The sequence below is a fragment of the Pseudomonas psychrophila genome, from assembly GCF_001043005.1.
Taxonomy (GTDB): Bacteria; Pseudomonadota; Gammaproteobacteria; order Pseudomonadales; family Pseudomonadaceae; genus Aquipseudomonas; species Aquipseudomonas psychrophila.
This window is the reverse complement of the sequence record NZ_JYKZ01000001.1, coordinates 1,089,401-1,147,071: the sequence shown is the minus strand read 5'-3', so window position 1 is coordinate 1,147,071 and position 57,671 is coordinate 1,089,401. Positions and strand designations below refer to the sequence as shown.

At 57.0% G+C, this 57,671-nt stretch carries 47 protein-coding genes (2 of these 47 running past the window's edge); 28 read left to right on the top strand and 19 right to left on the bottom strand.

Going from position 1 to position 57,671, the window contains the following annotated elements:
- Positions 1-822, bottom strand: partial view of a KPN_02809 family neutral zinc metallopeptidase gene (gene ypfJ, locus TU76_RS05300; RefSeq protein ID WP_046810564.1) — the 5' portion only. 72 nt of this gene lie to the left of the window's left edge; only the first 822 of its 894 coding nucleotides appear in the window; its start codon is at positions 820-822; the stop codon falls past the left edge of the window.
- A 193-nt stretch (positions 823-1,015) separates the two neighbouring features.
- Between ypfJ and pcaQ the strand changes: the two genes are divergently transcribed.
- From pcaQ to pcaG, 3 genes are all read left to right on the top strand, one after another.
- Positions 1,016-1,945, top strand: coding sequence for a pca operon transcription factor PcaQ (gene pcaQ / locus TU76_RS05295; protein ID WP_046810565.1), 930 nt, complete (start codon positions 1,016-1,018; stop codon positions 1,943-1,945).
- 98 nt (positions 1,946-2,043) lie between these two features.
- Positions 2,044-2,763 (top strand): protocatechuate 3,4-dioxygenase subunit beta, encoded by a 720-nt coding sequence (pcaH, locus tag TU76_RS05290; protein WP_019824105.1) that lies wholly within the window; start codon positions 2,044-2,046, stop codon positions 2,761-2,763.
- Between the two features lie 11 nt (positions 2,764-2,774).
- Entirely contained in the window at positions 2,775-3,380 is a 606-nt protein-coding gene (gene pcaG / locus TU76_RS05285) for a protocatechuate 3,4-dioxygenase subunit alpha (RefSeq protein ID WP_048351205.1), read from the top strand.
- 177 nt (positions 3,381-3,557) lie between these two features.
- Here pcaG and TU76_RS05280 read toward each other — a convergent pair whose 3' ends face one another.
- The gene (locus tag TU76_RS05280) at positions 3,558-4,442 is read right to left on the bottom strand and encodes a DMT family transporter (protein WP_046810566.1); all 885 of its coding nucleotides are present in this window, start codon (positions 4,440-4,442) and stop codon (positions 3,558-3,560) included.
- Between the two features lie 23 nt (positions 4,443-4,465).
- The gene (locus TU76_RS05275) at positions 4,466-5,794 is read right to left on the bottom strand and encodes an MFS transporter (RefSeq protein WP_019824099.1); all 1,329 of its coding nucleotides are present in this window, start codon (positions 5,792-5,794) and stop codon (positions 4,466-4,468) included.
- 244 nt (positions 5,795-6,038) lie between these two features.
- On the opposite strand from TU76_RS05275, the gene quiC reads away from it, so the two are divergent.
- From quiC to TU76_RS05230, 9 genes are all read left to right on the top strand, one after another.
- On the top strand, positions 6,039-7,949 hold the full coding sequence (gene quiC, locus TU76_RS05270) for a 3-dehydroshikimate dehydratase QuiC (protein WP_048351204.1): 1,911 nt from the start codon (positions 6,039-6,041) through the stop codon (positions 7,947-7,949).
- A 67-nt stretch (positions 7,950-8,016) separates the two neighbouring features.
- Positions 8,017-8,694 carry a TetR/AcrR family transcriptional regulator gene (locus TU76_RS05265; RefSeq protein ID WP_046810568.1) on the top strand — a complete coding sequence of 226 codons (678 nt, stop codon included), beginning with the start codon at positions 8,017-8,019 and terminating at the stop codon, positions 8,692-8,694.
- A gap of 102 nt (positions 8,695-8,796) precedes the next feature.
- Positions 8,797-9,303, top strand: a complete 507-nt coding sequence (locus tag TU76_RS05260) for an RNA polymerase sigma factor (protein WP_046810569.1) — start codon at positions 8,797-8,799, stop codon at positions 9,301-9,303.
- 86 nt (positions 9,304-9,389) lie between these two features.
- Positions 9,390-10,391: a FecR family protein gene (locus TU76_RS05255; RefSeq protein WP_173667414.1), complete on the top strand. Its 1,002-nt coding sequence runs from the start codon at positions 9,390-9,392 to the stop codon at positions 10,389-10,391.
- Between the two features lie 219 nt (positions 10,392-10,610).
- Positions 10,611-13,391: a TonB-dependent receptor gene (locus TU76_RS05250; protein ID WP_048351203.1), complete on the top strand. Its 2,781-nt coding sequence runs from the start codon at positions 10,611-10,613 to the stop codon at positions 13,389-13,391.
- 106 nt (positions 13,392-13,497) lie between these two features.
- Entirely contained in the window at positions 13,498-14,127 is a 630-nt protein-coding gene (locus tag TU76_RS05245) for a heme acquisition protein HasA (RefSeq protein ID WP_019824087.1), read from the top strand.
- A 114-nt stretch (positions 14,128-14,241) separates the two neighbouring features.
- Entirely contained in the window at positions 14,242-15,987 is a 1,746-nt protein-coding gene (locus tag TU76_RS05240; protein ID WP_048351202.1) for a type I secretion system permease/ATPase, read from the top strand.
- Entirely contained in the window at positions 15,984-17,312 is a 1,329-nt protein-coding gene (locus TU76_RS05235) for an HlyD family type I secretion periplasmic adaptor subunit (RefSeq protein ID WP_048351201.1), read from the top strand. The genes TU76_RS05240 and TU76_RS05235 overlap by 4 nt, the downstream gene beginning before the upstream one ends.
- Before the next feature lie 29 nt (positions 17,313-17,341).
- Positions 17,342-18,628: a TolC family outer membrane protein gene (locus TU76_RS05230; protein WP_088500090.1), complete on the top strand. Its 1,287-nt coding sequence runs from the start codon at positions 17,342-17,344 to the stop codon at positions 18,626-18,628.
- A gap of 118 nt (positions 18,629-18,746) precedes the next feature.
- Here TU76_RS05230 and trmA read toward each other — a convergent pair whose 3' ends face one another.
- Both trmA and TU76_RS05220 read right to left on the bottom strand, forming a co-directional pair.
- Positions 18,747-19,835: a tRNA (uridine(54)-C5)-methyltransferase TrmA gene (trmA, locus tag TU76_RS05225; protein WP_048351199.1), complete on the bottom strand. Its 1,089-nt coding sequence runs from the start codon at positions 19,833-19,835 to the stop codon at positions 18,747-18,749.
- Positions 19,832-21,127: an NCS2 family permease gene (locus TU76_RS05220; RefSeq protein WP_019824076.1), complete on the bottom strand. Its 1,296-nt coding sequence runs from the start codon at positions 21,125-21,127 to the stop codon at positions 19,832-19,834. The genes trmA and TU76_RS05220 overlap by 4 nt, the downstream gene beginning before the upstream one ends.
- A 210-nt stretch (positions 21,128-21,337) precedes the next feature.
- On the opposite strand from TU76_RS05220, the gene TU76_RS05215 reads away from it, so the two are divergent.
- Positions 21,338-21,775 carry a DUF4879 domain-containing protein gene (locus TU76_RS05215; RefSeq protein WP_048351198.1) on the top strand — a complete coding sequence of 146 codons (438 nt, stop codon included), beginning with the start codon at positions 21,338-21,340 and terminating at the stop codon, positions 21,773-21,775.
- A 105-nt stretch (positions 21,776-21,880) separates the two neighbouring features.
- Here TU76_RS05215 and TU76_RS05210 read toward each other — a convergent pair whose 3' ends face one another.
- A complete protein-coding gene (locus TU76_RS05210; protein ID WP_019824072.1) occupies positions 21,881-23,110 on the bottom strand; it encodes an MFS transporter in 1,230 nt (409 codons plus the stop codon).
- 405 nt (positions 23,111-23,515) lie between these two features.
- Here TU76_RS05210 and TU76_RS05205 point away from each other — a divergent pair, with 405 nt between their 5' ends.
- From TU76_RS05205 to TU76_RS05195, 3 genes are read left to right on the top strand one after another with little or no spacing between them, the layout of a single operon-like run.
- The gene (locus tag TU76_RS05205; RefSeq protein WP_019824070.1) at positions 23,516-24,955 is read left to right on the top strand and encodes a cytochrome ubiquinol oxidase subunit I; all 1,440 of its coding nucleotides are present in this window, start codon (positions 23,516-23,518) and stop codon (positions 24,953-24,955) included.
- Positions 24,956-24,958: 3 nt separating this feature from the next.
- A complete protein-coding gene (gene cydB, locus TU76_RS05200; RefSeq protein WP_019824068.1) occupies positions 24,959-25,966 on the top strand; it encodes a cytochrome d ubiquinol oxidase subunit II in 1,008 nt (335 codons plus the stop codon).
- 57 nt (positions 25,967-26,023) lie between these two features.
- A complete protein-coding gene (locus TU76_RS05195) occupies positions 26,024-26,191 on the top strand; it encodes a DUF2474 domain-containing protein (RefSeq protein WP_019824067.1) in 168 nt (55 codons plus the stop codon).
- A gap of 57 nt (positions 26,192-26,248) precedes the next feature.
- Here the strand turns inward: TU76_RS05195 and TU76_RS05190 are convergent, their stop codons facing one another.
- Both TU76_RS05190 and TU76_RS05185 read right to left on the bottom strand, forming a co-directional pair.
- Positions 26,249-27,373, bottom strand: a complete 1,125-nt coding sequence (locus TU76_RS05190) for a methyltransferase (protein ID WP_048351197.1) — start codon at positions 27,371-27,373, stop codon at positions 26,249-26,251.
- 154 nt (positions 27,374-27,527) lie between these two features.
- Positions 27,528-28,241 (bottom strand): autoinducer binding domain-containing protein, encoded by a 714-nt coding sequence (locus TU76_RS05185; protein WP_082136500.1) that lies wholly within the window; start codon positions 28,239-28,241, stop codon positions 27,528-27,530.
- Positions 28,242-28,608: 367 nt separating this feature from the next.
- Here TU76_RS05185 and TU76_RS05180 point away from each other — a divergent pair, with 367 nt between their 5' ends.
- On the top strand, positions 28,609-29,385 hold the full coding sequence (locus TU76_RS05180; RefSeq protein WP_048351196.1) for a ferredoxin--NADP reductase: 777 nt from the start codon (positions 28,609-28,611) through the stop codon (positions 29,383-29,385).
- 72 nt (positions 29,386-29,457) lie between these two features.
- Here TU76_RS05180 and mscL read toward each other — a convergent pair whose 3' ends face one another.
- On the bottom strand, positions 29,458-29,871 hold the full coding sequence (gene mscL, locus TU76_RS05175) for a large-conductance mechanosensitive channel protein MscL (protein ID WP_019824063.1): 414 nt from the start codon (positions 29,869-29,871) through the stop codon (positions 29,458-29,460).
- Between the two features lie 281 nt (positions 29,872-30,152).
- Here mscL and katB point away from each other — a divergent pair, with 281 nt between their 5' ends.
- From katB to yjiA, 7 genes are all read left to right on the top strand, one after another.
- Positions 30,153-31,694, top strand: coding sequence for a catalase KatB (katB, locus tag TU76_RS05170; protein ID WP_048351195.1), 1,542 nt, complete (start codon positions 30,153-30,155; stop codon positions 31,692-31,694).
- A gap of 134 nt (positions 31,695-31,828) precedes the next feature.
- Positions 31,829-32,359, top strand: coding sequence for an ankyrin repeat domain-containing protein (locus TU76_RS05165; protein WP_019824059.1), 531 nt, complete (start codon positions 31,829-31,831; stop codon positions 32,357-32,359).
- 45 nt (positions 32,360-32,404) lie between these two features.
- Positions 32,405-33,772, top strand: coding sequence for a DNA repair protein RadA (gene radA, locus TU76_RS05160; protein ID WP_019824057.1), 1,368 nt, complete (start codon positions 32,405-32,407; stop codon positions 33,770-33,772).
- Between the two features lie 129 nt (positions 33,773-33,901).
- Positions 33,902-35,098 carry a Fic family protein gene (locus tag TU76_RS05155; RefSeq protein WP_231984148.1) on the top strand — a complete coding sequence of 399 codons (1,197 nt, stop codon included), beginning with the start codon at positions 33,902-33,904 and terminating at the stop codon, positions 35,096-35,098.
- 121 nt (positions 35,099-35,219) lie between these two features.
- Complete coding sequence (locus TU76_RS05150) at positions 35,220-37,286, top strand: carbon starvation CstA family protein (protein ID WP_019824056.1); 2,067 nt, start codon at positions 35,220-35,222, stop codon at positions 37,284-37,286.
- A gap of 15 nt (positions 37,287-37,301) precedes the next feature.
- A complete protein-coding gene (locus TU76_RS05145; protein WP_007937254.1) occupies positions 37,302-37,499 on the top strand; it encodes a YbdD/YjiX family protein in 198 nt (65 codons plus the stop codon).
- 144 nt (positions 37,500-37,643) lie between these two features.
- The gene (yjiA, locus tag TU76_RS05140; protein WP_019824052.1) at positions 37,644-38,612 is read left to right on the top strand and encodes a GTPase; all 969 of its coding nucleotides are present in this window, start codon (positions 37,644-37,646) and stop codon (positions 38,610-38,612) included.
- Here yjiA and TU76_RS05135 read toward each other — a convergent pair.
- From TU76_RS05135 to TU76_RS05110, 6 genes are all read right to left on the bottom strand, one after another.
- Entirely contained in the window at positions 38,551-39,294 is a 744-nt protein-coding gene (locus TU76_RS05135; RefSeq protein WP_019824051.1) for a GntR family transcriptional regulator, read from the bottom strand. The genes yjiA and TU76_RS05135 overlap by 62 nt on opposite strands.
- A gap of 25 nt (positions 39,295-39,319) precedes the next feature.
- Positions 39,320-40,024, bottom strand: coding sequence for a FadR/GntR family transcriptional regulator (locus TU76_RS05130; protein WP_019824050.1), 705 nt, complete (start codon positions 40,022-40,024; stop codon positions 39,320-39,322).
- Between the two features lie 39 nt (positions 40,025-40,063).
- Positions 40,064-41,377: a C4-dicarboxylate transporter DctA gene (locus tag TU76_RS05125; protein WP_019824048.1), complete on the bottom strand. Its 1,314-nt coding sequence runs from the start codon at positions 41,375-41,377 to the stop codon at positions 40,064-40,066.
- A 372-nt stretch (positions 41,378-41,749) separates the two neighbouring features.
- Positions 41,750-42,304: a hypothetical protein gene (locus TU76_RS05120; protein ID WP_046808598.1), complete on the bottom strand. Its 555-nt coding sequence runs from the start codon at positions 42,302-42,304 to the stop codon at positions 41,750-41,752.
- Positions 42,305-42,446: 142 nt separating this feature from the next.
- Complete coding sequence (gene glyA, locus TU76_RS05115; RefSeq protein ID WP_019824044.1) at positions 42,447-43,700, bottom strand: serine hydroxymethyltransferase; 1,254 nt, start codon at positions 43,698-43,700, stop codon at positions 42,447-42,449.
- A gap of 98 nt (positions 43,701-43,798) precedes the next feature.
- Positions 43,799-47,659, bottom strand: a complete 3,861-nt coding sequence (locus TU76_RS05110; RefSeq protein ID WP_048351194.1) for a sensor domain-containing protein — start codon at positions 47,657-47,659, stop codon at positions 43,799-43,801.
- A 256-nt stretch (positions 47,660-47,915) separates the two neighbouring features.
- On the opposite strand from TU76_RS05110, the gene ettA reads away from it, so the two are divergent.
- Together ettA and gdhA are read left to right on the top strand one after the other, a co-directional pair.
- Complete coding sequence (gene ettA / locus TU76_RS05105) at positions 47,916-49,583, top strand: energy-dependent translational throttle protein EttA (RefSeq protein WP_019824039.1); 1,668 nt, start codon at positions 47,916-47,918, stop codon at positions 49,581-49,583.
- Positions 49,584-49,945: 362 nt separating this feature from the next.
- Positions 49,946-51,283, top strand: a complete 1,338-nt coding sequence (gene gdhA / locus TU76_RS05100; protein WP_019824037.1) for an NADP-specific glutamate dehydrogenase — start codon at positions 49,946-49,948, stop codon at positions 51,281-51,283.
- A 113-nt stretch (positions 51,284-51,396) separates the two neighbouring features.
- On the opposite strand, the gene TU76_RS05095 is transcribed toward gdhA, so the two are convergent.
- From TU76_RS05095 to TU76_RS05085, 3 genes are all read right to left on the bottom strand, one after another.
- Positions 51,397-51,690: a chorismate mutase gene (locus TU76_RS05095; RefSeq protein WP_019824036.1), complete on the bottom strand. Its 294-nt coding sequence runs from the start codon at positions 51,688-51,690 to the stop codon at positions 51,397-51,399.
- Positions 51,691-51,706: 16 nt separating this feature from the next.
- Positions 51,707-53,560 (bottom strand): Lnb N-terminal periplasmic domain-containing protein, encoded by a 1,854-nt coding sequence (locus TU76_RS05090; protein ID WP_048351193.1) that lies wholly within the window; start codon positions 53,558-53,560, stop codon positions 51,707-51,709.
- 78 nt (positions 53,561-53,638) lie between these two features.
- On the bottom strand, positions 53,639-54,127 hold the full coding sequence (locus tag TU76_RS05085) for a DUF3015 domain-containing protein (protein WP_019824032.1): 489 nt from the start codon (positions 54,125-54,127) through the stop codon (positions 53,639-53,641).
- Between the two features lie 273 nt (positions 54,128-54,400).
- Between TU76_RS05085 and TU76_RS05080 the strand changes: the two genes are divergently transcribed.
- A complete protein-coding gene (locus TU76_RS05080; protein WP_019824030.1) occupies positions 54,401-56,839 on the top strand; it encodes a Lon protease family protein in 2,439 nt (812 codons plus the stop codon).
- 372 nt (positions 56,840-57,211) lie between these two features.
- A complete protein-coding gene (locus TU76_RS05075; RefSeq protein ID WP_019824029.1) occupies positions 57,212-57,529 on the top strand; it encodes a PA4575 family protein in 318 nt (105 codons plus the stop codon).
- 10 nt (positions 57,530-57,539) lie between these two features.
- On the opposite strand, the gene TU76_RS05070 is transcribed toward TU76_RS05075, so the two are convergent.
- Positions 57,540-57,671 carry the end of a hypothetical protein gene (locus TU76_RS05070; protein ID WP_048351192.1) on the bottom strand. 1,701 nt of this gene lie beyond the right edge of the window, so the window shows 132 of its 1,833 coding nt (coding positions 1,702-1,833); its start codon lies beyond the right edge, outside the window; the stop codon is at positions 57,540-57,542.

Sequence of the window (57,671 nt, the reverse complement as noted above, 5' to 3'; positions counted from 1 at the left end):
TACCCGTTGCGCCGACGTGCCGTGGGTAAAGGAGTCGGGCACCACGCGGCCTTGGCTTTGTTGCTGCAAACGATCATCGCCAATGGCGTTTGCGGCATTCAGGGCCTCATCAATGTCCCCTGGCTCCAGCCAGTCCAGGCGTTTTTGCGCATGGTTGGCCCAAACCCCTGCCAGACAGTCCGCTTGCAGCTCCTGACGCACCAATAAGCCGCCATCACCCTCCATGCGTTTGCCCTGCTGGCGAGCCATCTGCATTTTGGACGAGACGCCCAGCAGGGTCTGCACGTGATGGCCCACCTCGTGAGCGATCACATAAGCCTGGGCAAAGTCGCCAGCGGCCTTGAAGCGCTGGGCCATTTCCTGGAAGAAACTCATGTCCAGATAGACTTTCTGGTCTGCCGGGCAATAAAACGGCCCGCTGGCCGCGGTTGCAAAGCCGCAGGCCGAATTGACCTGGCCGCGAAACAGCACCAGGGTCGGGTCTTTGTACGTGCGTCCGGCTTGCTGAAAAATCTGACGCCATGTGTCTTCCGTATCGCCCAGCACTGCGCGGACAAAATCGGCCTGTTCATCATTGGCCGCAGGTGCACGCCCTGCCTGCTGAGTGACTTGGGGCGAGGACTGCCCGGTGAACTCGCCGCTTAACTGGTCGAGCATCTGCAGCGGGTCCTGCCCGGTTAACAATCCGAACCCGACAATCAACACCACGGCCATCAGGCTCAGCCCCTTGCCGCCGCCAATCCGCATCCTGCCACCACCACTGGTGCCTTGATCGCGTACGTCTTCGACGTTATCGCTACGTCGGCCTTTTTTCCAAAGCATGGGGGCAATCCTCTGATGAATCGTAGTCACAAGTGTTGCTGCTGAGTCGGGGCTGCGCCAGACCGGCTGTCAGACGGTTATGGAGAGCGTTGTATCCCGTTAAAAAGACCTGAACGCCTTAATTCAGTTCCGGGCCTTGGACTGAAGTGGTTGAATACGGCTTGCCGATCCCCGCCCCGGAGTTGTTAGCCCTGTGAACATTGATACCCGCATCAAGTACCGCCACCTTGTGTGCTTTATGGAAATGGCACGCCAGGGCAGTTTGGCGCGGGCGGCGGATGTGCTGGCGGTGAGTCAGCCAGCCATGTCCAAAACCCTCAAGGAGCTGGAGGAATTGCTGACGGTCAGCCTGTTTGTTCGCAGTAAAAGCGGGGTTACTCTGACCGAAGCCGGGGTGGCGTTCCTGCGGTATGCAACCCCTTCGGTGCAGGCTTTGCGTGAAGGCGTCAATGCCTTGCGCGGTGGTGAATACGTGGGCGGCACGGTGCGGCTTGGGGTGTTGTCGACGGTTGAAAGCCTGCTGATACCCGAACTGGTGCAGCGCCTGCACGCACGGCATTCATCACTGGTAGTGAGCGTCGTGACCGGGCCTAGCGCCTACCTGTTATCCCAGTTACGAGTAGGGGATGTCGATCTGGTCGTAGGGCGCATGACCGACAGCCCGGAAATTCAGGGTATGAATTTTGAGCATCTTTACAGCGAGTCCATGACCCTGGTGGCCCGCGCAGGCCATCCCCTGACACAAGGTTCGCTGGATCGTAGCCTGCTCGAAAATTACCCGCTGGTGTTGCCGCTGGCCAACACCACCATTCGCGCCTTTGCCGACAGCCTGTTCGTACAGTGCGGTATCAACCAGTCCCGTCAGCGTCTGGAAACCCTGTCGATTACCCTGAGCCGGCGTTATGTTTTGCGCAACGATGCGCTCTGGATTGCGCCTCTGGATGCCGTGCGCCTGGATCTGGCCAGTGGCCAATTGCAAGAAATCGATCTGGGCCAGCGCGAACCTGGCGGCTCGATCGGTATTTGCAGCAATGCCCACGTACCGATGTCGGTGGCGGCACAGGGGTGTGTCGAAGTCTTGCGCGAATTAGGTCAGGCTTACGGTGATGGTATTTATCCATAACCATTTGGTTATGGATGGAGCTGGCCTTTTCAGTAGTCCTGATTCGCCTGTTGTTTGAAACTGGTGCCCAGCCTTTATAAAAACAACAGGAGATCGACATGTCTGATGCAGACAGCCGGCGCTTTATCATCCGTGACCGCAACTGGCACCCCAAAGCCTTGACCCCCGATTACAAAACGTCCATTGCCCGCTCCCCGCGTCAGGCGCTGGTGAGCATCCCGCAATCGGTCAGTGAAACCAGTGGTCCTGACTTTTCCCACCTGAAATTCGGTAAGTTCGACAACGACCTGCTGCTCAATTTCAACAACGGTGGTTTGCCTATCGGTGAGCGGATCATCCTGGCGGGTCGGGTGCGCGATCAGTACGGCAAGCCGATTCCTCACACCCTGGTTGAAATCTGGCAAGCCAACGCAGGCGGCCGCTATCGCCACAAGAACGACCGCTACCTGGCGCCGCTGGACCCCAATTTTGGCGGCGTGGGCCGCACCCTGACGGACAGCGAAGGCTATTACAGTTTCCGCACAGTTAAACCAGGCCCCTACCCTTGGCGTAACGGGCCAAACGACTGGCGCCCGGCGCATATTCACGTTTCTATCAGCGGCCCCTCGATTGCCACGCGGCTGATTACCCAGCTGTATTTTGAAGGTGATCCGATGATCCCGATGTGCCCGATCGTCAAATCGATTACCAACCCGGATGCCGTGCAAAGCCTGATAGCACGACTGGACATGGGCGCGGCCAATCCGATGGATTGTCTTGCGTATCGTTTTGACATTGTGCTGCGCGGTCAGCGCAAGACTCACTTCGAAAACTGCTGAGGAACCCCGTCATGCCTATCGAACTGCTTCCGGAAACCCCATCGCAAACCGCTGGTCCCTACGTGCATATCGGCTTGGCCCTGGCGGCGGCCGGCAACCCGTCGCGACCTGAAGAAATCTGGAGCGAGATGGCCAAGCCTGACGCTGCGGGCGAACCTATTGTGCTGTTTGGCAACGTCTATGACGGCAATGACCACTTGGTGCGCGACTCCTTTCTGGAGCTGTGGCAAGCCAACCATGAAGGGGTCTATGACGAGGATTTTGATTCAGAAAAAGCCTTCAACAGTTTCGGCCGTACCGCGACCACCTTCGATGCGGGTGAATGGACGCTTAGCACCATCAAACCGGGTGTGGTCAATAACGCTGGCGGTGTGCCAATGGCGCCGCACATCAACGTGTCGCTCTTTGCCCGTGGCATCAATATCCACTTGCAAACGCGCCTGTATTTCAGCGACGAGCCAGAGGCGAACGCCAAGTGCCCGGTGCTCAACCTGATTGAGCAACCACAACGCCGCGAAACCTTGATCGCCCAGCGCTGCGAAGTGAATGGCAAAACGGCCTACAAGTTTGATATCCGAATCCAGGGCGAAGGGGAGACGGTGTTCTTCGACTTTTAAACGTGCGTGGTGTTAACGCAAAGCCCGTAGCAGCTGCCGAGGAACGACGGCTGCGTTCGATTGCGCAGCGATCGTAAAAACCTGAGCTCGCGGTACTTCTGAAAAATCGCGTGCTCAGGTTTTACGACGACTTCGTCCTCGAACGCAGCCTTCGTTCCTCGGCAGCTGCTACGTGACTTATGTGCGGCCGCGCCGCTGCTGCCACGCCGCCGCCAGCCCGCTGATGCAGATAATCGCAATGCCGATGCGGCTGGTCAGGTCAGGCGTGTGGTCAAAAAGCAACCACCCCAACACCCCTGAAAACACAATCTGGCAGTAGCTGAACGGTGCCAGCAAGGCCGGTGCTGCCACACGAAACGATTGGGTCAGCAGCAAATGCGCTGTCATCCCCAGCGAGCCCAATGCCAGCATTTGCAGGCCGTGGGTCAGTGTCGGTGTTTGCCAGAAAAACGGCACCAGCGCACTCATCACCAGCACATTGAAGAGCCCGGCAAAAAAGTTGCTGGTAGTGGGGCTGTCGTACGCGCTGAGTTTGCGCGTGAGGATTTGATAGCAGCTAAAACACAACGCTGCTGCCATCGGCAACAACACCGCCGGCGTGAACAGTTCGCCCCCCGGGTGAATGATGATCACCACACCGATAAACCCACACACCACGGCCATCCATTGCCCGCGAGTCACCGTTTCGCCCAGTAAGGGCCCGGACAATGCGGCGACCAGCAGCGGTGCCAGAAAGTTGACCGCCGTATTTTCCGCCAGTGGGATAAACAGCAACCCATAGGTGAAAAAAAGGCCCGAGCCCAGTAGGCAAATAGCCCGCAAAACCTGAAGCAAGGGCCGCTTGCTTCGCAATACACGCAGCCCTGATTGCGGCAGAAAGATCCCTGCCATCAGCACGGTGTGCACCAGATAACGTGCCCACACCACCATCACCACCGGGTAAATACCACTGAGGTACTTGGACAGTGCATCGTGACTGGAGAACAGCGCAGTGGCCGTCACTATCAGCAGGATGCCCTTCAAAGGGTGGTTCACCCCTGAAAGGGGTGTGGGTAATGTCATCGAATACCTCGTTGTTCTATGCGCTAAACCTGTGGGATTTTTCGCGGCGCCATGAAGTACATCCACACTAACGCAATGAAGTACATCGCTGGAATCATGGTGAACAGCAAGGTGTAATTATTGTTCGTGACGGTCAGCACATAGCCCACAAACTGGGTCATAAACATCCCGCCGATAGCGGCGCACATGCCGCCAAAACCGAACACGGTTCCCATCATGTGTTTGGGCGTGTAGTCCATCACCATGCTCCACACGTTGGCGGTCCAGGCCTGATGCGCACCCAGTGCCAGGGCGATGGCTCCCACCGCGACCCACAGTTGGCTGGAGCCCGCAGCCATTACCACACCGATGATGCTGATTGCGCACAACAGCATCGACACCAGTCGCGCCTTCACTGCCGCCATGCCGCGCTTGATCATCATCGAAGACAGAATCCCGCCGCCGACGCTGCCGAAATCGGCAGTGATATAGATGATGATCAGCGGTATACCCATCTGGGTCACGCTGATGCCCAGGTTGTATTGCTGGTTCAGGAAAGGCGGTAACCAATACAAGTAGAACCAGAACACCGGTGCCGTCATGGCGTAGGACAACGCGAAGGCCCACGTTCCGCGCATCTTGAGGATGGTGCCGAACGAAACGGTGGTTTGCTCAGGCTCTTTTTCTTGCTGGATATAAGCCAGTTCTTCTTTGCTAACGGTTGGATGATCTTCCGGGTTGTAGTACTTCAAACCCCAGAAAATCAGCCAAATCCCCCCCAATGCCGCCATGCACAAAAAGGCGGCTTGCCAGCCCCACACATGCAGCACCAATGGCAGCAACATCGGAGTGAACATGGCGCCGACGTTGGTACCGGCGTTAAAAATTCCGCTGGCCACAGCCCGCTCGCTGGCCGGGAACCACAGGCGCGTGGTTTTTACGCAGGCCGGGTAGTTGGCGGCTTCGGTCAGGCCGAGAATGAAGCGGCAAATCATGAAACCTGCCGCCGAAGTGGCGAGGCCATGGGCACCGGTTGCCAGGCTCCAGAGCAAGACGGCGCAGAAGAACACGCGCTTGACCCCAACCCGGTCAATCAGGCGGCCTTGCAGGACGAAGCCAATGGCGTAGCCCACTTGAAACCAGAAGTTGATGTTGGCGTAGTCCATCGCCGTCCAGCTCATCTCTTTGGCCAGGATCGGTTGCATGACGCCCAGGGCTGCGCGGTCGATAAAATTCAGTGTGGTGGCGAAAAACACCAGTGCGAGCATGCCCCAACGGGTTCTGCCAGTCGCCAGGGTGCCGCGAATCTTGTCACCGATTCCTGCGTTTGGAGCGTGAGCAGAGGTAGTGCGTGCAGTCGGAGAAGGGACCATGGATGTTTACCCGTTTCTTGGAATTTTTATGTGGTGTTGCACAACAGTTGATGCAAGAAGTACGGGTTCGATGGTGGCGAGTGGACAAAAAATCGTCAATTCAAGATAGGCCATAATGTTCGATAATCGCACGCAAAACTAACCGGTTGGTACAGATTGGTTGCTCAATAATAGGGCGCCCTTAATAATCAAGCCATCAACAAATGCCGTCGCCTGCAGTCTGCACCAATCCTGGGAGTTTTAAATGAAGCGTTCGATCGCCACTGTTTCCTTGAGCGGCACCCTGCCAGAGAAGCTGGACGCCATTGCGGCGGCGGGTTTTGACGGGGTCGAGATCTTTGAAAACGACCTGCTCTATTACGACGGCAGCCCTCGTGAAGTGCGCCAGATGTGTGCAGACCTGGGGTTGACCATTAGCCTGTTTCAGCCGTTTCGTGATTTTGAAGGTTGCCGCCGCGATCGCCTCGCCCGCAACCTTGATCGCGCCGAGCGCAAGTTTGACTTGATGCAGGAGCTGGGCACCGACCTGGTGCTGGTGTGCAGTAATGCCGCGTCAGACTCGGTGGGTGACCGGCAAATTTTGCTGGATGATCTGAGCCTGCTTGCCGAACGTGCGGGTGCGCGCAACGTGCGCATTGGTTACGAGGCGCTGGCGTGGGGGCGTCACGTTAATACCTGGCAACAGGTCTGGGACTTGGTGCGCCAGATCGACCACCCCAATCTTGGCGTGTTGCTCGACAGCTTCCACACCCTGTCGCTCAAGGGTGATCCAAGCGCCATTGCGCAGATTCCCGGCGATAAGATCTTCTTTGTACAAATGGCTGATGCACCGATTCTGGCAATGGATGTTCTGGAATGGAGCCGCCATTTCCGATGTTTCCCAGGGCAGGGCGAGTTCGACCTGCCGGGCTTTTTGGCGCCGATCATACAAAGTGGCTACACAGGGCCTCTGTCGCTGGAAATATTCAATGACGGTTTTCGGGCTGCGCCGCCGCGGGCCAATGCGGCCGATGGCTTGCGTTCGTTGTTGTACCTCGAGGAAAAGACCCGCGAACGGCTTGTGCAGCAAGCGGCCCCGGCCGCGACGCTTGAACCCTTGTTTGCACCGCCTCAAGCCAGTCAGTACGACGGCATCGAGTTCCTGGAATTTGCCGTGGATGAAAGTCAGGGCGCGCAACTCACTCACTGGCTCGAACGCCTGGGGTTCAGCAAGGCCGGGCAGCACCGTTCAAAAAACGTGAGCTTGCTGCGCCAGGGCGACATCAACCTGATCCTCAACGCTGAACCCTATTCGTTCGCCCATAACTTTTTTGAGGCCCACGGCCCATCGTTGTGCGCCACTGCACTGCGTGTGCAGGACAGCACCAGCGCTCTGGCCCGTGCCGTGGCCTATAAAGGCCAGCCCTATCGCGGGCTGGTCGGCCCCAATGAGCTGGAGCTGGCGGCGGTGCGCGCACCGGATGGCAGCCTGATTTATCTGGTGGACCAAGACGCTGCGGGCAAGCCGCTGTATGAGTCGGACTTCACCCTCACGCCCACCCCGTCAGCCCAGGGCGGGCTCAAGCGCATTGACCATATGGCCATGGCATTGCCAGCTGATAGCCTCGACAGCTGGGTACTGTTCTATAAAAGCCTGCTGGATTTCGAGGCGGATGATGAAGTGGTGCTGCCAGACCCTTATGGCTTGGTAAAAAGCCGAGCGTTGCGTAGCCGATGCAGCTCGATTCGTTTGCCGTTGAATATTTCCGAAAATAGAAACACTGCCATCTCACACGCCTTGTCGAGTTATCGGGGTTCAGGTGTACATCACATTGCTTTCGAGTGTGACGATCTGTTTGCTGAAGTCAGCCGTGCCAAGGCTGCGGGCGTGCCGCTCCTGGATATCCCGCTCAACTACTACGACGACCTGGCGGCGCGGTTTGATTTTGATGATGAGTTCTTGAGCGAGCTGGCCTATTTCAACGTGCTGTACGACCGGGATGCGCAGGGCGGCGAGCTGTTTCACGTGTATACCGAAGCGTTTGAAGGGCGTTTTTTCTTCGAGCTTTTACAGCGCAAAAATGGCTATGCCGGCTATGGCGCTGCAAACGTAGCCGTGCGGTTGGCTGCCATGGCCAAGTCGCGCAGTGGCGCGGTGCGTCAGGCAAAGCTGTAGGGCGACTTCCTTCATAGAGCAGGGCGCCCCATAATCGCGGGCATTCCAACATGGCCGTGAACCTTACATGACCGACATTCCAGAGCTCGACACCGGCGCCACGGCACCGGTCGTCGAACCGCGTAAAAGCCGTAAGAACAACCCCGAAAAGACGCGGGAAAATATCCTGCAAGAAGCGATTGTCGAGTTCGTGGAGCAAGGGTTGTCGGGAGCACGGGTGGACGCTATTGCAGAGCGCACCAAGACCTCCAAACGGATGATCTATTACTACTTCACCAGCAAGGAGCAGCTCTACGTTGAGGTGCTGGAGAAGCTGTACGGCGAAATCCGCAGCATCGAAGGTCGTTTGAACCTGGATCAGCTTGAGCCGGTCGAGGCCATTCGGCGGCTGGTGGAGTTCACGTTCGATCACCACGATATGAACGCGGACTTTGTGCGCATTGTCAGCATCGAAAATATTCACAAGGGTGAGTACATCAAGCGTTCGGAAGGCATCAAAGCCATGAACGACACGATTGTGCATGCGCTGGAAAACATCCTGCGGCGCGGCGTTGAACAAAAGGTATTCCGTGCGGGGCTAAACCCGCTGGATGTCCATTTACTGGTCAGTTCATTCTGTTTTTATCGAGTGTCGAACCGGTACACACTGGGTGAGATTTTCCAGGTCGACTTTTCCGATCTGCAGGTCAAGCAGCGTCAGCGCGACATGATGTGTGACGCGGTGTTGCGTTATTTACAGGCATGACCGGGCGCCACATTTCTGGAAATGAAATCCAATACCAATTGAAAATCATTCTCGACAAAAAGTAAGATAGCCGCCCCTTTCCTTCATGCTCAGGGAGTCGGTTTGTCGGATATGGATCTCAAAGGCTTGTTCCTCAAGCATGCCGGTACCCTGCGCGGGTATCTGGCGCGCAAGGTGCGAGACCCTCAGCTGGCCGCAGACCTGGTGCAGGAAAGTTTTCTGCGCATGGCCGAGCGTGGGCGCAAGGAGCACATCGACAACACCCCCGGCTATCTGTATCGCATCGCGGGCAACCTGTTGGTCGATCACATTCGCCAGGAAACCCGACGCAAGACCGACTCGGTTGCCCACGAAGCACTGGCCGAAATCGAAGATGAACTGGCAGGGCTGGAGGCCCAGGCGATGGCTGAACAACAGCGCATGGCTCTAAAGCAGGCATTGTCCGAGTTGCCCGAAAGGACTCAGGAAATCTTCCGTCTCAACCGCATCGAGGGCATGACCCATGCTCAAGTTGCGCGCCATCTTGAAATTTCTGACAGCTCAGTGCAAAAGCATCTGTCAAAAGCCTTGGCCTACGTCATGCAGCGCCTACAAGAGCCTGAGAAATAACATTCAAATATGTAGATGAATGGCTTACTGAGTTTTAGCCGGCGAGACGTCACTGCTTATATATAACGAGAAATAGAGATTCACACCTGATGAGCCAAGGCCCCGAACAGCAGATCATTACTGAAGCGGCCGCCGAGTGGGCGGTGCGTCTGCACGCGGGTGCGTTGAGTGAAGACGCCCGGGCGCAACTGGACCTGTGGCTGGCAGCCGATGAGCGCCATGCCCCGGCGTTGCGTTTTGCCGAGCAGACTTGGGCGGCGCTGGGAGCGTTGGCGCTGGAGCCAAGGCCCGTAACGCATCGCCAGCCTGCGGCCGCTATACGCCCTGTTCCGATGACTCGACGCCGGCGCCCGATACGTTGGGCCGGGCGCGCGGCGGTGCTGTCGCTGGTGCTGGCCGTCGGCTGGATCAGCGGCCCGACCCTGCTGCTTCAAATGCAGGCGGACTACCGCACGGGTGCAGGCGAAATCCGCACCGTTCAACTCGCCGATGGCAGCTCGGTCGAGCTGGACGCATCCAGTGCAATCAGCATCGACTACGACACCCGCGAGCGGCGGATCAGATTGCTTTCGGGGTCGGCCGTGTTTGACGTGTCGCCCATGGGCGAAGCCGAAACCCGGCCTTTTGTGGTGCAGAGTGCGGGTGGGCGAACCCGGGCGCTGGGCACGCAATTTGTGGTTGGTCGGGAAAGCAGCGACCAGGCATGGGTCGGGGTGTTGCAGCACAGCGTTGCGGTCAGCCTGTTGACTCCACCGGTTCAGGGCGCGGCGCAGCAAACCCTGGAAGAAGGCCAAAGCGCCCGCTACAGCGCACAGGAGGGTGTACAAAAACTGCCCGGTTTCGACCTCAACGCGGCCACCAGTTGGCGCCGTGGTGTACTGGTCTTTGACCGTCAACCGCTTGCCCACGTGATCGAACAGCTCAACCGCTATCGCCCCGGCCAGATTGTATTGGCCAATCCTGCCCTGGCCAGTCGACAGGTCAGCGGTGTATTCCGCCTCGAAATGCTCGACAGCGCACTGCACACCCTCACCCAGGAGCTGCATGTGCAGCGCGTCGAACTGGCGGGCGTGAGCCTGGTGTATTGAGCCACCACCCAACCTGTGGGAGCTGCCTTGCCGACGAGGCAGGCGGCGCGGTGTGTCAGGCAGATTGCAGTGCGGCTATCGCGAGCAAGCCCGCTCCCACAGGGCCCTCCAGCGCTTTTTGAAAATTAATCGCAAAAACCTTTACTGACTTCACCCCGATGTTACGTCTTGCTATTGAGATTCATTCGCAAAGCAGCTCGTAGCCTGGGGAAAATAAAAATGATGGGTAGTCAGCGCAAAGGGGTGCAGTCCGCAAGCCGGTTAGCCTTTGCTGTTCATGTCGCACTGTTTGCGTCGCTGGCGGTGCAAGCGCCGGTACAGGCCGCTGAAAAAGTCAGCAGCGCCGTGAAACAAGAATTTATCGCCTTCCATATTCCGGCCCAGCCGCTGGACAAGGCCGTGCTGATTTTTGCCGAACAGGCTGGCCTGCAAGTGCTGTTCGACAGCCAGATGCTGCAAGGCCTGAAATCCTTAGCGCTCAATGGCGACTTCGGCGTACAGGAAGGTCTGGCCCGTTTGCTGGGTGGCAATCCGGTGGAGTACCGCTTTACCGGCGAACGCCAGGTCACCCTGACCCGCGTCAGCGGCGAACACAATGGCGCACTGGCATTGGGCACTACTTCGGTGACGGCCAGCGAAGGCAGTAATGGGGATTGGGTGTATCAGACCCCATCCTCCGTCGCTGTCATCACCCGCGAGCAAATCAACAAGCGTGCCCCCCGTCACGCAGCCGACATGCTTGAAGAAACCGCGGGCGTGTACACCGCCGTCAATCAGCGTGACCAGGGCCTTTCGGTCAACATCCGCGGTATTCAGGACTATGGCCGGGTCAACATGAACGTTGATGGCATGCGCCAGAATTTCAACGTCAACGGTCACCAGCAACGCAATGGCGTGATGTTGATCGACCCGGAAATGGTCTCCAGCGTTGAAATCGACAAAGGCGCCCAGTCCGGCATGGGCGGTGCGGGCGTATTGGGGGGTATTGCCAGCTTTAACACCCTGCAAGCCAGCGAGTTCCTGGAAGACGGCAAAGAGTACGGCGGGCGCATCCGGGCCGGCAGCGGTATCGGTAAATTGGGTAACGGCACCTATTTCAATGGTGGTGGCGTCTTCGCATTTGGCAATGATCTTGGCGATGTTTTGGTTGCTTATAGCGAGCGCCATTTTGGTGACTACCGTACCGGTCGGCAAAACGCCGATAACCTGGGCGTAAATATTCGCAACAAGAACAAATATCGCGAAGCCTGGACAGACTGGCTGACCAGTGAAGTAGGCGATACCGGCAGCGTGACCCGTTCGCAGATGGTCAAGTTCGGGCTGAACCTGCCCAACGACCAACGAGCGCAGTTCACTTACCTGGAAACCGACAGCGATAGCGCTGACGCATGGACCAACCTCAATGCGACGCAGGATGGTTATGACTATGTGCGTACCGGTAAAAGCGATATCAATACCGGCAACCTGGCGCTGGATTACAGCTACAACCCGGATAACGAGCTGATCGACTTCAAAAGTAAACTTTATTACGTCAATACGCAGCTTGATCGGCGTAATGCCCCCCACAAAGCGTCGGCTAATAGTGGTAATGCGTTTGATGGTTACGAAGATGAGTTTCGCACCAGCACATGGGGTTTTCAGGTAGAAAACACGTCCCGGTTTGACTTCAACAACTACGGGCAACTGAGCTGGAACTATGGTCTGGAAAGCTATCAGGACATCTTGAAATCCAAGAACAATCTGGTGCCGGCCGAGAACGAGAATGATCTGCCCTGGGTCGAGGGAGCAGACCCGGAAGGCAAACGCACCATGGCCAGCCTGTTCAATAACCTGCATTACCAGTACAGCTATTGGCTGGCGCTGGATGCCGGGTTGCGTTATGACCGCTATCGCCTGGAAGGCAAAACGGGCATGAGTTTATGGCAAGCGCAGGTCACTCCAGGGGAGAATGGTGGCGAGGTGATGACCTCGGGGACTACTGTAAGAAATGTTTATTTCTATGATTCAGATCGTGAAGAAGGCAAGTTTTCACCGACGTTTGGTATAGGGATAAAGCCCGGAGTTGACTGGTTGCAGTTCTATGGGCGATGGGGCCAAGGCTGGCGCCCGCCGGCGGTGACTGAGGTGTTTATGACCGGGCGGCCCCATGGGGGGAATGCGCCGGAGCGGGTTTACCCCAATCCATACCTGAAAGCTGAGGAAAACCGGGAATGGGAGTTCGGTTTAAATATCTTTAAAGAATCCCTGTTCTTTAATAATGACCGGCTTGGAGTAAAAGTTGCTTACTTTGATAATAACATCAAGAACTTCTCATTTTTACACTATGGTGTCTCTCTTCCAGGGTCGGCGGATGTCGTCGGGTCGGGTCGCTCTGCGTATGTGAATAACCAGGCGGAGACCCGGTTTCGCGGCGTTGAATATCAGTTGAATTACGATATGGGACGGTTGTATACCAACCTGAGTTACACGCACATGATTGGCCGTAATGAATTTTGCTCAAGTGGGTACTATATGGGCGGCGCCAAGAAAAGGGGCGAGCTTATTAAGATAATCAGGACGCCCTACACCCGGCCTAATGGCAAGATTGGCTACATTAATACTAGAGTCACTGAATGGCTCGATGACCCGGACAGAAACAACAAAATCGATTGCGGATCTACGATGGGTAATGCGGCATATATGCCCGCAGATCGAGGGTCTCTAACAGTGGGGGCTCGTTTCCTTGAGCGGCGCCTGGACACGGGGATACGCTTTCGCTACAGCCCTGGTAATGGCGCGGGTCTGAATGAATGGAGTTACTCCGGTATAGAGCAAGCACACTGGCCTAAATACAGCGTGTACGACCTGTATGCAAGTTACTGGCCGACGGACACGTTGAATATTACCTTATCATTAGAGAACGCTACCGACGAAGCCTACTTTGTGGCCATGGGTGATGCCAATAACTTGAGCATGGCGCGCGGTCGGACATTGAGTGGCATGCTCGAATATAAATTCTAAATAACGGCCTGTTTGCTTCGTTATATAAAAGATTGCTCGTTGTGAGCAAAGGCGTGCATCGCTGTGCGCCACTTCACTGAAACTATCTAAGGAAGAAGTTCAAGTCATGACTATTTCAATTAACTATAGTTCGTTTGTTGGTTCTGATTCGATTGGTGACGTGCTTAGCGATTGGGCCCAGGGTTTTAAAACTGCGGGTCACGGTCTAAGCAATACCGGTGGTTTCAATAGTGGCGGCCGTGCTCAAGATGGTGAGCAGTATGCGACGCATGGTGCCAATAATTCGGACTACGCCTTTATCGCAGGAAGCGATACCAGCAATGGCCTGCATTATGTGTATGACCCTAAAGTCTCTGCTGGCGACAACATGAACCATTACCTGTGGGGTGAACTGGACAGCGTGAGTTTGGGTGAAGTGCTGACTGGTGGTTCGGGCAGCGCGTTTGGCCTGGGCGACTACACCGTCTCCTTCAACGGCCTCGACCTGTCCGCCGCCAGCGATGCGGGCCGTGCTGGCAACGCTGTTCAAGACGTGATCTACGGCCTGATGAAAGGCGACGTATCGGGTCTGGAAGGCGTGCTCAACAACCTGCTGAGCGGGTTCGGCCTGAGCACCGATTCAACCTTCGACCAACTGGCGGCAGCTGGCCTGGCTCACGCCGATGCACCGCTGGCGGCTGATATCAGCCTGGTGGGCGTGCAAGAAGTGGTTCAGGACTGGGCTCTGGCGGCGTAACTCCCGCTCACTTCAGTGAACTCCAATCCTGTGGGAGCCGGGCTTGCCCGCGATTGCATCGCAGGCAAGCCAGGCTCCCACAGGGTTTTCGGCCCACTTCCTCGGAATCCTTCCATGACCCGGCCCAAAGCCAACGAGATGCTGGCTGCCTTGACGGCCTACAAACGCGCTTTTTTCAATATTGGCCTGTTCTCGGCCGTGATTAATTTACTGATGCTGGCGCCGGCGTTGTACATGTTGCAGGTGTATGACCGGGTGCTGGCATCAGGCAATCAAATGACCCTGTTGATGCTGACGCTGATGATCCTCGGCCTCTTTGGCCTGATGGGCGCGTTGGAATGGGTGCGTAGCCAGGTGGTGATCCGCCTCGGCACGCAGATGGATATGCGCTTGAATCAGCGCGTCTACGACGCCGCGTTCGAAGCGCAATTGCGCACCGGCAACCCGGCGGCCGGGCAGGCGCTGAATGACCTCACCAGCCTGCGTCAATTTGCGACTGGCAATGCCCTGTTCGCATTCTTCGATGCGCCGTGGTTTCCGGTGTACCTGTTTGTGATTTTTATGTTCAGCCCCTGGCTGGGGCTGCTGGCCCTGGGCGGTGCGGTGCTGTTGATGATACTGGCGTGGGTCAATCAACGCGTCTCGCAAGCCCCACTTAAAGCCGCCAGTGAGTTGTCGGTGCAAGCCACCCAGCAAGCCAGCGCCCATCTGCGCAATGCCGAGGCCATCGAGGCCATGGGGATGCTCGATACCTTGCGTGGGGGCTGGCTGGCACAACACACGGCTTTTTTGGCACAGCAAAATCTGGCCAGTGAAAAGACCGCCACGGTCAGTGCCTGGTCAAAAGGTGTACGCCTGGCCCTGCAGTCGCTGGTGCTGGGGCTCGGCGCCTTGCTGGCGGTACAAGGACAAATCACTGCCGGGATGATGATCGCCGGCTCCATCCTGATGGGCCGCGTATTGAGTCCCATCGATCAGTTGATTGGTGTGTGGAAGCAATGGACTTCGGCGCGGTTGGCCTATCAACGTCTCGAAGCATTGCTGCACAGCTATCCGCCGCGAGCCCGGCGCATGGCATTGCCTGCGCCTCGGGGCGAACTGGCGGTGGAGCAATTGAGCGCCAGCGCTCCCGGCACCCGTCGAGCCACCCTGGCCAACCTGAGCTTCACCCTGCCGGCCGGGCAAGTGATGGGGGTGATCGGGCCTTCTGGCTGCGGCAAGTCGACCCTTGCCCGGCTGTTGATTGGGGTGTGGCAGCCGCTGGCGGGCAAGGTACGGCTGGACGGGGCTGAGTTGTCGCAGTGGGACAAGCATCAGCTCGGGCCTCATCTGGGGTATTTGCCCCAAGACATCCAGCTGTTTGCCGGGACCATCGCGCAAAACATCGCACGCTTTGCCGAGGTGGATGCCGACAAGGTGTTGGCCGCCGCGCAACTGGCAGGCGTGCATCAACTGATTCTGCAATTGCCCGAGGGGTATGAAACGCGCCTGGGTGAAGGCGGCGCAGGGCTGTCCGGCGGGCAGAAGCAACGCATCGGCCTGGCCCGTGCACTTTACGGCTTGCCAGCGGTGATCGTGCTCGACGAACCCAACTCCAACCTCGATGAAGCCGGGGAACAGGCCTTGTTACAGGCCATTGCCCAGCTCAAACAGCACAAGCGAACACTGATTTTGATCACCCATAAACCCAATGTGCTGACCCTCACCGACTACCTGTTGATTCTGCGCGAAGGTCAGCTGCAAGCCTTTGGCCCCACGGCCAAGGTGCTTGGTGCGCCCGCTGCAGCGAAATCTGCGGCGCCCAAGCCTGCTATGAATGTGAGCTATCGGCTCGGTACGGCAGAGGCGGGCAAGGCATGAAGTATTCGAACGCCAAGGTCCCTGGGGACAGCAATGTGCTGCAACTGGATGACACACGCTATTCGCGTTTGGGTTGGCTGTTGATGCTCGGCGGCTTTCTCGGGTTTCTCGGCTGGGCCGCTTTGGCGCCGCTGGACAAGGGCGTCGCGGTGTCGGGCAAGGTGATGGTTTCGGGCCATCGCAAAGTGGTGCAGCACCCCAGTGGCGGGATTGTTGAGCGGATCGACGTGCGTGATGGCGACAAGGTGGTTGCCGGTCAGGTTTTGATCCGGTTGAAGGAAACCCCGCTGCTGGGGCAGGCCCAGTCGTTGCGCAGCCAGTTTTATGGCTCGCTGGCCAGTGAGGCGCGGCTTAATGCCGAGCGCGATGGCGCACTGGAGGTCAGTTTTCCGACAGAGTTGACGACACTGGCGGCGGCGCCTGAAGTGGCGTCCAACCTGGCGTTGCAACGCCAACTGTTCGACAGCCGATGTCAGGCCTTGCTGCTGGATCAGCAAGGTATCCACGAAAGCATCGCAGGCGCCGAGGCGCAGTTGCGTGGGGTACGTGACTCCCAGGCCAGTAAAGTCCTGCAACGAACGGCGCTCACCGAACAACTGCAAGGTTTGCGTGAGCTGGCGCGGGAAGGGTTTATCCCGCGCAATCGCCTGCTGGACAGCGAGCGGGTGTACGCCCAGGTACTGGGCTCCATCAGCGAAGACTACGGTCGCATCGGTCAATTGCAGCGACAAGTGTTGGAGATGCGTCTGAAAATTCGGCAACTGGCCGAGGAGTATCAAAAGGAAGTCCGAACCCAACTAGCCGACACCCGAGTGCGCACCGAGGATCTGCGCAACCGGCTGGCATCGGCCGAGTTTGAGTTGGCCAACAGCCAGTTGCGCGCTCCCGTGGCCGGAATTGTGGTGGGTCTGGATGTGTTCACGGAGGGGGGCGTGATCAAGCCCGGTCAGGCACTGATGGAAATCGTGCCCCAGGGAGAACCCCTGCTGGTTGAGGCGCGCGTGCCGGTTGAACTGGCCGACAAGGTTCACCCGGGCTTGCCGGTAGAGTTGATGTTCTCGGCCTTCAGCCAAAGCACCACGCCAAGGGTTGCGGGCGAGGTGACACTGGTGTCGGCGGATCGCCAGGTCGATGAGCGCACGGACGAGCCGTATTACACGCTGCGCGCACAGGTCAGCGATGCGGGCATGGCCCAACTGGCCGGGCTGCAGATTCGCCCGGGCATGCCGGTTGAAGCATTTGTGCGCACGGGCGAGCGCTCGATGCTCAATTACCTGTTCAAGCCGTTGCTCGACCGCACGCATATGGCGTTGGTGGAGGAATGACGGTGCGCCAGTTCTTATGTGGATTACTGATGGCGTGTGCTGGGCCGGTACAGGCGATGGGGTTGCTGGAAGCCTACGATCTGGCGATTCGAAACGACCCGACCTTCCATGCCGCCATTGAAGAGCGGGCGGCAGGGGAGGAGAACCGCGCCTTGGGTCGCTCGGCGTTGCTGCCCACCCTGTCGTGGAACTACAACAATTCGCGCAACGAGTCCGAAGTCACCCAGGCCAGCACTCGGACCGACCGCGACTACCGCAGTTATGCGGCGACCTTGACCTTGCAGCAACCGCTGCTGGACTACGAAGCCTACGCACGATTCCGACAAGGTGCAGCGCAGGCGCTGTTTTCTGATGAGCGCTTTCGCAGCAAAAGCCAGTATCTGGCGGTGCGCGTGCTCAGTGCCTACAGCCAGGCGCTGCTGGCGCAGGAGCGGATCGAATTGAGCCGGGCGCAAAAGCGCGCCTTTGCCGAGCGCCTGCAACTCAACCAACGGCTTCTTGAAGGCGGTGAGGGTACTCGCACCGATGTGCTGGAAACCCAGGCGCGCCTGAGCATGGCGGTGGCTGAAGAAATCGAGGCGCACGATAATCAGGACGCAGCCTTGCGTGAGCTGGAGGCGATGCTTGGTGAGCCGCTGCAGGTCGAGCAGCTTGCCCCGCTGGTGGCGCATTTTGTGATTCTGCCACTGGAACCTCAGCGCTTCGAAAGCTGGCGCGAACTGGCGTTGGCCAATAACCCGGAGCTGGCGTCGCAGCATCACGCGTTGACCGCGGCCGAGTATGAGGTGGAGCGCAAGCGGGCCGGGCATCTGCCCAAGCTCAGCTTGTATGCCAGCAGCCGTCAGACCAGCTCCGATTCGGAGAGCACCTACAACCAGAAATACGACACCAACAGCGTGGGCATTCAGCTCACCGTGCCGTTGTTTGCAGGGGGGGCGGTGTCGGCATCCACCCGTCAGGCCGCGCGGCAACTGTCCCAGGCTCAGTACGAACTGGACGCGCAAACAGCGACGACGCTGGTGGACCTGCGCAAGCAATACAACCTCAACAGCAGCGCGGCGGCCAAGGTGCGTGCGTATGAAATGTCCGTTGAGTCTGCCGGTGCCCTGGTGCAGGCGACGCAGAAAAGCGTGAGTGGGGGCGAGCGGGTCAATCTGGATGTGCTGGATGCCGAACAGCAGCTGTTCAGTGCCAAGCGGGATTTGGCTGAGGCGCGCTATGCCTATTTGCTGGCGCGGGTGCAGCTCAAGTACTACGCGGGGTTATTGAATGAAGGGGATTTGCGGCAGGTGGCGGGGTATTTTCGGGCCCATTAAACATGGCCAAATTGCGGCGTGGCCTTCGCGGGCAAGCCCGCTCCCACAGGTATTGCGCTGATCCTGTGGGAGCGGGCTTGCCCGCGATTCGGTCGACACGGTGTATCAGAACCTGTGTTTACCGGCGAACCAGCAACACGCCCGATTCCATGTGGTGAGTCCACGGGAATTGGTCAAATACTGCGCAGCGCTCAATCCGGTGAGTATCGTGCAGTTGGGCGATGTTCTCGGCCAATGTTGCAGGGTTGCACGAGATATACAGGATGTTATCGAAGCGGCGTGTCAGTTCGCAGGTGTCAGGGTCCATGCCCGCACGCGGCGGGTCAACGAAAACGCTGCCGAACTCGTAGCTTTTCAGGTCGATGCCCTGCAAACGACGGAACGGACGCACTTCATTCAGGGCTTCGGTCAGTTCTTCGGCTGACAAACGTACCAGCGTGACGTTATCCACAGCGTTGTCGCGCAAGTTGTTGAGCGCGGCATACACCGAGGTCTTGCTGATTTCGGTGGCCAGCACTTTGCGCACGCGAGTGGCCAGTGGCAGGGTGAAATTGCCGTTGCCGCAATACAGCTCAAGCAAATCATCCGAACGCTCGCCCAATGCTTCGTATGCCCAATTGAGCATCTTCTGGTTGACCGTGCCGTTGGGCTGGGTGAACGCGCCTTCAGGCTGTTGGTAGGTGAAGGTGCGACCCGCCACTTCCAGCGCTTCGACGACATGATCGCGGCCGATCACAACACGTTTACCCTTGGAGCGGCCGATCACGCTGATATCGAGGTCTTTGGCCAGCTGCTCGGCAGCGGTTTGCCAGTGCTCGTCCAGCGGGCGGTGATAGCACAAAGTGACCATCGCATCGCCTGCCAGGGTGGTCTGGAACTCCACCTGGAACAGCTTGTGGCTCAGGGGGGCGCTGGCTTTCCAGGCCGACTTGAGTTGCGGCATCAATTGGTTGATGCGCAAGCTGGCAATCGGAAACTCTTCGATCAGGATCGGCGTGCGCTTGTCATCCTGGGCGAACATGGCGTAGTGACGCTCGCCCCCTTCGCGCCACAGGCGAAATTCGGCCCGCAGACGAAAATGCTTCAGAGGCGAATCGAACACCTGGGGTTCTGGCGCATCGAATGGCGCCAGCAACTCGCGCAGACGCTGGGTCTTGGCCTCAAGCTCAACGGCGTAGGTAGCAGAATCAAACGGCAAAGCACTCATGCAGGAAACCAACCTAGCTTGACGACAAACAGAACCGACAGAATGATCAGCGGCGCATTAAGCTCGCGGGCCCGGCCCGACAGCAGCTTGATCACAGTCCAGGAAATAAAGCCGAAGGCGATGCCGTTGGCGATGGAGTAGGTAAACGGCATGGCCAGCGCGGTGATCACCACCGGGGCGGCAACGGTGACGTCGTCCCATTCGATTTCGGCCAGGCCGCTCATCATCAGTACCGCAACAAACATCAGTGCAGGTGCTGTGGCGAAGGCTGGAACGCTGGCGGCCAATGGCGAGAAGAACAACGCCAGCAGGAACATGATGCCGACCACGATGGCGGTCAGGCCGGTACGGCCACCGGCGCTCACGCCTGCCGCCGACTCGATGTAGCTGGTGGTGGTCGAAGTACCCAGCAACGAACCGGCCATGGCCGCGGTGCTGTCAGCGATCAGGGCGCGACCCATTTTTGGCATGTGGCCGTCTTTGCCCATCAAGCCAGCGCGCTTGGCCACGCCGATCAACGTGCCGGAGTTGTCGAACAGGTCAACGAACAGGAAGGCGAAGATTACGCTGATCAGGCCGATGTCCAGGGCGCCCTTGATGTCCAGTTGCAGGAAGGTCGGGGCCAGGGAAGGTGGCATCGACACGACGCCACCGAAATCGGTGACGCCCATTGCAATGGAAGCAATGGTCACGGCCAGAATGCCGATCAGCACCGCGCCCCGTACTTTCATCGCTTCCAAGGCAACAATCAGGGCAAAGCCCAGGGAGGCCAGAACCACTTTTGGCTGAGTCAGATCGCCCATGCCGACCAGCGTTGCCTTGTTGGCAACCACGATGCCGGCGTTACCCAGGGCGATCAGCGCCAGGAACAGGCCGATACCGGCGGCAATGGCCGAGCGCAGGGGCAGAGGAATACTGTTGATGATCCATTCGCGGATGCGGAAGATCGACAACAGGAAGAACAGCACCGCCGAGATAAATACCGCACCCAGCGCTACCTGCCAGGTGTGGCCCATGTGCAGCACCACGGTGTAGGTGAAGAAGGCGTTCAGGCCCATGCCCGGTGCCAGTGCAATCGGGTAGTTGGCAATAATGCCCATGGTTGCCGAGCCGATAGCCGCCGCCAGACAGGTGGCAACAAATACGGCGCCTTTGTCCATGCCCGTCTCACCGAGAATGCTCGGGTTCACGAACAGGATGTAGGCCATCGCCAGGAAGGTGGTGATACCCGCAAGAATCTCGGTACGCACATTGGTGTTGTGTGCTTTGAGTTGAAACAGCCTTTCCAGCATGCCAGTCCCCGTGGCGCCAAATGCGCCGTGATTAAATCGTTTTCAACAGCAAAGCACAGACGCGGACCGCCTGAAGAATTTCTGTCTGTCGGAAAAAGCCGCGCATCATACCAGCAGCTCGTACATATGGCTGCTTTGGTTAACCTGCTGGGCCGTGTTTTATAACCTTGATGTGGCAGGCATACTGCGTGCCAGTTTTAGGAGGGATCCATGAAGCACTTCATCACCTCAATTTCAGCCAGTGTTGGCTTCCTTATAAGTGCCGCGATCAGCGCCGCGCCCGCGACGCCCTTGAGCACGGTAGAGATTCTCAAGGTGGTGTCTGTTTCCTGCGCTGTAGAGGATGTGTCCGATGGCCGCGAGCAGACCCGCTGCGACCATGATGGCCCCCACATCAAGGTCTATGTACTGGAGCGCGGTTACGGCGGCCAGCCAAATGTGACACTGGATGGTCAGGAAGTTGACGGAGTTAGGGCTCCGGTCTGTAACCAGGGTCAGGGGCTGGTGGCCTGTAACGGTGCAGGCACCACGGTGGGGCACTTGTATACCTTTGACCTGGGTAGCAAGGACGGCGGCTGGTTCGAGTTCAGTAACACCTCGTTGGTGCCGCCGCACAACCGACTGGGTGTGCGGCTATATATAAAGTGAGATCCTCGCCTGTAGTCGCTGCCGCAGGCTGCGATCGGGCCCGCAGGGGCCGCTCTTTTTAAAGAGCGAAGGTCCTTCGGCCCTTATCGCAGCCTGCGGCAGCGACTACAGGGTTTTGTGCTCTTCCACCATTCGGTCCCGGTTGGCCAAGCCCGGGAACAGTTTTATCCACAGCCCTGTGACGACCAGCGTGCCAACCCCGCCCAACACCACGGCGGGCACTGTGCCCAGCCAGTGGGCGGTGACGCCGGATTCAAATTCCCCCAGCTGGTTGGACGCGCCGATAAACAAGCCGTTGACCGCACTCACCCGGCCACGCATTTCATCCGGGGTCTCCAGTTGCACAAATGAGGCGCGGATCACCATGCTGATCATGTCTGCCGCGCCAAGTACCACCAGCACCGCCATTGAAAACCAGAACGAGGTCGACAGGCCGAACGCGATGGTTGCGACACCGAAGATCCCTACAGCGGTAAACATGACGCGCCCCACCTTGCGCTCCACTGCGAATCTGGCCAACCACAATGACATCAACAAGGCACCGACCGCCGGAGCCGAGCGCAACATGCCCAGGCCCCAGGGGCCGGTCAGCAAAATGTCCTTGGCAAACACCGGCAGCAGCGCCGTGGCTCCGCCCAGCAGGACCGCAAACAGGTCCAGAGAGATAGCGCCTAAAACGTCAGGGCGGCTGCGAATGAAGCGAATGCCCGCGAGCAGGGAGTCCAGCGTGGCCTTGGCTTTGTTCAGTGGCAACTGGCGGGCGGGAAGGTTGCTCATCAGCAGTGCGGCAATCAGATACAAAGCAACACTCGGGCCATAGACCCAGATACTGCCAAATGCATACAGCAAACCGCCAAACGCAGGCGCGACAATGGTGGCGGACTGTTGCGCCGCTTGTGCCGCCGCCACTGCGCGTGGAAAGAGTTCAACCGGCACGATGGAGGGCAGCAGCGCTTGGGTGGCGGGCATTTCGAAGGAGCGGGCGGCACCCAGCAAAAACGCCAGGATAAAGATCAGTTCCCGGGTGATGTGATCGCCTGCACTGCTGATGGCCAGCGTCAGGGCGATCATGGCCTGAACCGACTGGCATAGGGCCGCGACCTTGCGACGATCATAGCGGTCGGCCACATGCCCGGTGTGCAGCATAAACAGCAGGCGCGGGGCGAACTCGATCAAACCTACCCACCCCAGGTCCATCACATTGCCTGTCAGCTGGTAGAGGTTCCAGCCAATGGCCACGGTGAGCATCTGAAACGCACTGGCGGTGAAGATCCGGGCAAACCAGAAGGCCACAAATGGCCGGTGATGGCGGAGCAGGAGGGGCTGGCTGGTCATTTAAAAGGGATCGTGGCCGAAGACAGGGAGCGTCGAGACTATCATTGTTTTGTAACAAATAATGACTCGAAATATCACAGTCCTCCCGGACTGCACGCAGGATGGCACAAGCGTTTTTTACGATTCCCTGCGGTTCTTGCAACGGTCTATATCAAGGCCTGAGGCATCGTGTCACGCGACAACAAACCACATTAGCCGTGTGTCAGGAATGGACTACTCTTTCATCGATGCTTGATCCAGATCAAAGCCTGTGGGGTTTTGTCTGAGTGGCCAGCCGGCCAGATCCCTTTGCGTTGTGGTTTTAAAAGCGAACAACGATTCGCGGTGGCCACGGCTTGCGGGGTAGTTGGATCCAGGCAGGATGCCTGGGTCCTCAACGACCTGATACCTGATAGAGGAAGACTTATGTTCGGATTGGATGCTCTCGAGCTCGCCCGAATTCAGTTCGCGTTTACCATATCGTTCCACATCATTTTTCCCGCCATTACCATCGGTCTCGCCAGCTATTTGATGGTGCTCGAAGGTATGTGGCTGAAAACCCGTGACGATACCTACCGCGATCTGTATCACTTTTGGTCGAAAATTTTCGCCGTCAACTTTGGGATGGGCGTGGTATCGGGCCTGGTTATGGCCTATCAGTTTGGTACGAACTGGTCGAGGTTCTCGGACTTTGCCGGTGCTGTTACCGGGCCGCTGTTGACCTATGAAGTACTGACCGCATTCTTCCTTGAAGCAGGTTTTCTGGGCGTCATGCTGTTTGGCTGGAACCGCGTAGGCCGAGGGATGCACTTCTTCTCGACCGCGATGGTGGCACTCGGGACGTTGGTTTCGACCTTCTGGATCCTGGCCTCCAACAGCTGGATGCAAACCCCGCAAGGCTTCGAAATCATTGATGGTCGGGTCATTCCGGTGGATTGGCTGGCGGTGATTTTCAACCCGTCGTTCCCTTACCGCTTGGCGCACATGGCCACGGCAGCCTTTGTAGCCACGGCATTTTTTGTCGGTGCTTCGGCGGCCTGGCATTTGTTGCGCGGTCGTAACACGCCGGCCATTCGCCGCATGTTCTCGATGGCGATGTGGATGGCCCTGGTGGTTGCGCCTGTGCAGGCTCTGATCGGTGATGCCCACGGCTTGAACACGCTGGAATATCAGCCGGTGAAAATCGCAGCAATCGAAGGTCACTGGGAGAACAAACCCGGTGAGCCGTCGCCGCTGATTTTGTTCGGCATTCCCAACATGAAAACCGAAACCACGGACTACAAGATCGAGGTCCCGTACCTGGGCAGCCTGATCCTGACCCATAGTCTGGACAAGCAAATCCCGGCGATGAAGGACTACCCGGCAGCGGATCGTCCGAACTCGACCATTGTGTTCTTTACCTTCCGCATCATGGTTGCGCTGGGCATGCTGATGATCTTTATCGGCCTGTGGAGCGTGTGGCTGCGCAAACGCGGCACGTTGTACGAGAACCGTTGGTTCTTGCGTGCGGTGCTGTGGATGGGACCATCGGGCCTGATCGCTATTCTTGCGGGTTGGTTCACCACCGAGATTGGCCGTCAGCCGTGGGTAGTTTATGGGCTGATGCGCACTTCGGATGCGTCCTCCAATCACAGCGTCATGCAAATGAGCATCACGTTGGTCATGTTTGTCGTGGTGTATTTCTCGCTGTTCGGTGTAGGTATCGGTTACATGATGCGTCTGGTGCGCAAGGGCCCGATCACTCACGAAGGCGATGACGAAACCCACGGTGGCCCAGGCCAGCAACGCACGCCTGCCCGTCCTCTGTCTGCGGCCCATGAGGGTACAGATGAAGGCCACAGCGACAGCCTGACTAAGGGGAATTGAGTCATGGGTATTGATCTGCCACTTATCTGGGCAATCATCATCATCTTCGGGATCATGATGTATGTGGTCATGGATGGCTTCGATCTCGGGATCGGCATCCTCTTCCCCTTTATCAAGGGCGACAGCGACCGCGATGTGATGATGAATACGGTCGCCCCTGTCTGGGACGGTAACGAAACCTGGCTGGTACTGGGCGGTGCGGCGTTGTTTGGTGCCTTCCCGCTGGCCTACTCGGTCGTGTTGTCGGCACTGTACTTGCCACTGATGTTGATGCTCATGGGCTTGATCTTTCGTGGCGTGGCCTTTGAGTTCCGCTTCAAGGCCCGGCCGGAGAAGCGCCATATCTGGGACAAGTCCTTTATTGGCGGCTCGCTCGTGGCCACCTTCTTCCAGGGGGTGGCACTGGGTGCTTTTATTGACGGCATTCCGGTGGTTAACCGCGAGTACGCAGGGGGCGGCCTGGACTGGCTTTCACCGTTCACCGTGTTCTGCGGGATTGCACTGATCGTGGCGTATGCGTTGCTGGGTTGCACCTGGCTGATCATGAAAACCGAAGGCCATTTGCAAGAGCGCATGCACAAGCTGGGTCGCCCATTGGCGTTGGCTGTACTGGTGCTGATGGGAATTGTCAGCCTGTGGACTCCGCTGGCGCACACTGACATCGCCGCACGCTGGTTCACCCTGCCGAACCTGTTCTGGTTCTTGCCGGTGCCGATCCTGGTGTTGGTGACCATGTATAGCCTGCTCAAGGCCATCGCGCGCAAGGCTCACTACATGCCGTTTCTGTTGACCCTGGTGTTGATCTTCCTGGGTTACAGCGGCTTGGGTATCAGCTTGTGGCCGAACATCATCCCGCCTTCGATCTCGATCTGGGACGCTGCGGCACCGCCCCAAAGCCAGGGCTTCATGCTGGTGGGCACCTTGTTTATCATCCCGTTTATTCTCGGTTACACCTTCTGGAGCTACTACGTGTTCCGCGGCAAGGTGACTCACGAAGACGGTTATCACTAGCAGTAAATGCCGCTGTGGCCTGAGGGCCACAGCCTTTTCCCTAGAGGAGGCCCGAACATGGCTGGCAAGGATTATCTAAACGACGTGCAAGAGTGCGAAAAGAAGCCCTTGTGGCAACGCATTGGCTGGTTGCTGGTGATCTGGACCGCCAGTGTGGGGAGCCTGGCAATATTCGCTTGGTTGATTCGGCTATTCATGACCGCTGCGGGGATGAAGAGCCACTGATGGCCAGGCAATAAAAAACCCTCTACGGAGGGTTTTTTATTGCCTGGAAGGGCGCGCTTACTTGCGCGCCTTCAGGATCACAAACTTGGGCGTGGCGGCAACCTGCTCGACGCCACGAAACAGTTTGGCCAGTTTGCTGTGGTAGCCCAGATGGCGATTGCCGACGATGTACAAAGCGCCGCCCACCACCAGCGCCTCACGCGCCTGCTGGAACATGCGCCAGGCCAGAAAGTCCCCCACCACTTGTTGCTGATGAAACGGCGGATTGCATAGCACCACGTCCAGTGAGTCCGGGGCCTGACTGGCCAAACCGTCATCTGCCCGCACAATGACCTCGCGATCACCCAGTGCGGCCTGCCAGTTTTCGCGGGCAGACTGCACGGCCATGAACGATTCATCGACCAGCGTGTACTGCGCCTGCGGGTTATTCAACGCGCTGGCAATGGCAAGCACCCCATTGCCGCAGCCCAGGTCGGCAACCCGAGCAGTGCCCAAATTTTTGGGCAGGTGAGGCAGGAACGCTCGAGTACCGATATCGAGGTCTTCGCGGCAAAACACGTTGGCGTGGTTGAGCAGTTCGATGGCCGGTTTTTCCAGTCGATACCGCGTTGGGTACGGCGATGTGAACGGCCCCAGGGCCTGCGGCGTGGCAATCAGCAGGCGGGCTTTTTTGACCGCCAGCGAGGCCTGCACCGGCCCGATATAGCGCTCCAGCAGATCGCCTGCTGCGCGTGGTAAGTGTTTGACCATCGCAGCTGCAATGACTTTAGCACCGGGTGCCAATTGGCCTTGCAGGCGGATCAGTTGCTCTTCAAGCAGCGCCAGAGTTTTGGGGACACGCACCAGTACGCAGTCGAAAGGCCCGACCAGAGGTTCGCTGGCGGGGATGATCGATACCGCATCGTAGGCATGCCCGTTGAGCACCAGATTCTTTTCCAGCGCCTGCAAGGCGAGAAAGGAGTCGCTGCTGCTGGTGACAGGCAGTGTGCTGACCAGACTGACTGCCAGTGCACCAAAACTGTCATTAAGCACCAGCACCCGGCTGTTCGCGGGCAGCGCCTGCTCGGCCAGGTGATTTAGCAAATACTCATCCGCCGCATCAAAGGCCTGCAAAGGCTCGTTTTGCTGTTCGGGTTGGCGGATCAGGCGAAGTTGGGCGAAGGGGCTTTCTAGCACAGGCATTTATACAAACTCTGAGGAATCGGCAGCTGCATGGCCAGCTCCTGAGAGAGGGATGGCAAGCAGAGGAGTCCGTGGGTTTTACAGGTAGGCGTGATTTTACTTTTTTTTGCCGCAGATTGCCTGATGCGTTTGTCCGCTGTAGAGCAGAGCGTGTTTAAAGCAGGCCAAATCTGGCAGCCATGACCACGGCCGAAGTCTTGTTGCTGGCCCCCAGTTTTTTCATTGCGCCGCTTATGTGAAAGTTCACGGTACGGGTGCTGAGGCTCAGAATCATGGCAATGTCGGAAGCAATTTTGCCTTCGGCGGTCCACTTCAGGACTTCTATTTCCCGTTCGGACAAACGGATGATGTTGATCGCCAGTCTGTGGCGCAGGTGACAGCGTTCGAGCATGGCGCTGTGTAACTGGTTGCACAGCCAAAGCACATTGGCAGCCTTGCCTGAAAATTCGTCTTGCGACACCGGTGGGTCTTTTCTGGCAAGGCTCAACATACTCACTACGCCATTGGGGTCGTGCACCGATTGCGTCCAGCCATATGCCAGCCCGCAGACTTGTGTGGCTTTCCATTGGTCGGGGGCATCACGAAAAATATCGGAGCTCCAAATAATGGGCATGATCGAAAGCTGGCAGTGAGTCATGAGCGGGTTTTTGTGAGATAGGGGGCCTTTTTCATACCGTTCGACATAATCATTTGGATAGTTGGTTATTACCTTACTACTCGTTGTTATGTTTCCATGCCGCGGAATCATGCGAAAGAAAAAGTAATCAAAACCGTACTCTTCAATTCGTTTGAGTGTGTCAGAGCAAAGGTCGGCCTCACTTATGCAAGAGAGGTATTGGTTTTTGCTGATTGAATGATGTGCGGTCATAAGGCGCTCCGGCGGCCCGACAGTCAGTAGGTAGTAGCGTGTGAGGTGCTATTAAGATTATTTTAGATGTTGTTTAAGATATTGCTGTGTATTAAAAAATATAAATGTAAGACGCACGAGTTGAGTGTTTATATATGCAGGTGGTCATTTAAGCAGCGTGTTTATTTATGCTTTTTTGGGTTTGTATATATAGCTGTCGTGCTGTTTTAAATAGATTGGATCCCAGGAGTGTGCGGGTTAATTAACACTCATCTTGCCTGCGGCATAGGGTTTGGGCTTGGAGGCTGTCTTAAAGCCATCACCAACCATAGGTGTTTCTCTTGGCGTCTTTGGGCGACACTAGAGGCATTCGCCAATGGAGTGCCCCATGACTGCCAGCGCAGAAAAATTTACCCAGCAGACGCTTCTCGATGTCAGACCGCTGACCCCCGGACTGTTCACATTGCGTACCACGCGCGACCCGGGCTTTCGCTTTACCGCAGGCCAGTTTGCCAGGCTTGGCGTGACCAAGGCTGATGGCAGCACGGTTTGGCGCGCCTACTCCATGGTCTCTTCACCCCATGACGAGTTTTTGGAGTTCTTTTCGATTGTCGTGCCAGGGGGGGAATTCACCAGCGAGCTCAGTCGTCTTGAGGTCGGCGACACCCTGTTGGTGGAGCGTCAGGCCTTTGGTTTTTTGACCCTGGACCGTTTTGTTGACGGGCGTGACCTCTGGTTGCTGGCAACGGGTACGGGCATTGCACCGTTCCTGTCCATCCTCCAGGATTTTGAAGTGTGGGAAAAATTCGAGCGCATCGTGCTGGTTTACAGTGCCCGCGAAGCTCGCGAGCTGGCTTATCAGGACCTGATCGCCGGCTTAAGTTCACGTGATTACCTTGCCGAATATGCACACAAACTTGTCTATGTTCCGATCGTCACCCGTGACCATGTGCCCGGTGCATTGAACGGGCGTATGACTACGCTGATCGAAAATGGGGAACTTGAGCAGGCTGTTGGTGTTGAACTGACCCGCGAGCACTCGCGAGTCATGTTATGTGGCAACCCGCAAATGATTGATGACACGCGCAAGTTGTTGAAGGCCCGCGACATGCAATTGAGCCTGAGTCGCAGGCCTGGGCAAGTTGCTGTTGAGAACTATTGGTAGTGCGCGTTTTATATGTCATGCAGCATTAAATAAACAACGGCCCCCATAGGCGCCGTTGTTTATTATGGACAGTTAAGGTCGGTTATTTTGAACTTTAAGCAGGTCGCGAATTTCGCCCAGCAGTTCCTCTTCTTTGGACGGAATAGGCGGGGCACTTGGAGCGACTGCCTCTTCACGCTTCAGACGGTTGATTGCCTTTACACCCATAAAAATGGCAAACGCTACGATGATAAAGTCGATCACGCTCTGGATGAATTTACCGTATGCCACGACCACCGCTGGCGCATCGCCAACGGCAGCTTTAAGCGTAATGGCCAGGTCACTGAAGTCCACGCCGCCAATCAACAACCCCAGCGGTGGCATGACCACGTCACCCACGAAGGACGAAACGATTTTGCCAAATGCCGCGCCGATGATGATACCGACGGCCATATCGACCACGTTCCCTTTGACCGCGAAGGCCTTGAACTCACTTATCACGCTCATAGGTAATTCCTTGTTACAGATGAAGTTGGTAGATGCAGTGTAATTCAGCATGGAAGATCATGCCTGCGCCGCTGCTTGCTTGTGGCGCAATAATCGACCCGTTCTAACACCCTAAGGTTTCAGCAGGCCTGCAAGTCGCGCTCAATACGCGATTGATTACCCCAGTGCCAGACCTTTTTCTCAATGGACTGTTTGAGACCTTTCTATTTAGGATTTACCCCGCAGGCCTCTAGCCTTTGGTCAGCGCGCAGTTGCGCAAACCATCATCAGAGGACTCACCCATGACCACTCCCTTAGGTTTCGGAGCGCTTTCGCAGCGCCGACTGCTATGTGTTTTAAGTGCCAGCCTGCTATCGGTTTCGGTTCACGCCTCAACCCTGACCCGTGATAACGGTGCTGCTGTCGGTGATAACCAGAACTCTCAAACCGCAGGGGCCAGTGGCCCGGTGTTACTGCAAGATGTGCAGTTGTTGCAGAAGCTTCAGCGTTTTGACCGCGAACGTATTCCGGAACGTGTGGTTCATGCTCGTGGTACGGGCGCGCACGGTACATTTACCGTCACCAATGACCTGAGCGACCTGACTAAAGCCCGAGTGTTTGCCGCTGGCGAAACCACTCCGGTGTTTGTGCGTTTCTCTGCGGTAGTGCATGGCAACCATTCCCCCGAAACCTTGCGCGACCCGCGTGGCTTTGCCACCAAGTTCTATACCGCTGACGGTAACTGGGACCTGGTAGGCAACAATTTCCCAACCTTCTTTATTCGTGATGCGATCAAGTTCCCGGACATGGTTCACGCCTTCAAGCCGGACCCGCGTACGAACCTTGATGACGACTCGCGCCGTTTTGACTTTTTCTCCCACGTCCCGGAAGCCACACGCACCTTGACCGAGCTGTACTCCAACTCGGGCACCCCGGCCAGTTACCGCGAAATGGACGGTAATGGTGTGCACGCTTACAAACTGGTCAACGCCAACGGTGACGTACGTTATGTGAAGTTCCACTGGAAGAGCCTTCAGGGTTTGCACAATCTTGACCCGAAACAAGTCACACAGGTTCAGGGCCAGGATTACAGTCACATGACCAACGATCTGGTGACTCACATCAACAAGGGTGACTTCCCCAAGTGGGATTTGTACGTACAGGTCCTCAAGCCTGAAGACTTGAAGTCGTTCGATTTTGATCCATTGGATGCGACCAAAATCTGGCCGGGCGTGCCTGAGCGCAAAGTCGGGCAGATGGTCCTGAACCGTAATCCGGCCAATGTGTTCCAGGAAACCGAGCAGGTGGCCATGGCCCCGGCCAACCTGGTACCAGGCATCGAGCCATCAGAGGATCGTTTGCTGCAAGGCCGGGTGTTCTCGTACGCCGATACCCAGATGTATCGCCTGGGAGCCAATGCCCTGCAACTGCCAATCAACGCGCCGCGGGTTGCGGTGAACAATGGTAATCAGGACGGTGCGATGAATATCGGCCATACCAGCAGTGGCGTGAACTACCAGCCGAGTCGTCTGGAACCGCGTGAAGAGCCGCAAGCGGCGCGTTACAGCGAAATGCCGCTGTCGGGCAGTACACAGCAGGCGAAAATTCAGCGTGAGCAAAACTTCAAACAGGCAGGCGATCTTTACCGTTCATTTAGCAAGAAAGAGCGTCAGGACCTGATTGAAAACTTCGGCGGATCACTCGCGACAACAGACGATGTAAGCAAGCACATCATCTTGTCGTTCCTCTACAAAGCTGATCCCGAGTACGGCACTGGCGTCACCAAGGTAGCCAAGGGCGACCTGAACCGGGTCAAGTCACTGGCTGCCACATTGGTGGATTAACCCCCACGCCCGCTTTTGTGTGAGCGGGCTTGCCCGCGATGGTCTCGCCGCCGTTTGCCCGTCATGCCGCGTCGTTCGCATCGCAAGCCAGCCAACTCCCACACAGGCCTGTGGGTATTGAGGAGTCGTGCACCATGCGTTTTTTTGTTTCTTGGATCCTGCTTCTGGTCAGCGGGCAGGCGTTGGCCGGTGAGTCCGACGTTCGGGAGCAGCTTCAGGGCTACTATTTCGACGCGGCCCGGCGTGGCGATGTGGCGATACTCGATACTTTTATCGAGTCCGGTTATGCGCTGGATACTCAGGACAGCAAGGGTTATACCGCGCTGATTCTCGCGGCCTATAACGGCCAGCCGGAGGCGGTTGAGCGTTTACTCACAGCAGGCGCCAATGCCTGTGTGCAAGACAAACGCGGTAATACAGCCCTTATGGGCGCGATTTTCAAAGGCGAGCTCAACATCGCCCGGCGCTTGATGTTGACGGACTGCAATCCTGATCAACGCAATGGCGCAGGGCAGACTGCTGCCATGTATGCCGGATTGTTCAAGCGGGTTGAGCTGCTCAATGACTTGTCTCGCCAAGGTGCCAACCTGAATGCTGAAGATGCACTGGGCAATACTGCCGCTCGGCTGGCCAATGGCGAAATCCGTATGCCTGTTTCGCGCTGATCAAAGCTCAGTGGGCTATCATCGCGGTTTTTCCGTGGAGTTCAGATGGCCAAGCCCAAGCGCATTTACGGCTGCACCGAGTGCGGCGCAACCTTTCCCAAGTGGGCAGGGCAGTGCGGCGAGTGCGGCGTCTGGAACACCCTGGTCGAAACCATCGTAGAAAGCGGGGCCGCAGCGCCGCCCAGTGGCCGTACCGGCTGGACCGGGCAACAAGCCCAGATCAAAACCCTGGCCGAAGTCAGCATTGCAGAAATCCCGCGCTTCTCCACCGCGTCCGGCGAGCTGGATCGGGTGCTCGGTGGCGGCCTGGTCGATGGCTCGGTGGTGTTGATCGGCGGTGACCCGGGTATCGGTAAATCCACGATCTTGCTGCAAACCTTGTGTCAGATGGCGACGCGCATGCCTGCGCTGTATGTCACCGGCGAAGAGTCTCAGCAGCAAGTGGCCATGCGCGCCCGCCGCCTGGGGCTGCCGCAGGATCAGCTCAAGGTGATGACCGAAACCTGTATCGAAAACATCATCGCCACCGCCAAGCTTGAAAAGCCCAAGGTCATGGTGATCGACTCGATCCAGACCATCTTCACCGAGCAACTGCAGTCGGCACCGGGTGGCGTGTCCCAAGTGCGAGAAAGTGCGGCGTTACTGGTGCGCTATGCCAAATCGAGCGGTACGGCGATTTTTCTGGTGGGCCACGTGACCAAAGAGGGCGCGCTGGCCGGGCCGCGCGTGCTGGAGCATATGGTCGACACCGTGCTGTATTTCGAAGGCGAGTCTGACGGGCGCTTGCGTCTGTTGCGCGCAGTGAAAAACCGGTTTGGCGCAGTCAACGAACTGGGTGTGTTCGGCATGACTGATAAAGGCCTGAAAGAAGTCTCCAACCCGTCAGCTATTTTCCTGACCCGTGCCCAAGAAGAAGTGCCGGGTAGCGTCGTCATGGCCACCTGGGAAGGCACTCGCCCGATGCTGGTGGAAGTGCAGGCGCTGGTGGACGACAGCCATATGTCCAACCCGCGCCGTGTGACCCTCGGCCTGGATCAGAATCGTCTGGCCATGCTGCTGGCCGTCTTGCATCGTCATGGTGGTATTCCTACTCATGATCAGGATGTATTCCTTAACGTGGTGGGCGGGGTCAAGGTGTTGGAAACAGCGTCGGACCTGGCGCTGATGGCGGCCGTGATGTCGAGTTTGCGCAATCGTCCGCTGCCCCACGACCTGCTGGTATTCGGAGAAGTGGGTCTGTCGGGTGAGGTGCGTCCGGTGCCAAGTGGCCAGGAGCGCCTAAAAGAAGCCGCCAAGCACGGCTTCAAACGCGCCATCGTGCCCAAGGGCAACGCTCCAAAAGAGTCTCCGCCGGGCTTGAAAGTCATCGGAGTGACCCGTCTGGAGCAAGCGCTGGATGCGCTGTTTGAGTAGGGTTTCAAATCTGTAAAAAAATCTGCAATAGTCAAGTTTTTAGTTGTCTGTTAATGTCAGTTTTGGCCAGTATTTATAGGCTTTGGTCTATAAATACGATGTGCTAATAAATCTGCAAAAGAGTTCGCCATGACTGAGCTTTACGACACCGTTAGCTGGCTTGAACCTCTGCTATTGGACCCGATTCCGGCTGATATGGTCGAGATGGCGGATCAGATGCTGACATTAAAAGGCCGCCTTGAAGGTCTTTACCCCGACGAGACCGCGGAACGTATTGGTCAACTGTTACAGCTGACCAACAGCTTTTATTCGAACCTTATCGAAGGGCAGTACACCTCACCCAAGGTGATTGAGCAAAAAGCTCGTATCAAGCGCTCAGCCAAGCAGTTGACTGAAATCGCAACTTCCCATGTACATGTTCAGCGAGCACTTGAGCGAATCATTGACAGGGACGGTGGTCCAGACTGGCGGAGTCTGTTTTCGGTGAGTTTTGTTTCCCTTGTTCATCGCGGACTTTTTCGTGATGCGAGTGAGCAAGAACTTCAGATCCAGGGTCTGGATACACCCATGGTGCCCGGACAGCTCAGAGATATTGCCCAACTCAACGTCTCGGTCGGCCAGCACGATGCGCCTGCTTATCAAGCTGTACGTCCCATGCTTGAGCGGATGCAAGTCGTTTATGGACGGATTGCAGATCCGCGTTATCGCTTGATAGCAGCGCTGGGCTATCACCATCGTTTGGCTTGGGTTCACCCTTTTCCAGATGGCAATGGTCGGGTGGTGAGGATGATCACTCATCTGCAGTTATTGAAGCTGGGTCTCGCGTCACCGTTATGGTCTTTATCCAGAGGGTTGGCCCGTAATCATGAGGCCTATTACCAGCATTTGGCCCTGGCGGATCAACATCGTCAGGGCGATCTGGACGGCCGTGGGCAATTGTCCTTGAAGGCATTGCAAGCATTTGTGCGCTTTATGTTGCATACCTGCATCGATCAAATGACCTATATGTTGGACGCACTGGATCGTGATGCTCTGCGTTCTCGTCTTGAGCGTGCCGTGGTCTTCGATGAACGTTTTATCGCTGCGGGCATCAAGCCAGAAACCGCCCGCGCACTGCATATCCTGATTACTCAGGGCGCCGTGCTGCGTAACGACTTCAAGGTATATATGGGCTTGGGCGAAAGAACGGCAATCAACCAGTTGAAACTGTTGGTGCACTTGGGTGTGGTAGACAGCCCCTCACCAAAGTCACGGCTTATCCATCCGGGTTTTCCGGTGTGGTTTGCGCAACTTGTATTCCCTGATTTGCATAAGCGGTTTATCTGAGCGTCAGGCAAGACAAATCCACAAAAGAAGGCTCTAGACCAACGTTAGGGGCTGGCCTTTAGAGCCAAGAGCGCTAAACTCCGGAAGCAGTCTTTCTTGTCCAACTGGCCGGAATTTAAAAATGAATAATAAAAATAGCCTGCTACGCCACATTCCGTGGCTGCTGCTGGCAATTGTAGGAGCCTTCGCCCTTGGCGTCGTAGCGTTACGCCGGGGCGAGGCGATCAACGCCTTGTGGATCGTAGTGGCAGCGGTTGCCATTTATCTGGTTGCTTACCGTTATTACAGTTTATTCATCGCCACCAAGGTGATGCAGCTCGACCCCAGTCGCGCTACCCCTGCGGTGCTCAACAACGATGGTCTGGACTATGTGCCGACCAACAAACACATTCTCTTTGGTCACCACTTTGCAGCCATCGCTGGCGCCGGACCGTTGGTGGGCCCTGTATTGGCTGCACAAATGGGTTACCTGCCGGGTACGCTCTGGCTGATTGCCGGTGTTGTGCTGGCCGGTGCGGTGCAAGACTTCATGGTCCTGTTCATGTCCACCCGCCGCAACGGTCGCTCCTTGGGCGACATGGTGCGTGAGGAAATGGGCAAGATCCCGGGCACCATTGCGCTCTTTGGCTGCTTCCTGATCATGATCATCATCCTTGCGGTGCTGGCGCTGATCGTGGTCAAGGCCCTGGCCGAAAGCCCGTGGGGCATGTTCACGGTGATGGCGACCATCCCGATTGCGATGTTCATGGGCATTTACATGCGCTACATCCGTCCGGGACGCATCGGTGAAATCTCCATTGTCGGTGTGCTGCTGTTGCTCGGCTCCATCTGGCTGGGGGGCCAGATTGCAGCCAGCCCGGAGTGGGCTCCTGTGTTCACCTTCACCGGTACGCAGATCACCTGGATGCTGATCGGTTATGGCTTTGTCGCGGCAGTATTGCCGGTGTGGCTGGTTCTGGCACCGCGTGACTACCTGTCGACCTTCCTTAAAATCGGCACCATCGTGGCGCTGGCCATCGGTATTCTGGTCACCATGCCAGAGCTGAAAATGCCCGCGCTGACCCAGTTCACCGACGGCACTGGCCCGGTCTGGAAAGGCGGGCTGTTCCCGTTCCTGTTCATCACTATTGCCTGCGGTGCGGTATCGGGTTTCCACGCACTGATTTCGTCGGGTACTACCCCCAAGTTGCTGGATAACGAATGCAACTCCCGTTACATCGGCTACGGCGCGATGCTGATGGAGTCCTTTGTGGCCATCATGGCAATGGTTGCCGCTTCGGTCATCGAGCCTGGCGTGTACTTCGCCATGAACAGCCCGGCGGCCATCGTCGGCGGTGATGTGGTGACTGTTGCGCAAACCGTCAGCAGCTGGGGTTTTGCAATTACCCCGGATGCACTGACTGCGCTGGCCAAGGACATTGGTGAAACCACCGTTCTGGCCCGTGCCGGCGGTGCGCCGACCCTGGCTGTGGGTATCGCTCAGATCCTGCACAACGTGTTGCCGGGCGAAAACACAATGGCGTTCTGGTATCACTTCGCCATTTTGTTTGAAGCCCTGTTTATCTTGACGGCGGTTGATGCCGGTACTCGTGCCGGTCGCTTTATGCTGCAAGACTTGCTCGGCAGCTTTGTGCCTGCACTCAAGCGCACCGAGTCCTGGGGCGCCAACATGCTGGCAACAGGCCTATGTGTGGCGATGTGGGGTTACCTGCTGTATCAGGGCGTGATCGATCCATTGGGCGGCATCAACACCCTGTGGCCGCTGTTCGGTATCTCTAACCAGATGCTGGCGGGTATCGCGCTGATGTTGGCAACCGTTGTGCTGATCAAAATGAAGCGCCAACGCTACATTTGGGTAACCATGCTGCCAGCCATCTGGTTGCTGATCTGCACCACCGTTGCAGGTTTCATCAAGCTGTTCGACGCCAACCCTGCGGTCGGCTTCCTGGCCCTGGCCAACAAGTACAGCACTGCGCTTGAGGCGGGCCAAGTGATTGCCCCGGCGAAAAACATCGACCAGATGCAACACGTGATCATCAACGCGTACACCAACGCCGGTCTGACCGTGCTGTTCCTGTTCGTGGTGTTCAGCATTCTGTTCTTTGCGATCAAAGTGGGCGTGGCTGCATGGGGCAGCAAAGTACGTACGGATAAAGAGTCGCCGTACCAAGCCATGCCGGATGCATAACAGAGGGTTGCAACCATGTTCAATGACCTGAGTCGCCTCGGTAAATACCTCGGTCAGGCCGCACGCCTGATGGTCGGCATGCCCGACTACGACAACTACGTCGAGCATATGCAAACCAAGCACCCGGACAAGCCGGTCATGAGCTACGAGGCGTTCTTTCGCGAACGTCAGGAAGCCCGTTACGGCGGCAAGGGTGGGCCCAAGTGCTGCTAACCCGTAAGGGCTAAGTCGCATCTGACTGTGGGAGCGGGCTTGCTCGCGATGAATGCGCCGCGGTGTATCAGTGACACCGCGTTGCTTGAATTGCGAACAAGCCCGCTCCCACATTTTTTTTCGCGTTTTTTCAGGAGAATGTGCATGTCCTCTCCAATCCCCGTCACCATCCTCAGCGGCTTTTTGGGTGCCGGTAAAACCACCTTGTTGCGCTACCTGCTCAAGGCCGAACACGGTCTGAAAATCGCCGTGATCGAGAACGAATTCAGCGATGCCGGGATCGATACTCAATTGTTGGGTGATGAGCCTGTGCAAGTCATGACACTGGCCAATGGCTGCGTGTGTTGCACCATCCACACCGATCTGACCAAAGCCCTGTACTTGCTACTTGAGCGTCTGGACAGTGGCGAAATTGCCTTCGATCGCCTGGTGATCGAATGCACCGGTCTGGCCGATCCGGCACCGGTGGCGCAAACCTTTTTTATCGACGAAGAACTGCGCGAGCGTTATTTGTTGGACGGCATCATCACCTTGGTGGACGCCGCGCACGCCGATGTACACCTGAGCCAAACCATCGCCCAGGCGCAAATCGGTTTTGCTGACCGCCTGTTGGTGAGCAAGCGTGATCTGGTGGATGACGCCACCTTTGATGCCTTGAGCGAGCGTTTGACCCGTATCAACCGTCGGGCGCCGATTCGCGTGGTTGAGCACGGCAAGATCGATCTGGCCGAGTTGCTGGATGTGCGCGGGTTCAACCTGAACGCAGACCTGGGGGGGGGCTTGAGCCTGCGTCCAGTGCCGCCTGCATCATCCATCGACCGCATCTCCAGCCTGGTGCTGCGTACCGAAACACCACTGGATATCGACAGCCTCAGCGCGTTCATGAACGAACTGCTGGAAGATCACGGCAAGCAATTGTTGCGCTACAAAGGCGTTTTGAGCATCGCCGGCGAAGATCGACGGTTGGTGTTTCAGGGCGTGCTGAAACTCTATGGTTTCGATTGGGACACTGAATGGGCTGAGGGTGAGGCGCGTGAAAGCGTGATGGTGTTTATTGCCGATGACTTGCCTGAAGCCAAGATCCGCGAGGGGTTTGCGCGGTTGACGCTTTAATCTGTGGAGCAGGTGTGCACCGCAGAAGTATGTCATCCAGATAGAGGCTCACTAGCCTTATGGCTGTGGTTTCGTCTTGATTCTCTACAGCCTTGGCAATTGCAGCTTGATGTTGCCATGCACCGATTGAGTTGATGTCATTGCGTGCAATAGCCAGTGACGTCAGTGGTACAAGATTGCCGAGGAAATACGCCAATGGCGCATTCCCGGCCATCTTTGCCAAGTGCTGATGAAACGCCGCTGCCAAGCGTATTGCGGCGCCATGCCGGTTTTCGGCCTGTGATTGGCGTTGGCTCTCAAGCAGTTGGTGTAATTGGCGCAAGTCATCCTTTTCAGGTTGTTTGCAGGCCATGGGGATCAAGGCCATTTCAGTCAGTCGACGGGCATGCAGAGCTTGGCGGATTTGTTCGTTGGTGGGGGCTGCAACTCTCGCGCGAGCATTGGGGTGCACGGTCACGAGCTGCTGATAAGACAGCCGTGACAGCGCCTCGCGAACGTGTGATCGACTGGCGCCATACTTTTGTGCCAAAGCGTCCTCACTCAAACGACTGTCGGGGAGGATGCGTTGTTCAACAATGGCATCCAGCAAGCGTGTGTAAACATCGTCATGCTGATGTATCCCGGTTTGAGGCCGGGAGCGCAGTGATGATGTGCAAGGTTGCAGCAAAGCGAAAGAACTCATGATATGTCTCCGGTTTGATACGCGCTCAACCGCCAAGTTTGTCGTCAGGAATATTGAGCTCTATTCCACTGCGTCGACCTTCGCGCAGGATATGGCGACGCATCTCGGCGCTAGCCAGCGCACTGTTTTTCGCACGAATGGCGCGTACGACCGCCTCGTTTTCCTCAAGCCGTTCTGCCAAATGCTCGGGTGAATTGCGTAGCACTTGCGCACTTTGTTTGAGGGCATTGCTGGTTTGTTGCACCACGCTTTGGAAAATCGGGTTAGAGGTCAGGTTGAACAGTTCTTCGTGAAACGCGATATAGGCGTTGACTCCAGCCTCGCTGTCGTTTGCTTCCAGCGCTTCGCGCATGTCCATGAGCGTCAGACGCAACTGCCCCACCTCCTTGCTGCTAATCGACTGTGCTACAAGCCCCACGATAAATGGCTCAAGGGTGTAGCGCAGTTGCAAGATATCTTCCAGGCTTGCGTCGGCAACCGCATGCTCTTGGCTTTGAGTGCTGCTGGGATTTGCTTGCAGCACCACGACGCCCTTGCTGGGCATCGTGCGTACTAGCCCCAACGTTTCCAGAACAATGATTGCTTCACGCAAGCTGGGGCGGCTGATGCCCAGCTTTTCAGCCAACTCTCGTTGCCCCGGTAGCATTTCCCCGGAGCGCCACTCACCTCGTGCCAAGGCCGTTCTGAGTTTTTCTACCACTGAATTTACAACGGTTGACGAGGTGATCACTGTTAGCTCCATGAACATCAAAAAAGTTAAAAACCAGGTCTAGAATTCCTGCGGCCCAACGGCGACCATCGGCTTTAAAGGCTGGAAGGTATATCCCGGCTGTCCGGACAGCACTTTGTTGGCGCGCTGTACGTCGATGTCTTTTTCCCAGCGAGCGATCGCTACGGTAGCTACGCAGTTACCGATCAGGTTAGTTAACGCTCGACCGATGCCCATAAACCAGTCCACTGCCAGCACGAGTACCAAGCCCACCACTGGAATGGCCGGGATAGCGGTGAGGGTTGCGGCGAGGATAACCAAGGCTGAGCCGGGAATGCCGTGTGCGCCTTTGGACGTTATCAGTGACACCAACAAGATCGTCAGCAAATCTGTCATGGCCAGTGGCGTACCTGTGGCATTGGCAATAAAGACTATGGCCAGTGTCAGGTAAATCGAGAATCCATCGAGATTGAAGGAGTACCCGGTTGGAATTACCAGGCCCACCGTGGAGCTGCCTATGCCCAAATGCTCCAGCTTGCGCATGATTTGTGGCAAAACGGCGTCGGATGATGCCGTACCCAGCACGATGGTAAGTTCCTCACGCAAGTACTTGATCAATGGCCAGAGACGCAGGCCCGATGCGCGCATTACCACACCTAGAATCACTGAAACAAAGGCGGCACACGTCAGGTAAAACAAGCCGACCAGGCTGCCCAAGTGTTGCAGTGAGTCCAGGCCATAGGTGCTGGTGGTAAAGGCGATGGCGCCAAATACTCCGATCGGAGCCAGGCGCACAATCATGCCCATAATGCGGAAAATCACATGGCTCAGTTCGTTAATCAGCCGAGAAATTCCAGACGCTGCTTCGCCGACCAAATTCAATGCGCTGCCGAACAGTACCGAGAACAGCAACACTTGCAGGATGTTGTTGTCGGCGAAGGCGCCAATTACGGAGGTCGGAATCAAGTCCATCATGAACTGAGCGGTGGTGTGCATATGCTCGCTGCGTTGAGCAATGTCACCCAGGTTTGAGCTGGACAGTTGATCCAGATGGATATTGGCTCCGCTGCCGATTCCAGTGCTGAACGCGAAGACAAGACCGATGATCAAGGCAATGGTGGTCAGCACTTCGAAGTAGATCACGGACTTGAGTCCGATTCGCCCCACCTTCTTCAGGTCGCCAGCGCCACTGATGCCACTGACCACGACGCAGAACACAATCAGGCCGATGAGCATTTTGATCAGCTTGATAAAGCCGTCGCCCAAGGGTTTGAGGTGGGAAGAGTATTCGGGAAGGGTCAAGCCACAGACGACGCCCAAGAGGAGGCCGAGTACAACTTGAAAGAAGATTGAGCGCGAGCACCATCTGATCATTGGAGGAATCCTGGTAGTGTCCTGACAGCGATGCAGTAGGCATCAGCTTCAGAACTTAATTATTGTGGTCTTACCGGTATGTCCAGTTCATGCTCAGTGTAGGTGGGGGGTTTCACGATTATCAAGCAGATTTTCACGACTCGGCTGTTCCGGTATGACCGGTTGTTCGCAACCCCACGTGCTTGAGCCTTTAGCCCGTTTTAAAAAACGTCGCAACAGACCTGTTGCTTTGCGACGGCAGGCGTTCAGCGGGCAAAGTTGTGTGGGAGGGGGCTTGCCCGCGAGGGTATCGACACCGTTTACTTCAGGCACGCTGGCACCTGATTCGCGGGCAGACTCGTTCCCACCGGAAAAGTGGTGTTTTGAGTCCGGTTAATAAGGGACGTTTCTTTCGAGAATACTTAACATAAATACAGTTTTATTGCGGTCTGCTACTTCGGCCAGATAATGATGGGGTGAGCCTTTAACTTTCTGTATGCCTATAGATTTGTTGTGGTGAGTTTTGAGCGTGATAAGGGTCTGTTCTTTATGTAAGGTGGGTCCTGTTACAAGAGCGTTTTGTAGGTCAAACAGTGTGAAGGTGATAGGGTCTTTTAGTGTCGGGTTTTTCGCATAGAGTATGTCCCTGTAATGTTTGGCCAGCCTGTGTCGATCATACTTGCCCGTGTGTTTGATATGTATTTCATATCCTTTGCCGGTGTACCGGAAGTAAAGCGTGAGTGGCTCCTTGACCCCGCCGATGGCATGCGGCTGTATACCGACGGCCGCGGAGTCGTCCCTGGTCTGAGGTCGACCAGAGAAGAAACCCCCACTGGCAAACGAGTCAGTCACTATTATGGGCTGGCCGTAAAGTATCCCCAAAAGATCCAGGTTGTGGTTCGGTATTTGTAAGGTTGCTATAAAAGAGTGTTGAGTGTCATGAGTCATTGTCTGCGCTCTAGTGTGGGTGAGGAACATAGAGTTCAGACTAGGATGTAGATGCTCAGGAGGGGTGGGCTATATATTTCAAAATAAAAGAATCAATAAAAAGCCCGGCTAAAGAGCCGGGCTTTTATTTAGCTATTTACACTCAGTTGCCGTAGACCGGCAGCTTGGCGCAGATGGCTTTGACTTTCTCGCGAACGGCGTCGATAACGGCTTCGTTGTTGATATCAGCCAGGATGTCGCAGATCCAAGTGGCCAGTTCACGGCATTCTTCAACCTTGAAGCCACGAGTGGTAACAGCTGGAGTACCGAAACGCAGACCCGAGGTCACGAACGGGGAGCGTGGATCGTTCGGTACGGAGTTTTTGTTAACGGTGATGAACGCTTTGCCCAGTGCGGCGTCGGCGTCTTTACCCGAGATGTCCTGCTTGATCAGCGACAGCAGGAACAGGTGGTTTTCAGTACCGCCCGATACCACGTCAAAGCCGCGCTCGATAAATACCGAGGCCATGGCCTGGGCGTTTTTGACTACTTGTTGCTGATAAGCCTTGAACTCTGGTTGCAGAGCTTCTTTGAAGCACACGGCCTTGGCGGCGATGACGTGCTCCAGTGGGCCGCCTTGCGAACCCGGGAAGACTGCGGAGTTCAGCTTCTTCTCGATGTCGGCGTTGGCCTTGGCCAGGATCAGGCCGCCACGTGGACCGCGCAGGGTTTTGTGAGTCGTGGTGGTTACTACGTCAGCAAACGGAACCGGGTTAGGGTAAACGCCAGCAGCGACCAGACCGGCTACGTGAGCCATGTCTACGAACAGGTAGGCGCCAACCTTGTCAGCGATAGCGCGGAAGCGCGGGAAGTCCAGGATCTGCGAGTAGGCAGAGAAACCGGCCACGATCATTTTTGGCTTGTGTTCAACTGCCAGACGCTCTACTTCGTCGTAGTCGATCAGGCCGTTGGCATCGATGCCGTACTGGATGGCGTTGTACAGCTTGCCCGAGGACGACACGCTGGCGCCGTGGGTCAGGTGACCACCGTGTGCCAGGCTCATGCCCAGGATGGTGTCGCCAGCCGACAACAGGGCCAGGTATACAGCGCTGTTGGCCTGGGAACCGGCGTGTGGCTGAACGTTGGCGTAATCGGCGCCAAACAGTTCTTTTGCACGGTCGATAGCCAGTTGCTCAACCACGTCTACGTATTCGCAGCCGCCGTAGTAGCGCTTGCCCGGGTAACCCTCGGCGTATTTGTTGGTCAGGACCGAGCCTTGAGCTTCCATGACCGCTGGGCTGGTGTAGTTTTCCGAAGCGATCAGCTCAATATGTTCTTCCTGGCGCTGAGCTTCTTGCTCCATGGCGGCAAAAAGGTCGGCGTCGAACTTGGCAAGTGTCAAATCACGGCTGAACATGGCGGTCCTCAAGGATCGGGGGCAGAAAAGGAGGGCATTCTAACTCAATGGGTTTTATCTGGCATATGAATGCGATTCACGGTGATGAGATGCAGGATTCACGCTTGTAATTCATCACTTGCCGCTCGCAGCTGTTTGACCAGCAGATGAGCTGGCATCGGGCGACCAAACAGATAGCCTTGCACTTCATCGCAACCATGCTCGCGCAAGAAATCCAGCTGTTCGTGGGTCTCCACGCCCTCAGCGATTACCGCCAGGTTGAGGCTGTGGGCCATTGCAATGATCGCTCGGGCAATCTGCGCGTCCTGCTCGCCTGAGGGCAAGCCATCGACAAAGGTGCGGTCGATTTTCAAGACATCGATCGGGAATTGCTTGAGGTAGTTGAGCGACGAGTAACCGGTGCCAAAGTCGTCCACGGCAATGCTCAGGCCGAGGTTTTTAAGGCTGGCCAGAATGTGCAGGGCTTCGCTGACTTCGCGCATGAGGATACTTTCGGTCAGTTCAAGCTCCAGGCAGGCAGGCGACAGGCCGGTTTCCTTGAGAATGTTGGCGATGCGCGTGCCCAGTTGACCATCGGAGAACTGACGCGCCGAGATGTTGACCGAGACTTTGGGAACGCGCACTTTGGCCTGGTGCCAGAGCTTGAGCTGACGACAGGCCTCGGCCAGTACCCAGTCACCCACTTCGACCACCAGACCCAGTTCTTCAAGTACCGGGATAAAGTCGCCGGGCGGTACCAGGCCACGCCTTGAGTGGTTCCAGCGCAGCAATGCCTCAACGCCGGTGAGGCGTTTGCCGTCGCCGCTGAATTGCGGCTGGTAAAAAAGGATGAACTCTTGCTGCTCAAGGGCGTGTCGCAGGTCGCTTTCGAGCTCCAGGCGCTCAAGGGCACTGGCGTTCATGTCTGCTTGATAGAACTGGAAGTTGTTTTTGCCACGCTCTTTGGCGTGGTACATCGCGGTGTCGGCGTTTTTCATCAGTTGGCTGAGTTCGTTACCGTCTTGCGGACTCAGGGCGATACCAATACTGGCTGTGACGAAGAACTCGCGACTTTCAAGTACAAAGGGTTTTACCAGGCTGGCGAGGATCTGTTCGGCCACACTGATGGCCCGGTTCAAGGCCAGTTGGCGGGTTGAGCGGGGCTGCAGGAGCAGGGTGAACTCGTCACCACCCATGCGCGCCACGGTATCGTCGTCACCCACGCAGGCCAACAAGCGGATGGCCATGTCTTTGAGCATGCGATCGCCTGCGGCGTGGCCCAGGGAGTCGTTGATCGGCTTGAAACGGTCGAGGTCCAGGAACATCAGCACCACCCACGACTTGTTGCGTTCGGCCTGTTGCAGCGCAGTGTGCAGGCGGTCCTGAAACAGGGTGCGGTTGGGCAGGTGGGTCAGGGCGTCGTAATAGGCCAGGCGGTGAATCCGCTGTTCACTGGCCTTGCGCTCACTGATGTCACTGAAGAAGCACACATAGCTGGCCAAATCCCCCTCGTCATCGAGCACCGCCGTGATGCCGACCCACGCCGGGTAGTGCTCGCCGTTGAGGCGCTTGAGCCAGACCTCGCCTTCCCATGTTCCGTGCACATGCAGTTGCTTGAGCACATAAGTCAGGTGCGCGCGTTGCTGGGCATCAACGGTCAACATGCTGGGCAATTGGTCGAGCACCTGAGCCACGGCGTAGCCGCTGACCCGGCTAAAGGCTTCGTTGGCTTGCACGATATAGCCGGCAGGATCGGTAATCAGGATGGCCGACGTGGAATGCTCGAACACCGTGGCGGCCATGCGCAGGTCTTTTTCAGCACGACGTTGCTGACTGATATCACGACCAACGCCCAGAATGCCTTCGAAGCCATCGTTTTCATCCCACACAAGTACCAGACGCAGCTCAATAGGGACTTTATGCCCGTCGGCGCGTAAGCAGTCGAACAGGAATAACTGGGTTTGCACCTGGGCGCGCAGGGCGGACAGTTGTCGAGGCTTGTGCAGGGCGTCACGGATACGCTCGATCAGGTTGTAGATACCCTCCAGTTGCTGCGGGGTGGCGATAATTGACTGCCAGCCATGGTCGAACACCCACTGTGCGTCGTACCCCAACACGGTCTGTATGGAGGGGCTGAGGTAGTTCATGCGCAACGTGCTGTCGGTGGAGAAAATGACGTCACTGATGCTTTCGGCCAGCATCCGGTAGCGCTGCTCACTGTCACGCAGTGATTCACTGGCTTCGATCTGGTCGGTGACGTCTTTGGCTACACCGACGATGCGCGTGACTTGATCCCCGGTGTCACGGGCAAAGGCCTGCTCTCGGATATCAAAGCGCCGCCAGGTGCCCTGATGATGGCGAAAGCGCAGTTGGCACTGCATGAGGTGTTTATAGCCATCTTCCCGTTGTTGCTGACGCAACTGGTGATAACGCTCAGCGTCATCGGGATGCAGCAACAGCTCCCAAAAGTAAGCGCCCATTTCCTGCAGTTCGATGGCGCTGTAGCCCAGGGTTTGCCCGAGGTGATGGTTGCTGAAAATGATTCGCTGGCTGATCACATTTTGTACATAAAGGTGATCCGGCACGGTGCGCACCACATCCGACCAGAAGCTCTCGCGCTCTTGCAGGGACAGTTCGATCAGCTTGCGGCTGGTGATATCGCTGATGCTCAGAATGACCGCGTGATAATCCTGATGGTCGACAGGCAGTCGCAGCACCAGCCATAAATGCTGATCCCGGCCGCTGGCATCAGTCAGCTTTATTTCCAGTTCAAGTTGTTGCAGTTGATCCAGTACGGTTTCGACTATTTGATAGCCAATGGCCGAACGGGTGTGCGGGCAGCCGTTGATCAGTTTAAGCCAGGCGCCGTCCCCGGATTCGACCTCCAGCAGTTGCATGGCGACCTGATTGACCTCCGTGATGCGCAGTTGCCCGAATAATTGAGAACGATGCTCCGGGTGATCACTCAGCCATTGCTTGAGGTCATTACTGTTTTGGAGTTTTTCGCGCTCAAGAAACCCCGGCAAGCTGGACATGTCCAGCACGCACAGGGCCACCCCGGTGCCTTCGAAAATATCGTGATAGCGCCGGCGGCCTTCATGGAGTTGGCGTTGGCGGCGGCGCAGGTTTAGCAGCGCAATAATGGGCAATAGCGAAAACAGCAAGCCCAGCAGGCATTTGATGATAAGACCTGGTAGCAGTCGCTCAACCGCCTGGCGCTCATTGAACAGCCCGCGCAACTGCCAGTCACTGTGGTTGATGGGACTCAGTTGTACGGTGTCGCCTTCATCCTGCGAGCTCAGGGTTGAGCCTGGCGAAGTGGGGCTGTATGCCCGGCTCAGGACCTTGCGGGTTTTGGCGTTTTCGATCAGCCATTGTGGTCGACTGCTGCTGGCGTTCTGATGTGTCATGTTTTGCAGCAGATCCGGGCTCATGCGTAGCAGCCAATAACCATCGATATCGCCGGTGGGCTGGCGAAGCAACAAATAGAACACGCTGGCGTCATTGTTATTGCTGAAGTAATAGCCGTCGGTACGTTTTCGAGAGGGGTTTTGCCTGATCCAGTCAGTCAGGAAGGCCGCGTCGGGGCTGGTACCTGCGCTGTCGAGCAATACCTGCCCGGCAGTGCTCAGCAAGGCCAGGCTCTGGAGCGAGGGTATGGATTGACGCAGTTGAGTGACCAGTGCCTGTTGCTGGCGCAGGTTTTTCGGCGATGTATCGATGGGCAGCAGGTTAAAGGCTGTTTCGGCCCGCACTTCCATGCTCAGGCTAATGTGATCGGCCAGGTCGGCGCTGTAGTTGATGCTGTTTTGGCGCTCTTGTTGGAGCGTTTCCTGGAACTGCTCGATCAGTAACCAGAACAGCATGGCCAGCAGCAATAGCGCCAGGGCCGCCAATGCACTTTTCAACGTTCCGCGCACAGGCGTCCCCAGAAGTGGGCTGGACGCTTTAATCAGAGTGGGCGGGGTGACAATGGGCAACGTGTGATCCTGCAATTTGGCGGCAATGGCGCGAGGCCCCCTAGAGGCGTCAAGCATGCCTTGGGATGTGGCAAAGTGCCAGCCCTCTGGTCTGCACTGGTTTGCCCTGTTCAGCGCATTCAGGTAGATTCGGGCGTCTACATTTATGCTTTTTCTGCGAGCAGGCATTGATCTCGATCAGTCCCTGACCTACTGCTATGGCCTGATCCGGGCATTGCTCGCGCCTTATTCACCCGTCACTGACCCTAGGTTCTCCATGGCTCAATACGTTTTCACCATGCATCGGCTGAGCAAAGTTGTTCCGCCGAAGCGGGAAATCCTGAAAAATATCTCCTTGTCGTTTTACCCAGGCGCCAAAATCGGCGTACTGGGCCTCAACGGTTCGGGTAAATCCACCCTGCTGAAAATCATGGCAGGTGTCGACACCGAGTTTGACGGTGAAGCTCGCCCGATGCCGGAGCTGAACATCGGTTACCTGCCGCAGGAGCCGCAGCTGGATCCGAGCAAAACCGTACGCGAAGTGGTTGAAGAAGCCGTTAGCGTCATCAAGGATGCTCAAGCGCGCCTGGATCAGGTTTACGCAGAATACGCCGACCCGGATGCCGATTTTGACAAGCTGGCTGCTGAACAGGCCAAACTTGAGTCGATCCTGCAAGCGAGCGACGGTCACAACCTTGAGCGCCAACTGGAAGTCGCTGCCGATGCGCTGCGTCTGCCGGCCTGGGATGCCAAGGTTGAACACCTGTCAGGTGGTGAGAAGCGCCGCGTGGCCTTGTGCCGCCTGCTGCTGTCGGCCCCGGACATGTTGCTGCTCGACGAACCAACCAACCACCTGGATGCCGACTCGGTAGCCTGGCTTGAACACTTCCTGCACGATTTCCCGGGTACCGTGGTTGCGATTACGCACGACCGTTACTTCCTGGATAACGTGGCGGGCTGGATCCTTGAGCTTGACCGTGGTGCGGGTATTCCTTACGAGGGCAACTATTCGGGCTGGCTTGAAGCCAAGTCCGATCGTCTGGCTGCCGAATCCAAGCAGCAGTCGGCTCATGAAAAGGCCATGAAAGACGAGCTGGAATGGGTCCGTAAAGGCGCCAAGGCGCGTCAGTCGAAGTCCAAGGCACGTCTGCAACGCTTCGAAGAGCTGCAATCGCAGGAATTCCAGAAGCGCAGCGAAACCAACGAAATCTACATCCCGGCCGGTCCGCGCCTGGGTGATAAGGTTATCGAATTCAAGAACGTGTCCAAGGGTTACGGCGATCGGGTGTTGATCGACAACCTGTCGTTCGCCATGCCTAAAGGCGCCATCGTTGGCGTGATCGGCGGTAACGGTGCCGGTAAATCGACCCTGTTCCGCATGCTGATGGGCAAAGAGCAGCCGGACTCGGGCACCATTGAAGTCGGCGAAACGGTGCAACTGGCGTGTGTTGACCAGAGCCGTGACGACCTGGATGGCAGCAAGACTGTGTTCCAGGCGATTTCTGACGGTTCCGATGTGATCCGCATCGGCAACTATGAAATCCCGTCGCGTACCTATGTAGGTCGTTTCAACTTCAAAGGTGGCGATCAGCAGAAGTTCGTCAAGGACCTGTCCGGTGGTGAGCGTGGTCGCTTGCACCTGGCCCTGACCTTGAAAGAGGGCGCCAACGTGCTGCTGCTCGACGAACCGTCCAACGACCTTGACGTTGAGACCCTGCGTTCGCTCGAAGAAGCGCTGCTGGACTTCCCGGGCGCTGCCATTGTGATCTCTCACGATCGGTGGTTCCTTGACCGCGTCGCGACTCACATCCTGGCGTACGAAGACGACTCGCAAGCGATCTTCTTTGAAGGTAACTACACCGAGTACGAAGCTGACCGTAAAAAACGCCTCGGCGAGGCGGCCACCCAGCCGCACCGTGTGCGTCACAAGAAACTGGCCCAATAAGGTCGGTATCAAGAAAAAACGGAGCCCCTCGAGGCTCCGTTTTTTTTTGCAGAGCGATGTTGTCCCTGTGGGATCGGGCTTGCTCGCGATGCAGGCGACTCGGTCTCTCTGACGCGCCGTGGTGATGCCATCGCGAGCAAGCCCGCTCCCACAAAGGAATAAACGGCGTGTTTTTAGTGGTGCGAAACTGGGTACAAGAAGCTTTTTTTTGGTGCGCAAAAGCCCGTGAAATCGGCTTAATTTATATAAATGCACCATTTAAATTCATAACTGCGACATTTTGCGCTGTCACGGTGCCACATGAATTGATAAAGTTCCGGTCAATCTCTGTTTAACGACAATAAATTTGCCGAGAATTATCCATGATCGAATCCGTCGACCAGTTCCTTGCCCGCCTGAAAAAACGTGACCCGGACCAGCCTGAATTCCATCAGGCGGTTGAAGAAGTCCTGCGCAGTTTGTGGCCGTTTCTTGAAGCCAATCCGCATTACCTTACTTCAGGAATTCTCGAGCGTATTTGTGAACCTGAGCGAGCGATCGTGTTCCGTGTTTCCTGGGTGGATGATGAAGGAAAAGTGCGGGTTAACCGTGGCTTCCGTATCCAGATGAACAGCGCCATTGGCCCGTACAAGGGTGGTCTGCGGTTCCATCCCTCGGTGAACCTGGGCGTTCTGAAATTCCTGGCTTTCGAACAAACCTTCAAGAACTCCCTGACCTCGTTGCCGATGGGCGGCGGCAAGGGCGGCTCTGACTTCAACCCCAAGGGCAAGAGCGACGCCGAAGTCATGCGTTTTTGTCAGGCCTTCATGAGCGAGTTGTATCGCCACATTGGTTCGGACGTTGATGTGCCGGCCGGCGATATCGGTGTCGGCGCCCGTGAAATCGGCTTTATGTTTGGTCAGTACAAACGCCTGAGCAACCAGTTCACTTCAGTGCTGACCGGTAAAGGCATGAGCTACGGCGGTAGCCTGATTCGCCCAGAAGCTACGGGTTTTGGTTGCGTGTACTTTGCTCAGGAAATGCTCAAGCGCAGCGGCCAGCGTATTGATGGCAAGCGTGTTGCAATCTCTGGCTCCGGCAACGTGGCGCAGTACGCAGCCCGCAAGGTTATGGACCTGGGCGGCAAGGTCATCTCGCTGTCGGACTCCGAAGGCACGCTGTACTGTGAAGCCGGTTTGAGCGAGGAGCAGTGGGAAGCGCTGATGGACCTCAAAAACGTCAAGCGCGGGCGCATCAGCGAATTGGCCGGGCAGTTCGGACTGGAGTTTCTGGTTGGCCAGCATCCGTGGAACCTGGCGTGCGACATCGCGCTGCCATGCGCCACCCAGAACGAACTGGACGCTGAAGCGGCTCGTACACTGCTGAGCAATGGCTGCGTGTGCGTGGCAGAAGGCGCGAACATGCCGACCACTCTGGAAGCGGTCGATCTGTTTATCGAAGCCGGTATTTTGTTTGCACCGGGTAAGGCATCCAACGCCGGTGGTGTGGCAGTGAGCGGTCTGGAAATGTCGCAGAACGCCATGCGTCTGCTGTGGACGGCGGGCGAGGTGGACAGCAAGCTGCATAACATCATGCAATCGATCCACCATGCGTGCGTTCACTACGGTGAAGAAAACGGCCGAATCAACTACGTCAAAGGCGCGAACATTGCGGGCTTCGTCAAAGTCGCTGACGCGATGCTGGCTCAGGGCGTGGTGTAAGCCGGTTCCGTTGTTCTGTGGGAGCGGGCTTGCTCGCGATGCAAGCGACGCGGTGTATCTGTTGCATCACGTCGATCCAATCGCGAGCAAGCTCGCTCCCACACGGTCTCTATCTAGTTGGCAAGCGCCGTGTGCTCAGCCAGCTCCTGCTCGATAAAGGCTGCAATCATGGCGCGGTAAACGTCCTCGGTGACGTTCGGGTTAGCGCCCAGCTCTGAGGCCAAGCCCCGGACTTTTGCAATCACTTGCTCAACCCGCTGGGGAGCCCGCACCGCATCGCTGTCTTTTTTAAAGCGCGCTGCTTGCGACACGTAGGCGCCGCGTTCGGCGATCAAGCCGACAATTTGTCGATCCAGCCCGTCGATTTTCTCGCGCACCTGCTCAAGGGAATCACAGTTAACAACCATGTTGTAAAAACTCCTTTTAGTAGTGATACCACTTCAACTCCAGCATCACTTCGTTGATGGGGGTGGTCAGCTTGCTGAACTCACGCTGTGCGCTCAGTCGCAAGCCCAGATTGCGTGAAATTTCCCATTGCTGATTCAGGCTGAGGCTGCGGCGGACTTCGCCGTTGGTGAAGTAATCACCTTTGGCTTCGAGGCTCAGGTTGCCCACCGGATTGCGCCACAGGACGCCTGTGTTAAACCCTGCCGCCGGTGAGACAAAGGCAGCGAAATCGTTGTTGTGCTCCACGCGCAGGGTGCCCAGGGCGAAGCCCAATACGTTCTCGCCCAACTGCCAGGTCCCTCCCGCGCCCCCATTGACGTGGCTGACAAGATTTTCGTCGCCATGCTTGCCGATTACCCGTTCCAGACCACCGCCCACTTGCCAGGACCAGGGTTGCAGCAAGGCATTACGCGGGGTCAGGGAGCGGATATTGGCCAGATCCAGCTGTTGAACTTGCCATTTATTGCCTTCGTACTGACGCACTTTGAGCTGCAGGATTTCAATCTGCGCCCCTAGCGGGAAGCCCGGTGCGTTGTCGTTCAGGTCGTGGTAGGCCATGCGCAGGCCGTATTCGGCAAACGCCTTGTCGTCACGACTACCGGCTCCCAGTTGCCAGGTGCGCGACTCGTGGCCGTTTTCGGGCAGTTCGGGTTTTTCGACGTGCAGTTCGGGGGCAGGGTTCTGGTTGATCGCGCGCAGCAGTTCGAAGCTGCGCTGGGAGCGCGCAGGATCGCGTTCAAGACCGTTGGCCCGGTAGCGTTCAAGACGATAAGCCGCGTCGATAATCAGTGCCTGACGTTCTTTTGGCAGCGCCTTGAAGGTCGGGTTTTGCAACTGGGCCTGATCGGCGCTGATCTGCAATACCCATTGCTGTTCTTCAGGGTCGATGGCTTTGGCGCGATCCAGCAGCTCACGTTCGCGGGACGGACGGTACTCGATGCTTTCGACCAGCCCGGCTTCCTTGACCGCTTTAACGGTGTCGGTAGGGATCGCGGTCAGCGGGAACTGGGTGGTCAGTTGCAGGCCCGGGCGTGCCACTTGCAAGAGTTCCAGCAGGCGGTACGAGCAGTTTTCGTCAAAGAAAAAATAGTCGAACTGGATCTGTTTGAGCTCCCACACATGTTCGACCATGCGCTGGGTTTCTTCGGGTGTCAGATTGAGCCGGTATTCCCACAGATCACGGTTTTCGAGACTGCGGTACTCGGAGAGTTTTTCCTGGTAGGGCACCAGCGCGAACAGACCGGGGTAGCCGCCGGCCAGCCCTTTCCAGGCGTACAAAATGCTGTTGTCGGAACCTTCGATATAGGCGCCGAAATTGATTGCGTAGCTGAGCAGGGCGGTCTTGTTGTCCTGCACATCAGCCTGGTCGATACGCAACAAAGTATGGCCAAACATCGAGGACGGGCTGTTCAGGTAAGCCGCCGGGAAAATCATCACCGTGCTGTGAGGCGCTACGTCCTTGAACCATTGCGTGAACTCTGCGCATTCGGCCTTGGGCAGGTCGTTCAGGTTCAGTTGGGCCTTTAGCCAGCGGGTGCGGGCGGGGTAGACGCACTGCGGGTGTTTGTCCCCCAGGCTCAAGGGCGCATACAAGGCCTCGACGGTGGCACGCAGTTCGGCGTCCGGGTGGTGCGCACCCTCGGGGGCCAGAAAGAATTTGTCGTCGCTGACATAGCTTCGCCAGCCGCTCAGTTTGCCGGCTTCATAGTGTCCCAGAGAGATCCAGAACGGGTCGTTGGCCAACTGCTGAACACGTTGATCGTCGATGTGGGGTGCGGCATACAGCGGGGCGCAGGCACAGAGCGCCAGATAGGCAAGGCGTTTGAGCATGTTCGGCAACTGTTGTCAGACGAAGAGAGTTGAAGCAGGAGAATACCCGCTCCGAGAGGAGCGGGCAGATCTCATTTACTACGCAGCAGTGGCGTACTTGGCCAGGCGAGCATCGCCTTTGAGGATGGCCAGGGTGTTGTTGTGGACATCTTCAGCCGTTACATCGGCCTTGCTGAAGATTTGCTGGAAGTGCTCATGGGTGACGGCGGCAAAGTGCGCGCGATCTTCAGGTGCGACGCCCAGAACCACCGCGTAAGTGGTCAGTGCTTCGCCATTGCCTTTGGCCATGTCTTCGGACAGCTCGTTGATCATGCCATTCATGGCAATCCACGATTTGCCGCCGTAGGTCAGGGCGTCCTTGGTGGTACAGCCGTTGGTGCCGGAGGTCATGCCGAAGGTGGCGTTACCGGACGTGCCGTTGGTAGTGGATGCCAGGAAGTGAGCAGGGGTGCCGCGCTGACCTTCAAACAGCATGTTGCCCCAACCGCAGTTCGGACCGCCCGGGGCTTGCGCCATGGCATTGAGGGAAACAACTGTAAAGAGAGTACCGAGAAGAATCCGTTTCATAAGCTTTGTTCTCTATATGTGTGCAACCAATGGACAAGGGTTTCTGGCCCTGAAGCGCCAGTACGAGCCGGTTATGCCTTCCAGCCGCGTAACAGCTTGGAGTCTAGGCACGATCGGCAGGTTCCGTGGTTTTTTGTAAAACAATCTCTGTTGGCGCACATTTTTTGCCCGTAAATACGATGGTGCGAGCTTTCCCGTGTTGTACGCCTTGCCAGTGGTGTACAGCCAGCGCCAGAATGCTGCAATCTGCCCCGCCCGATGTAAGGAAGCCCGATGCCTGATTCTGTTGCCACCAGCTTGCGTCTAGCGCCTGATGCGCTAACCCGTCCTTTCTCTGCTGAACAGTTCAGCTTCTCGAATACCAATGATTTAGAACCTTTTCGCGGCATTCTCGGCCAAGAGCGTGCGGTCGAAGCCTTGCAGTTTGGCGTGGCCATGCCACGTCCGGGTTACAACGTATTTGTGATGGGCGAGCCGGGTACGGGTCGCTTCTCATTCGTCAAACGCTACCTCAAGGCCGAGGGCAAACGCCTGAAGTCCCCGAGCGACTGGGTGTACGTCAATAATTTTGACGAACCACGTGAGCCGCGCGCCCTGGAATTGCCTTCCAGCAGCGCGGGTGCGTTTATTGCCGACATCAACCACCTGATCGACAACCTGCTGGCGACCTTCCCGGCGGTGTTTGAACACCCGACTTATCAACAACGCAAAAGCGCAATCGACCGAGGCTTCAATCAGCGTTACGACCGTGCGCTGGATGTGATCGAGCGTTTGGCTCTGGAAAAAGGCGTTGCGCTGTATCGCGACAGCAGCAACGTTGCATTCACCCCGATGAGTGATGGCAAGGCGCTGGATGAGGCCGAGTTTTCGCAATTGCCTGAGGCTGAGCGTGAGCGTTTCCACGAGGATATTTCCGAGCTGGAAGAGCGTCTGAACGAAGAACTGGCCAGCCTGCCGCAGTGGAAGCGTGAGTCGAACAACCAACTGCGTCAGTTGAACGAAGAAACCATCACCTTGGCCTTGCAGCCGTTGCTGTCGCCGTTGTCGCAAAAATACGCCGAAAATGGCGCGGTCTGCGGCTACTTGCAGGCCATGCAGGTTTACTTGCTGAAAACCGTGGTCGAGCAATTGGTCGACGACAGCAAGACCGACGCCCAGGCGCGCAAGCTGCTCGAAGAACAGTACCTGCCGAGCCTGGTGGTGGGCCAGCCACTGAGCGGCGGTGCGCCGGTGGTATTTGAGCCGCACCCTACTTACGACAACCTGTTCGGCCGTATTGAATACAGTACTGATCAGGGCGCGCTGTACACCACGTACCGGCAATTGCGCCCTGGCGCGCTGCATCGTGCCAATGGCGGTTTTTTGATTCTCGAAGCCGAGAAGATGCTCAGTGAGCCCTTTGTATGGGATGCCCTCAAGCGTGCCCTGCAATCGCGCAAGTTGAAGATGGAGTCCCCGCTGGGCGAGATGGGCCGTCTGGCGACCGTCACCCTCAACCCGCAGGTCATTCCCTTGCAGGTCAAGGTCGTGATCATTGGTGCCCGCCAGCTGTATTACACGCTGCAAGACCTTGATCCGGACTTCCAGGAGATGTTCCGGGTGCTGGTGGACTTCGACGAAGATATCCCGATGGTCGATGAAAGCCTTGAGCAGTTCGCTCAGTTGCTGACCACCCGGACCTCAGAAGAAGGCATGGCACCGTTGACGGCCGATGCGGTGGCGCGCCTGGCGACCTACAGCGCCCGTTTGGCCGAGCATCAGGGGCGTTTGTCGGCGCGTATTGGAGACCTGTTCCAGTTGGTCAGCGAGGCGGATTTCATTCGTCATCTGGCAGGGGATGAGATGACCGATGCCGGTCATATCGAACGTGCGCTCAAGGCCAAGGCCACGCGTACGGGGCGTGTGTCGGCGCGCATTCTTGATGACATGCTGGCAGGGATCATTCTGATCGACACCGATGGCGCGGCCGTGGGCAAGTGCAACGGCCTGACCGTGCTGGAAGTCGGCGACTCGGCCTTTGGTGTACCTGCGCGGATTTCCGCCACGGTGTATCCGGGAGGCAGTGGCATCGTCGATATCGAACGTGAAGTTAACCTGGGGCAGCCCATTCACTCCAAGGGCGTGATGATCCTGACCGGGTACCTGGGCAGCCGTTACGCCCAGGAGTTCCCGCTGGCGATTTCGGCCAGTATCGCGCTGGAGCAGTCCTACGGTTACGTCGATGGCGACAGTGCATCGCTGGGTGAGGCCTGTACGTTGATTTCGGCCCTGTCCAAGACGCCGCTCAAACAGTGTTTTGCCATTACCGGCTCCATCAACCAGTTTGGTGAAGTGCAAGCGGTGGGCGGAGTTAACGAGAAGATCGAAGGCTTCTTCCGACTCTGCGAAGCACGGGGGCTTACAGGCGAGCAGGGTGCGATTATCCCGCAGGCCAACGTGGCAACCTTGATGCTGGATGAAAAAGTGCTACAGGCGGTGCGTGACGGCAAGTTCCACGTATACGCGGTGCGTCAGGCCGATGAAGCGTTGAGCTTGTTGGTGGGTGAACCTGCCGGGGAGCCTAATGAAGAGGGCCAGTTCCCCGAAGGCAGCGTCAATGCTCGCGTGGTAGAGCGGTTACGGGTAATTGCTGAGATGATCAACGATGATGACCTGAAGGAAGCCGAGAAGGAGTTGCTGGCTGAAGTCCTGTCAGCCACGAAACCCGCCTGAACCCCAAGCCTGTAGATACTCTGTTCCAGGTCAAGCCCCAGTGGGAGCGAGCCTGCTCGCGAATGATCTTCGCGAGCAGGCTCGCTCCCACGCTTGAAGTATCTCTGTAGCCGTTGCCGAAGGCTGCGATAAGGACGCTGGGCCTTCGCTCCTGGCAAGTGAGGGGCTGCTTCGCAGCCCATCCCAGCCTGCGGCAGCGGCTACAAGGTAGTGGGAGCTATGCATAGTCGCCAGTCGATCAAGCCGTTGGTCATTGGCGACTTTTCTTATGCGTTTTTTCTTCTATTCTCAGGGCATGGACTCCACTGTCGTCACCGGACGATGCAGCCCGTAGTGTGCGGCTGAAGACAGGATCTACCGAGGGTCGCCGCCATGTCGCGCAACCTTTGTCTCACTCGCCAATGCTTGGGCCTGGTGACTCGTATTGAATGCAGCATTCGACCGCTGGCAGGCAATAACGGGATGTGGACGCTACTGTTTGCTGCAGGCCTGGCAGGTGAGCAGCCCTCTACCATCAAGGCGCAAGGCCCGTTTCCCGGCCCGTTCGTGGCTGAAACCATTCTTGAATCAATCGTAGAAAGCCTGACACTGCATGGCTATCGGCTCGCGGACGATCCGCAGATCTGGTGCCTGCATGTACAGGCCCAGCTGCGTCAGATCAATGGCGGGCGCTGCAGCGCGTCCCACTAGAGCGGCGGTTTTATTGGGGCATGCTGGCTTGCGGAGCTTTGTCGAGTTTGACTTCAAAACCATATTCGACGGGGTTCAGTGCTGTGCGTGCATAGCTTTCCAGTTGAGTTGGCTGGCCATAAAAGTAATGCACGTCGAATGC

What these genes read in the sequence shown, in the direction of transcription:
- trmA (WP_048351199.1), bottom strand. Translation starts at nt 19,835, where the DNA reads ATGAGTGCTTTGCCGTTTGATTCTGCTACCTACGCCGTTGAGCTTGAG.
- TU76_RS05215 (WP_048351198.1), top strand. Translation starts at nt 21,338, where the DNA reads ATGAAGCACTTCATCACCTCAATTTCAGCCAGTGTTGGCTTCCTTATA.
- TU76_RS05135 (WP_019824051.1), bottom strand. Translation starts at nt 39,294, where the DNA reads ATGAGTTCTTTCGCTTTGCTGCAACCTTGCACATCATCACTGCGCTCC.
- katB (WP_048351195.1), top strand. Translation starts at nt 30,153, where the DNA reads ATGACCACTCCCTTAGGTTTCGGAGCGCTTTCGCAGCGCCGACTGCTA.
- TU76_RS05095 (WP_019824036.1), bottom strand. Translation starts at nt 51,690, where the DNA reads ATGGTTGTTAACTGTGATTCCCTTGAGCAGGTGCGCGAGAAAATCGAC.
- pcaH (WP_019824105.1), top strand. Translation starts at nt 2,044, where the DNA reads ATGTCTGATGCAGACAGCCGGCGCTTTATCATCCGTGACCGCAACTGG.
- TU76_RS05230 (WP_088500090.1), top strand. Translation starts at nt 17,342, where the DNA reads ATGGCGTGTGCTGGGCCGGTACAGGCGATGGGGTTGCTGGAAGCCTAC.
- TU76_RS05180 (WP_048351196.1), top strand. Translation starts at nt 28,609, where the DNA reads ATGACTGCCAGCGCAGAAAAATTTACCCAGCAGACGCTTCTCGATGTC.
- TU76_RS05085 (WP_019824032.1), bottom strand. Translation starts at nt 54,127, where the DNA reads ATGAAACGGATTCTTCTCGGTACTCTCTTTACAGTTGTTTCCCTCAAT.
- ettA (WP_019824039.1), top strand. Translation starts at nt 47,916, where the DNA reads ATGGCTCAATACGTTTTCACCATGCATCGGCTGAGCAAAGTTGTTCCG.
- TU76_RS05185 (WP_082136500.1), bottom strand. Translation starts at nt 28,241, where the DNA reads ATGACCGCACATCATTCAATCAGCAAAAACCAATACCTCTCTTGCATA.
- TU76_RS05080 (WP_019824030.1), top strand. Translation starts at nt 54,401, where the DNA reads ATGCCTGATTCTGTTGCCACCAGCTTGCGTCTAGCGCCTGATGCGCTA.
- TU76_RS05205 (WP_019824070.1), top strand. Translation starts at nt 23,516, where the DNA reads ATGTTCGGATTGGATGCTCTCGAGCTCGCCCGAATTCAGTTCGCGTTT.
- yjiA (WP_019824052.1), top strand. Translation starts at nt 37,644, where the DNA reads ATGTCCTCTCCAATCCCCGTCACCATCCTCAGCGGCTTTTTGGGTGCC.
- TU76_RS05245 (WP_019824087.1), top strand. Translation starts at nt 13,498, where the DNA reads ATGACTATTTCAATTAACTATAGTTCGTTTGTTGGTTCTGATTCGATT.
- TU76_RS05240 (WP_048351202.1), top strand. Translation starts at nt 14,242, where the DNA reads ATGACCCGGCCCAAAGCCAACGAGATGCTGGCTGCCTTGACGGCCTAC.
- TU76_RS05280 (WP_046810566.1), bottom strand. Translation starts at nt 4,442, where the DNA reads ATGACATTACCCACACCCCTTTCAGGGGTGAACCACCCTTTGAAGGGC.
- mscL (WP_019824063.1), bottom strand. Translation starts at nt 29,871, where the DNA reads ATGAGCGTGATAAGTGAGTTCAAGGCCTTCGCGGTCAAAGGGAACGTG.
- gdhA (WP_019824037.1), top strand. Translation starts at nt 49,946, where the DNA reads ATGATCGAATCCGTCGACCAGTTCCTTGCCCGCCTGAAAAAACGTGAC.
- TU76_RS05265 (WP_046810568.1), top strand. Translation starts at nt 8,017, where the DNA reads ATGACCGACATTCCAGAGCTCGACACCGGCGCCACGGCACCGGTCGTC.
- TU76_RS05210 (WP_019824072.1), bottom strand. Translation starts at nt 23,110, where the DNA reads ATGACCAGCCAGCCCCTCCTGCTCCGCCATCACCGGCCATTTGTGGCC.
- TU76_RS05155 (WP_231984148.1), top strand. Translation starts at nt 33,902, where the DNA reads ATGACTGAGCTTTACGACACCGTTAGCTGGCTTGAACCTCTGCTATTG.
- cydB (WP_019824068.1), top strand. Translation starts at nt 24,959, where the DNA reads ATGGGTATTGATCTGCCACTTATCTGGGCAATCATCATCATCTTCGGG.
- glyA (WP_019824044.1), bottom strand. Translation starts at nt 43,700, where the DNA reads ATGTTCAGCCGTGATTTGACACTTGCCAAGTTCGACGCCGACCTTTTT.
- TU76_RS05235 (WP_048351201.1), top strand. Translation starts at nt 15,984, where the DNA reads ATGAAGTATTCGAACGCCAAGGTCCCTGGGGACAGCAATGTGCTGCAA.
- pcaG (WP_048351205.1), top strand. Translation starts at nt 2,775, where the DNA reads ATGCCTATCGAACTGCTTCCGGAAACCCCATCGCAAACCGCTGGTCCC.
- TU76_RS05195 (WP_019824067.1), top strand. Translation starts at nt 26,024, where the DNA reads ATGGCTGGCAAGGATTATCTAAACGACGTGCAAGAGTGCGAAAAGAAG.
- TU76_RS05120 (WP_046808598.1), bottom strand. Translation starts at nt 42,304, where the DNA reads ATGACTCATGACACTCAACACTCTTTTATAGCAACCTTACAAATACCG.
- TU76_RS05220 (WP_019824076.1), bottom strand. Translation starts at nt 21,127, where the DNA reads ATGCTGGAAAGGCTGTTTCAACTCAAAGCACACAACACCAATGTGCGT.
- radA (WP_019824057.1), top strand. Translation starts at nt 32,405, where the DNA reads ATGGCCAAGCCCAAGCGCATTTACGGCTGCACCGAGTGCGGCGCAACC.
- quiC (WP_048351204.1), top strand. Translation starts at nt 6,039, where the DNA reads ATGAAGCGTTCGATCGCCACTGTTTCCTTGAGCGGCACCCTGCCAGAG.
- TU76_RS05090 (WP_048351193.1), bottom strand. Translation starts at nt 53,560, where the DNA reads ATGCTCAAACGCCTTGCCTATCTGGCGCTCTGTGCCTGCGCCCCGCTG.
- TU76_RS05250 (WP_048351203.1), top strand. Translation starts at nt 10,611, where the DNA reads ATGATGGGTAGTCAGCGCAAAGGGGTGCAGTCCGCAAGCCGGTTAGCC.
- TU76_RS05190 (WP_048351197.1), bottom strand. Translation starts at nt 27,373, where the DNA reads ATGCCTGTGCTAGAAAGCCCCTTCGCCCAACTTCGCCTGATCCGCCAA.
- TU76_RS05275 (WP_019824099.1), bottom strand. Translation starts at nt 5,794, where the DNA reads ATGGTCCCTTCTCCGACTGCACGCACTACCTCTGCTCACGCTCCAAAC.
- TU76_RS05145 (WP_007937254.1), top strand. Translation starts at nt 37,302, where the DNA reads ATGTTCAATGACCTGAGTCGCCTCGGTAAATACCTCGGTCAGGCCGCA.
- TU76_RS05075 (WP_019824029.1), top strand. Translation starts at nt 57,212, where the DNA reads ATGTCGCGCAACCTTTGTCTCACTCGCCAATGCTTGGGCCTGGTGACT.
- TU76_RS05125 (WP_019824048.1), bottom strand. Translation starts at nt 41,377, where the DNA reads ATGATCAGATGGTGCTCGCGCTCAATCTTCTTTCAAGTTGTACTCGGC.
- TU76_RS05165 (WP_019824059.1), top strand. Translation starts at nt 31,829, where the DNA reads ATGCGTTTTTTTGTTTCTTGGATCCTGCTTCTGGTCAGCGGGCAGGCG.
- TU76_RS05150 (WP_019824056.1), top strand. Translation starts at nt 35,220, where the DNA reads ATGAATAATAAAAATAGCCTGCTACGCCACATTCCGTGGCTGCTGCTG.